Raw genomic sequence first — 51292 nt, 5'->3', positions numbered from 1 at the left:
GGCGCTCGCGGGGATACGCGGGGTCCAGGGGAACGTAGGCGGCGCCGGACTTGAGGACGGCGAGCAGCGCGACGACGAGGTCGAGCGAGCGCTCCAGGCAGACGCCGACGAGAGAACCCGGGCGAGCGCCAAGGGAGCGCAGGTGCCACGCCAGTTGGTTGGAGCGTGAGTCGAGCTGCGCGTATGAAAGAGCAGAGTCCTCGAAGCGCAGTGCCTCCGCGTCGGGAGTGCGGCGAGCCTGGGCCTCGATGAGTGAGTGCAGGCACACGTCGCGCGGGAAGTCGTCCTGCTGGCCCTGAAAGTCGGAGAGCAGTTGGAGCTGCTCCTCCTGGGTGAGCAGGGGCAGCTCGGACAGCCGCGTGTCCGGGTTCTCCGCCACCGCGCCGAGCAGCGAGTAGAAGTGCCCGCGCATCCGCTGGATGGTCGCGACGTCGAACAGGTCGGTGTTGTATTCGAGCCAGCCGAAGATTTCGTCCGGTCGGTCCTCGCGCAGCTCCAGGAGCAGGTCGAACTTGGCCGAGCCCGGGTCCACCAGCAGATAGGTGGACTGCAACCCCGGCATCGACAGGTCCTGGCGCGGGGTGTTCTGGAAGCTGAACATCACCTGGAACAACGGGTGACGGCTCAAGTCACGCGGGGGCTGCAGCTCCTCCACCAGCTTCTCGAAGGGCAGCTCCTGGTGTGCGTACGCGGCCATGCACACCTCCTTCGCGCGGCGCAGCAGCTCGCGGAAGGTGGGGTTGCCGCCCAGGTCATTGCGCAGCACCAGCGTGTTGACGAAGAAGCCGATCAGCGTCTCCAGCTCCGGCACGTTGCGACCCGCGATGGGCGAGCCGACGGTGATGTCGGTCTGTCGCGAGTGCCGGTGCATCAACGTCTGGAACGTGGCCAAGAGCGTCATGAAGAGGGTGGCCCCCTCCTGCTGGCTGATCTCCTTGAGGGCGCGCGTCAGGGCCACCGGCAGGGTGACGAACTGGCGGGAGCCGCGGTAGGTCTGCTCGGGCGGGCGGGGCCTGTCGGTGGGCAGCTCCAGCGGCGCGGGCAGTGTGCGCAGGTGCTGCTTCCAGAACTCCAGCTCCGTGCGCAGCCGTTCGCCTTGCATGCGCTCGCGCTGCCAGACGGCGAAGTCGGAGTACTGGATGGCGGGCTCGGGCAGGTCATGCGACTGGCCGGTGACGCCTGTGGCGTAGAAGGCCATCAGCTCGCGGACGAAGACGCCCAGGGACCAGCGGTCCGTTACCAGGTGGTGCATGGTGACGAGGGCCACGTGGTTGTCGGGGCCCAGCCGCAGCACCTTGCCGCGCAAGAGCGGCCCGCGCGCCAGGTCGAACAGACGCTGGGACTCCTCGCTGGTGCGCCGCTCCACCTCGGCGTCCTGCTCCTCTTTCGACAGGTGCGAGACGTCCTCGACCGGGACGAGCAAGCGCAGCTCCGGCAGCACCACCTGGACGGGGATGCCGTCCTCGCGCGCGGCGAACACGGTGCGCAGCGACTCGTGGCGCCGCACCACCTGGTTCACACAGCGTTCCAGCAGGGCGACATCCAGCGCGCCGGTGAACTGGACGGTGATGTGGACGTTGTAGGCGAAGGCGCGACCGCCCTCGAGCTGGTCCACCACCCACAGTCTCTGCTGCGGGAAGGAAGCGGGTGCGGGCCCGGTGTCCTCCCGGCGCGGGATGGTCCGCTCCACCGCCTTCGTGGTCGCGTCCTGGAGCTGTCCCTTCTTTTCCTTGAGAAGCAGTTCGTACAGAGCGCGCTGCTTGGGGGTGAGCTTCTCGAGGTTCTTGTTCCCACTGCTCATTACAGACTCCGAGCGCCAGCCCTGGGGGGCCAGGTAGCGCGAGCATTTGCCGACCGACAGGCTGTCGGTGCGTCGTCACGGGGATGGAAGGGGCCGGGCAAAATGTATCAAGCCATCGCCAAGGATGGCTGACGCCCTCGCTGCAGCACCCGGTGGTCGAGCCACCAGTGAAACATCAACAGTTGTATTCAAGTATGCGCGGGGCGCGCGGCAATACGAGACACAGTCTGTCTGGCGGGCTGCAGTGAGTGTCGAGGGGGTCGGACATGCTCCATGCAGAATCCCATTGTCCTGGAGATTCTCCAAAATTGGGCACGCACCAGAATCTCAGCATGTGGGATTTTCCAGGCGAGCAAGGGGACGCGGGAATCGCTGGGGCTCCAGGGAGAATTCCCTTCACTGTGCGCCATCCAGAGCACCACCTGCGGTGATGAGGCTGCCGTCGTTGCCAGGTGGGACGCACGCTCAGTGATTCGAACGAGGACGCTTCCTATTGCCAGGAATCCTGCGCTGCACCGGTGCGGGCGGGAGTTTCCGCGAAAAGCTGGCGAGGGTGGCGAACGGGCGCATCTCCACTGGCCCGGACATGGGGGAGGGAGTCGGGCGTTGCCCTCTCATGCGCCCCTATCCAAAGCAGTGTCGTGTTTGCATTTCACTGAAGTTCTGGTGAGTAGACCCAGTGATGCTCTCGCAACTCAAATACAGCAACATGAGCGATACGATGCCCGTCACCTGCCGCGGCGCATCCGGCGCTACGACGAGTGACCGGAGGCCGCGGCAGGTAGTCGGTGGTTTTGCTGGCAATCCTCACACCGTCTTCACCGCGAGCTCCTTGGCCACGTCGATGAAGAGGCGCAGGGGCCCCGAGCGCTGTGCCCTGCTGGGGAAGTAGAGGAAGAACCCGGGCACGGTGGGCGCGTACTCCTCGAGCACGCGCACGAGCCGGCCGGTGCGCAGTTGCTCCTTCACCGCCGGCTCGAAGACGTACGCCAGCCCCAGCCCCTGCTCCACCAGGGCCAGCGTCAGTGCACGGTCATTGGTGAGCACGCCGCCTCGCACCGGTACCCGCCAGTTCCTGCGCCCGCGCTCCAGCTCCCAGGCGTAGAGCCCTCCGCTCGAGGGCATGCGGATGGTGAAGCACTCGTGACGCAGCAGGTCCTCGGGTCGCTGTGGCGTGCCGTGTCGCTCGAGATACGAAGGCGCACCCACCACGACGAAGCGGAAGGCGGGGGAGAGGCGTATCTGCACCATGTCGCGCTCGATGGCCTCGTGCAGCCGCACGCCCGCGTCGTAGCCCTCCGCGACGATGTCCACGAGTCGGTTTTCGGCGACGACCTCCACCTCCACTCGCGGGTGGCGCGCACGGAAGGCCGGCAGCACCGGGGTGATGACGAAGGGCACCGCGATTTCCGGCACCGTCAGCTTCAGCTGCCCCACCGCCTCGCCGGGCTGCGCCGACACCTCCGTGAGGCTCGCGAGCGCCTGGCCGATGCCGGGTCCCGCCCCCTCCAGCAGCCGCCGTCCCGCGTCCGTGAGGGACATGCTGCGGGTGGTGCGGGCGAAGAGCACCACCCGAAGCTGCGCCTCGAGCTGGCGCACGGACTGGCTCACGGCCGCCGGAGAGACGCTGAGCTCGCGCGCCGCCGCGCTGAAGCTCTTCAGGCGTGCCACCACGAGGAAAACCTGAAGCTGTGGGAGGAGCGTCGTCTTCATGAAGAGTGTCCGTGTGAGTCACAGGGGCCACGCGTGGCGCCCCGAGCGGCGGTGTCCGTTCAGCGAAGGCGTCCTGTCAAAGCAGCCCATCTTCAATCGCAGCTTCAGGGCCCATTGCCAAATTCCCTTCGGGCCCACGGATCGAGTGGCTCGCAGGCCCCGCGTCAGGGGCCCGCCGAGAACTTCACGGGGGCTGTGCGCGTCGACCCGCTGTTTCACGCGAAGGCGCCGTCCCGCACCTCGGGCGCGTCGGTCACGTTCGAGCGAGGGGCTCGCTCGGCCTGGCACGCGCATCCCCCGCGGGCCAGGTCCTCCTTGTCACCGAAGTCGTGGGGTGGGTGCAGCACTGGCATGGCGCCTCTTGTGAGCACCGGACTGAATTTTCTGCCCAAGACGTGCGGTGTCCTGCCTGAACGCCGGTGCGCCTCTGTGGCATCGCAAGGGGAGCGATTACCTCAGTCCTGATGCATGGCATCAGCGAAGGAGGAATCGAAATGTCACGAGCGGCGAAGAGGCTTTCGGAAAGAAGATTACCCCTGCTGTCACTGGCCTGCCTGGTCGTCCTGACGCCAGCCCATGCGAGCGCTGGAGCGCCTGAAGGGGAAGAGCAGGAGCCGGAGCAGATTGAGGCATCCCCCGAGATTGTCGCCGAGGTCGAGGCGCTCGACGTCAGTGACGAGGCACTGTCCAAGGATGCGGACCAGTTCATCAAGGACCACCCGCGTCCCAAGGGTTTTGATGCTTCGTCCGCGGATGCACTGGCCAAACGCATCGATTCGGTCGACCCCGACAAGGTGCTCGAGGCGCTCGAAGATCTCCGGAAGGAGGGCGTGACGCCGGAGTCCACTCCGGAGTTCGCGCAACGTTTCGGGAAGAAGCTCGAAGGACTGCCCGAGGCGCCAAAGGAAGCCGCATCAGGCGAATTCGAGACACTGGGGCTCGGGCCCGCGGAAAAGAGGCTCTGCGCTGCCTTTCCGGATTTCTGCGCGAGTTCGTTCGCCCTCGGCAAGGTCGCTGAGCGCAAGGGGAAGGGTTACGGAAAGCTTCACAACGGAAAGGGAGACGCGTTCAAGCATGCCTACTGGATGGGGCTGCTGACGTTCTACCATTCAGAGCTCTGGGCGAAGGCGCTTGGCAATGCGCACGAAATGCGGCCGAAGAATCCGAAGATCGAGAAGCGCATGGACCTGCACAACAACACCGTCGGGCGGGGACACGGCAAGCGCGCGAACATCGTCACCAGCATCGACGATGGGGTGGACCGCGGCTTCAAGCGTGGAGACCTTCTGCGCATCTCCTGTGGTGGAAAAGGTCGCACCCGTCTCGTCGCCACCGACCGGCGCGGCGACTATTGCGACTGACCGCTTGAGGAGGCGAAGTCCTCGACCCACCCCATCGCCTGCCCTGCACCGAGCAGAGGAGGGCGGTACTCGACCTGGTAGGGCTCGTAGAACCGCTCTGGGTGAGGATGCGCTCCTTCAGGCGCTGGCGTCCCCGTGAAGTCCCAATGAGCACCGACGTGTAGAACGAAGAGGGCCTGCCACCGCTCCTCCTCCCTGAGCTGCTCCGAAGTCAGTTGGTACAGCACCCACCGCCGCATCTCGTCGGGCGCGGCGATGAGCTCTGGCTCCGCGACGACATAGAAGCATCGCTCGCCGCGGTACTCGGCCATTCCCTCGAGGGGGCCATCCCAGTAGTCGGAGACCCAGAGAAGCTTCACCTCCTCCGAGCGGAGGTGGGGAAGCTTCGTCAGGTCGAGTTCTCGAGGATGCTCCGTCATGCGCCGTGACTCAGGACCGTAGCAGCCTCACGTCTGGAGCGGGTGGCGCTCAGCCGTCGTTCGGATTTTCGGGCGGCTGGTCGGTGGGCATCTCGCCCAGCATCGGGAAGAAGCTCCCGTCCCGGTCCGCACAGAACGGATACGGCACCACGGAGTGTTTTGAGAGGTTGAGTCGCTTGTTCGTCCTGTCCTCGCAGTCCGCGAGTTCCTCGTAACCGGACTCCTTGAACATGGCATCGCCGAGCGCCTTGTACTTCTTGTGCAATGCCTTCGTGTACTCTTCCCCTTGCTTGTCGCCCTTCTCCATCTCGGCGATGTTGTCGGGTTTGATCTCCAGGACCTGGCATTGGTGGATGCAGTCAATCCGACACCCGCGGCCCTTGTAACGCGGGTTCGGATTGTCGCAGTACGTGGCCTCGATGGAGATCTCCGAACCCTCCGAACAGCTCGAGGCCTGGCGGCGCTTGTGCTCTTCCTGTCCGTATCGGATGTGCGCCCGGACCTTCGGGCTGTTCGAGCCGAGCAACTGGCCCTCCTTGATGTTCTCGATGCTCTTCATCCTCGAGATGAGCGCATTCTGGAGCTTCGGTGCGGACTTGACCTTCTTCTCCGCGACGAGGACCTCGACGGCCTTCAACATGCGGTCATATCGCCCGGTGATTGAACCCCACTGGCTGTTGAGCGTCGACGCATAGCTGTCCGAAATCTCCTTCACCTTCTGCTCCCAGTCGTACTCCTTGCAGAAGGCGTCGCGGATTGCATCGGCGTCCTGCTTCGCGGTCTTCCGGAACGCGAGGACATCACGCTCCCATTCCAGGAAGTCCTTTCGGAGTGCGCGGTAGTTCTCCGCGATGCCCCCCGCGTAGCGCTTGAGCTCCTGATCCGCGCGCGCGACGTCGGGGTTCTTCTCTCCGAGGACGAGGTTCTTGCACGGGTCCTTCTCGTAGATCTCCGAGCGCCGGGTATTCCAGTAGGCAAGTATCTTGTCGGCGGAGGCATCGAGGTTGCTCTTGATGCTCGACCAGTTCCCCTCGGTGAAGGAGAAGGCCTTGGCGGCCACCGCGCGGCGCTCCATCGCCTCTTTCTGGCGGTCGGTCTCCGCCTTCTTGCCCGTCCACGTCCGTTCAAGTGAGTCGGACATCTCCTTGAGCTTCACGACCCCTTGCGCGTGGTTGTCCTTGTTGCCGACCTGCTCACGAATCGTCTCCTGGAGCCGGACCTCGTCCGCGCGGCAGGCTCGGACGTCTCCTTCGAGGAAGTACTGCTCGGACTTCAGCCTGCGAATCGACTCGATGGCTTCCTTCAGCGACCTGGTGTGCGCCGGCCAGCGCTCCACGAGCTGGCGGGCCTCTGAGTCCTCGCCCTGGATGTCCTTCAGGTTGCCCAGGAAGCCGAGCACGTCATCCACGGCGCGAAGCGCTTCGGAGATTTCCGAGGACGCATCGCCGCTGCGAGAGTCCAGGTCCCTGACCTTCGAGGCGATGGTCTGCAGCCGCTCATCGAGCTGCTTGCGTATCACCGTGCGGACCTGCCCGAAGTTGCCGAGCTTCGACATCGCGTCCTTCGCCGCGTCGAACTCCTTGCCCTTCGCGAGCTCGACGCACTTCGACTTCGTCTCGTCCATCCGCCGATTCCAGCGGCTCCCGATATCGTTGACGCCTTCGTGGAGTTTGCTCTTCACGTCCGACCAGCGGTTGTGGGACTCGGAGAAACTCTGGGCGGAACTCCGCCAGCGGTCCAACTCGTTGTGGACCTCCTGGTGCTTCCGGTATTCGTCGCTGTAGGAGCGGCCAATCTTCTCGGCCTCATCTGGAATCTTGACGATCCCCGTCGGGTCTTTCTTGTCGACGAACGTCTGGATGAAGGACTTCAGGTTCCTTTCGGCCTCGTTGCAGCGCTCGGCGAGGCGGGACTCGTCCGCCTTCACCTGCGCGTCCTTCATCCGCTTCAGGGACTGCGCCGACTCCCGGAACTTCTGAATGAAGTCCAGGTAGGAGTTCGCCATCGCCTTGGCCGGGTCATTCGGCGGATTCAGCGACCTGAGTCGCTCCACGTCATTCCTGACGTTGCCCAGGGTGTCGAGCGCGGCGTCGATGTCGCTGGAACTCGAGTCGGAGCCGATGCCGTCGAGCTTGTCCTTGATGCGGCTGAGGTTGTCTTCAACGGCGCGCACCTTGTCGTCGATTTCATCCGCCCCGGCGGGCAGGGCGACAAGCAGCACGAGCATCCCCGCGGTCAGTGTCTTCTTCATGGTCATCCCCCGGTCTCCAGCTTCCTGGGCCGCGCGCCCTTCACCTGGGCGTTCTTCGGAAACAGCTGCGCGGCCGCCTTCCAGTCAAACGCCTTGCCCAGCCCGGCCTTCGCCGGCTCCGCGCCGATTGACGGCGGTGAGACCTGCTCCCACTCCTCGGCGGTGAAGCGATTGGTCTGCTTCGAGGTTCGAGCGAACCAGCTCGCGTAGATCGCGGGGTCCAGGTCGAATCCTCCGTCGGCGACGATGTTGCCTGCCTGCTTCTTGAAGGGGAGGTCCGCCAGCAGGTGCATGGACTTCTCGTCCACCGTGGGCGGTGGTGTCCCCTGCGTGGAGCGGAACGCGGCCCAGTTGCGGAAGAACGCGTTGTCCGTCAGGACCACCTCGCCCGGATTGGCGCTGGAGCGCACCGCGAAGTTGTCGATGTACTGGAACACATTCCCGTCCAGCACCGCGGGCGCGTTGCCTCCCAGCGCGACCCCGGTGCCCGTGGAGCTGGAGCCGTCATGGGGGCGGTTGCGGTTCCAGATGAACAGGAAGGTGTTGTCGCGAATCCTCGCGGGCCGCGTGCCGAAGCCTCCGGTGACGCGGATGCCGTCGGAGACCATGTTCACCACGATGTTGTTCTCGAACGTCACCGCGTTGCTCATCCGGACCGCGGCGCCCGCGCCGTTGACGAAGGTGCAGTTGCGAATCACCGTCTCCGGCGAGGACACCCAGACGTGCTCGCTGTCGGGAGAGAGGTTGACGTCCAGGAAGCCGTCCGGGTCATACCGGTTGAGCGTGCGGCGATCCAAGACGAAGCCATCCACGATGAGCCCGGTGTGGTCGCCATTGCCCTCCAGCAGGTACCCCTGCGGAGACGTCTTCGAGTCGGACGGCCAGTGGAGGAGGGTGGGGGTATTCCAGGGGTCCCTGCGCTGGAAGTCCCGGTCCCATCCTCCGAGCAGCGTGAGGTATTGCTTACCGTCCACCACCCACTTGCCGCTCTTCAGCTTGCCGCCGTACTCGCCCTGCGAGACCAGGATGCGGTCTCCGCGCTGGGCCTGCTCCAACGCCTGGAAGGGGTCCTTGAAGGGCCGCTCGCGCGAGCCATCGCCCTCGGTCGCGCCGGCACGCACGAACCAGTCCCGTCCCTTCGGGCGGGCGGCCATGGCGATCTCCTTCTCGTAGGGCTCGACCGAGTCGATGACGAGGGCGTACCGAGGATTGCCCTCGCGGGCTCTCGCGGTGCCTCGCACGACGAAGAGGTCCCTGGGCGGGCCCGAGCCGTAGTTGGGGATGGCGTCGATGACGCGCTCGGCGGCGGTTCCCTTCCTGAAGAGTCCCGTGGCCCGCGCCTCGTTCTTCTCGTCGACCAGGAAGACGGCCTTGTGGGTCTCCCGCGAGGTGCCCACCGGGCCGTTGTCCGGGTTCGCCACGCCCTGGCTTCCGACGATGACCTCCACGTCCTTGCCGTCGTGGCCCTTCGGGTTCGCCTGGATGCTGGTGAGACTCACCCGTGTGTAGACCTTGGCCGGCGCCGCCGAGGAGGCCGTGGAGAAGGTCAGCTTGAGTCCCTTCGCGCGAGCTCCCTGCGTGAGTGAGGCATTGCCTGGAGTGACGAGCTGGGGGACGGCCCCCGGCGGATAGGCGGGCGCGAAGAGGGTGAGGGGCTCGCCCGTGGCGGGGAAGCCCGCGCCGGTGCGTGTCTCCTCCCAGGCCATCGCGTCGAACTTCTTCCCGCGCCCCTCGCGGCGGGTGAACCGCTCGTACCAGGCCTGCTCGAAGGGGAGCTTCGGGTCCACGGCGACGTTGCCGCCCGCCCGCGCGAAGCCCACGTCCTCGGCGTCCGCGATGTCGGAGTCATCGAGCGAGGACTTCTTGCCCTCGAAGTAGAAGGCGGCGTTCGAGAAGAGGTTCCTCCAGAACGCGTTGCCCTGGAGCGTCACCTTGGAGGGCACCGTCACCTGGGCGCCGTGGTTGTCGGAGTGGACGACGAGGTTGTTCTCCAGGAGCGCCTTGTTCGTCACGTCGATGCCGGCGCCATCGGTGCCGCCCTCGGCGATGGCCTTGGTGGCCCAGATGAACGCGACGGTGTTGTTCCGGATGGTGACGGGCGGGTCCTGGTCTCCGCCGCCCTTGGAGATGATGGCGGCGGAGATGGAGTTGACGATGACGTTGTTCTCCACCACGGCTCCGGGCGACGTGCGCACGGCGTGGAGGGAATTGACAATCATGCAGTTGCGCAGGACGCCGCCCCTGGCCAGGTCCACGGCGCCGTTGCGGTGGAGGGCGCTCGCGTCGAAGTTGCCGCCCTCGCCGACGTAGTCATAGGTGTCCTGCATGTCGATGAAGAAGCCATCGATGGTCGAGCCCGCCGTGTCTCGCTGGGCGCTGGTGCTGACTCGGGCGAGCGAAACATCCGGACGGTTTGGCGAGCCCTTGCGCCAGGTGAGCTCGGTGAGGTTCTTCCATGGGTTGCGCTCCTGGAAGGCCGCGTCATAGCCGCCGAGCAACCGGACTCCTGGGAAGACGAGCTCCCAGTTTCCACGCTCCAGCTTGCCGTAATACCGCCCCGCGGCGACGTGGACCGCGTCGTTCGCCTCCAGGCGCTCCAGCGCCATCCAGGGGTCGGCGAAGGGCCTTTCCCGCGAGCCATCACCTCCCGTGGAACCCGCGCGGACGAACCAGTCGCGCGCCTGGGCGGGAGCTGCGAGGCAGACGGCGGCCAGGATGAGCATCCAGCTCATGACACGGTGCATGAAGAACTCCTCGGGGAGAGTCAGCGAGAGGCGCGACTCGACCGGCCCGTCTTCACACACTTCACGCTGCCGTCATTTCCAGCACCGCGACAATGGCGTGCACAAAGGTGACATCAGCCAGGAATAAGCCCTGGCTCAGGGGCGCTGGCGAGACTTCGCGCTCCATTGCGCGACCATCAGGTCGATGAAGCGTCGCACCTTCGCTGGCAGGTATCGTTTGCTCGGGTAGATGGCCATGATGGGGACGACCTCCGTCTCGCACGACGGCAGCAGCGCCTTGAGCCGCCCATTCGCCAGGTCTTCGTCGACCAGAAAGTCGGGAAGATAAACGATGCCCTGTCCCGCGACGGCCGCATCCCGGAGCGCCTCGCCGCTGTCGAGACGAAGGCGGCTTCGCCCCTCCACCTTCACCGAGGAGCCGCCCTTCTTGCGCAACTGCCAGTGTTGTCGTCGCGTCCGGCTGCTGAATATCAGGCAATCATGCGTCGCGAGTTCCTCCAGCGTTTCAGGCTCGCCGCGCGCTTCGAGGTATGCAGGCGCGGCACAGAGGACCGCCCGGTGTTGAGCCACGAGCCGTGAAACCAGGCGCGTGTCGGTGCTGGTCGTGTTGATGCGCACGGCCAGGTCGTAACCCTCCTCGATGATATCCGCGACGCGGTCCGTGAAGCTCACCTCTGCCTGCACGTCGGGCCAGGTCCGCAGATAGTCCCGCAGCAAGGGGAGGACATGCCGTCTGCCGAATGCGTCGGGCACGGTGAGCCGCAAAGTCCCTCGGGGGTGGCCCGTGCGCTGACCGACGCTGGCTTCCGCTTCGTCCAGGGCCGCCAGGACTTGCAGGCAATGCTCATGGAAGACACGGCCATCGTCGGTGAGACTCACGTGGCGCGTCGTGCGATTGAGCAGCCGCACCCCAAGGCGGGCTTCCAGCCGGGCCAGGGCCTTGCCAGCCGTCGAGCGTGTCAGTCCGACGGCCCGGCCTCCGCCCACGAAGCTGCCCGCGTCCACGACGGACATGAAGACGAAAATCTCATCCAACTGGGCGCGTTTCATGGAGGGCCCTCATTGTAGCCCCCAGCGTCGCTGGAGAGGCGAACGCCATTCGTCAATGGCCTCGGTATACGAGTCCGGCAATCACCTCTTCACGCCGGGGCGGCGACGTCCCCGAAACGCTTCCCGGCACAGCCCACTGGAGCGCACTCATGCCCGTCACCCTGCTCAACCCCGAAGGACTCCCGAAGACAGACGCGTATGGATACCGACAGGTGGCGATTGCCACCGGCACCCGGCAGGTGCACGTCGCGGGGCAGGTCGCGTACGACTCGAATGGCCAGCTCGTCGCACGCGGTGACCTGGCGGGACAGGTGGCGCGGTCCTACCGCAACGTCGCCATCGCGCTCGCGGCCGCTGGGGCGACGTTCCGTGACGTCGTCCGACTGACGTTCTACGTGGTCGACTGGAAGCCCGAGATGATGCCCGCCTTCCTCGCCGGCATCGAGCAGGTCGCCGCCGAGTTGCAGATTTCGCCAGCGCCGGCCTCTCTCATCGGAGTCTCCGTGCTCTTCGAGCCGGGCGTCCTCGTCGAGATTGAAGCCACCGCGGTCGTGGGCTGACCCACGTCGTAACCGAGCGTCCATTCGACAGCGGAGGAGTGGGGCCAGGACGGTTGTGCAGGGCCGCTCTCTTCGCGGATGCTCCGGCGATGACGGTCGAAGCCGAATCAGCCATGCCCCCGCCCCGGCCTCTCTCATTCCGGCGCAGGGCCGTGGCGACCCTCCTCGCGCTGTTCAATCCCGGTGTGGGCCATGCACTCATGGGACGGTGGCTCCGCGGAGCGCTGTGGGTGGGCGCCATCGTGGTGCTCAGCGCGAGCCTGCCGTTCGTGGGCTTCGTCGGCGTCGTGGTGATGCTGGCGCTGTACGTGGCGGCCGTCGTGGATGTGGCGCGTGTGGCTCCACCCGCCGTGGGCGTGCCCTCGCGCTGGCGTGCGCTGCTGATAGTGGTGGGAATCTGGCTCGCGAGCAGCGTGGTGCTGAATGAGATTCGCGCCAGCGTCACGACGTCCTGGCGCATGCCGTCCGGGGGAATGCATCCCTCCCTCCTGCAGGGAGAAGTGCTCATTGCGGACGCCACGGTCGCGCCTCCGCTGAGGCGTCGCCCTCTGCTGCGCGGTGAGGTGTTGGTGTTCGACCCCCCGCACACTTCAGAAGGACCTTTTCTGCAGCGCATCGTCGCATTGGGCGGTGACACCGTGCGGATGGAAGCTGGCAGGCTGTGGCTGAACGGCCAGCCCGTCTCGCGCCGGCTCACCGAGGACGCGTGCATCGCAACCGACCCGCCGCGGCAGGCGCCCGGATGCGCGGTGTACGAGGAGTTGTTGGGAGAACTCAACTACCTCATCCAGGTCGGCGGGGAAGGAGCGTCCCTCCCGACGGAAGAGGGACGATGCCCAGCCCACCTCGAACTCGAGGGCACGAGCTGCAAGGTCCCCGAGGGGCACCTCTTCGTCCTGGGAGACAATCGCGACAACAGCTTCGACTCGCGTTACTTCGGCGCCGTGCCGGAAGCCAACATCCGCGGTGTGGGCTCCTACATCTTCTTCTCGTGGGCACCCGAAGGCAGGGCTCGGTGGGACCGGCTCGGCCAATGGCTCCGGTGAGCATTCAGGGTGCTGTGGAACTCCACGAGAACGCCGGGCGGGGTTCGCATCACGTGGCGGATGACGCCGTGCAGGCTCCAGACAACAGCTTCGGCTCCAGTTGCAGGCTGCGGCCTACAACGCGGGCGGCGGGGCTTCGTCCTTTCGCATGGTTGGAGGTGGCCTGCGCCTTGCTCTGTGGACCAGGCAAGTGCTCGCAGAGGAGCAGGCTCACGGTTGCTCCCGTTCCATCCCCACACCCCAGGATTTCCCCATGCTTGGTCCCCTGAAGCGCATCGTCGACAACAGCATCGTCCGCTACTTGAAGGACGAGCCGAGTCCTCGGCCCACGCCCACTCCACGGCCCGCACCCTCGCCGGGCCCCGTGGACAGCTTCGAACCTGTTCCAGCGCCAAGGACAACTCCCTGCCCGCACCCGGGCCCGGCGCCGTCGAACGCCAGTCCCGGTGGGCCGAACTGCCCGGACCCGGCGCCCCTGACGCCTCCGTCCACCGACCCGAAAAACCCGACGCCGAAGATGCAAGTCCGTCCGGCCAGATCGGACCGCTACGACGAGTCCCGCAACGGAACGGACATCGACACCATCGTCCTTCACCACACCGCCGACAAGTCCGACAAGAGCAGCCTGGAGACGCTCACCGGCGAGGGGGGCGGTCTTGCCGGTGAAGTCCTTCGGAAGATCAAGGAGAAGAAGAACGGCGGCAAGGTCAGCGCCCACTACGTGATTGGAAAGGATGGGACCATCTATCATCTCGTCGCCGACGAGAAGCGTGCCTGGCACGCCGGTGGGGGGGCTGTGCACGGTGACAAGTCGAAGGACGTCAACGACCGCTCCATCGGCATCGAAATCGTCAACGACGGCGACGGCAAGGATGGCTACACCGAAGAGCAATACAAGGCGCTCGAGCAGCTCGTGCCCTATCTCTCCAAGCGCTACGACGTCCCCACCAAGAACGTCGTGGGCCACAAGGAGACCAACCCCGACAAGAAGGACCCCTCGGAGAACTTCGACTTCGGGCGTATCACCCGCGCCACCGAGAAGGTGCGGTAAGGGGCACACGGGACTCCAGGCCTGCCCCCTGCCCGGAGCCCGTGTCGTGCGACAACGATGGGCCGTGAGTCAGGCGGAGCGCAGCTCTTCCGGGGCGCCCTCGCCAACCTCGAGGTGCGTTCGCAGCCAGTGTGCCAGCGCGTCTGCCTCCTCCTGGTCGGGGAAGCTGGCGATGGCTTCCTGGCGCGCCTCGCCGTCGGCGGTGGAGAGCTGGAGAGTGAGCTGATAGCTGCTCACCCGCTCCTTCTTGGGCATGTGAAGCTGGGGTTCGACGCGGAGAGACCGCACATCGCGCCACCGGACGTCGAGCCGGTGTTTGCGTTCGGAGAAGGGCGGCAGGGAGAGGCTTCGCGCCTGGGTGTGGAGGCGCACGTCATGGTGCCCTGACTTCAGCCGTTCGCGCGCCCACCGCCCGGCGAGTACACCGCAGGCGATGATGACCCCCCAGGTCCCCACGCCCACGGGCAGCGGGGCGGTGAATCCCCCCATGAATCCCCCGAGCGCGAAGCACGCCTGGGAGGCGCCCACCAGGGCCAGGGAGACCCGGATGGCCGGCCGCGGCCCATCGAGCGTCACGCACTCGCTGCCGTCCTCCCGGATGAAGGTGGACAAGCGGAACGGCTCTTCTTTCTTCGGGGTCCACCTCACCACGACCCACAGCCAGAACATCACCAGGTTGAAAGGCATCGCGCCCATGAGCGTGAACAGCCCCCAGCTATCCATGCCCGCCTGCAACACCGCCTCCGAGGGCTGACCAGGCCGGTAGTACACGGGGACGCTGGCCCCGAGGGGGTAGCGCGCGAGCTGCTCCTCCTCGTACCTGTGTATCCCCGAGCTCCCCGCGTTGAAGCTGTGCTTGTCGCCCTCGTAGGGCTGCCCGTCGACGGAGTAGGTGTAGGCCAGCTTCACCTCGCGCCTGGAGCCCTTGCTCGTGTGCACCATCATCACCTCGCTCCGGGTGATGGTGCCCTGCACGGAGGGCCAGCTCGCCACCTGTGCCTGGCGGACCATGGCGGAGAGGGCGAAGAAGTCCAGGCCCCCAATGAGGACCGTCACCGGCAACACGACCACGATCATCAGGAGGGGCGAGCCCACGCGAACAGACATGGCCCCAGCCTATAGGGATACTCTGGAATGAACGAAAGGACGTCCGCTACGGGGCCCCCCTCCCGCAGGGGCCTGCGCGACGGACGCCGGGGCCTCTCAAGGAGCGCGTTCGAAGACGGCCACCGCCTGGTCGTAGTCGACCGTCACGCGAAAGAACCTCAGCGCATTGCCTCCCAAGGCTCCTTCGACGGGCTTGTCCATGAACTGCGACATGAACTCACGGAAGTTCGGGTCGGGCCGGGTGGTGAACCAGACAGGGCCGACCTCATGACCCGCCACCTCGATGCGGGGAACCTCGATGAGCGTTGAGCCTGGAAGGTAGGTGTCTCCATCCTCGATGACCCGCCAGTCCGGGTGACGCTGGTGCCAGCGCTCGAAGGTGGAGCGAGTGATGAAGTTCGTCGCCCGGGTCGCCGGCCGCTCATCCGCGAGCACCTTCCTGGCGGACTCCGTGAGAGACAGCATCGCGCCCGTGTCGAAGAGCAGGTCGAGCGTCTCTCCGTCCACCCGAACCTGGATGCGAGGAAAGTTCGCCTGCCGCTTTCCCGTCGCATCCGTAGGAAACCCCAGCGCCACCCGGTGCGCGGGAGCAACCTCCGGAACGTCTCTCGCCGCGCGCAGCCACAGCTTTCCGCCGGGGTAGTCGAAGGTCCAGACCCGTCCGGCGAACCAGCCCTGACCGAGCAATCCATCCCCGAGTTCAGACAGGACCCTCTCCATTGCCGCTACGGGGAGCTGTCCCTCGGTGCCTTCGGGCATTGGCATCCAGGCTTCATTTCGGAAGTCAGGCATCCGTACCCAGTCCTCGGAATCCTCACTTCCTGCCGCTCTGGCAATCCGTTGCAGGCCCAGTCGCGTCACGGCATCCGCCAGGATGAAGAGGCCTCCCCCCGTGTCCGTGTAGAACGTCAACGTCTGCCCTTCGCGCGTCACGGGCTGCACGAAGAATCGGTCCTCGCTGAACTTCACCGGCAGCGCGAGCGGTCGGCCGGGCACCGGTGCGGGAGTCTTGAGCGCGTCACTGGGGCTCGGCGTGGTGGCGCAGGACACCAACATTCCGAAGAGCATCAACAAGAGTCGCTGCGGCATGCGTGCGGTTCCTTTCAGGGTGTTTCCATCCTGCGACATTCACCACGGACTCCGGCGCGTGAACCACCGGGTCGAGCAGGCCGCTGCGCAGCACCGTGCAACGCCTTGCGCAGACGACGCCCGCGGGACGCAATATCAGGCAGACACCGTCGTGGCCCAGGTGGTGCAAGCTGGCGTCCACGACTCAACAGGGAGCACCTGCTCCTCTCGATGCTTTCCGGGCCCGGCGGAAGCACTCATCCCCCACCTCACGACCGCCATGCCTTCCACTTTCCCTCGTCACGCATCCAGGGGAGCCCTGCGCCTCTGTCTGGGTGTCGCGCTCCTCGCCTGGATGGGCTGTCGCTCACGACCTCCCGCCGAGTCCGTCGCCGCGCCCACGAGCACGGCGGTCAGCGCGCCCTTCGACGTGGCCTCCGTCATGAGGCAGGTCCACTTCGCCTACCGCCCCGAGGGCGAGCAGTGGAGCGGGGGCCATTCGACCTATGAGGTCCGGGCCTCCACGAACGGAATGTCGCGGTGGCGTCCAATGGCGTGGACTCTGGAGTTCCTCCAGGAGGGGCGCGTCGCCGCCTCCCGTCGACCCTGGAACCGGGAATGAGAGGCCAGGGACGTCCGGATGTGGCTGTGAGGCGCATCCAGGGGCGGGCGCCTCGGCGCCGTTTGCCTTCGCGCTCGTGCTCCTCCTCGGACGGCTTGCGCGCCGGGGTTCCCGTTCGTTTCTATCGGTATAGGCAGCGCACGCTTAGAGTGCTCCCCGTCACGTCGTCAGGCCCAGACGGGCCGGGAGCCAGGAATGTCGCCGACGCTGAAGTGGGTGCTTGGAGCGCTGGTGGGACTTCCGTTGATGTGCTGCGGCTGCGGCGGCATGTGGTTCCGGGGTCAGTTTCCCCATGAGGAGGCACTCGCGCGGGTCGTGAACCATCAGCAGGTCATCCAGACACTCGGCGCGCCCGTGAGTGGCAGCTTCTTCTTCTCGGGCACGACCCAGGCTCGTGACGATAACGCAGTCGCCGAAATGCAGATTGCTCTCTCGGGAAGCAAGCAGGACGGCGTGCTGCATGTGAAGGCGGTTCAGACAAGCCAGGTCTGGGGATTCAGCCGCCTTCGAGTGATGGCGCAGGACGGCAAGGTCATCAACGTCGTCGCCGAGTTCTGAACAGGCCCATGATTCGGCTCGATGAACTCGGTGAAGTGACGACGTTCGCGGAAGTCGCCAGGCGGTTTGCCGGAGCGGATTGGCTCACCTCGTTCCTGGAGACCGAGGAGTTCAACGACCCGGAGACCAATGGCATCGTCGTGCCGCGCATCGTCAATGCCAGCGTGCGTTGCGAGGACACCATCAAGAGCGGGCGCGGCCCATGGGCCGTCGTCATCGATGGAGACCTCGAGACGAGTGGTGACCTCGTGTGCAGGACCAACGACTACCTGTCGAGCGCGCTGGTCGTGACTGGCGACGTGCGAGCGAGAAACGTGCGCTTCGCCGCGAGCGCACGCGTCGAGATAAAGGGCGACCTGATTGTCGGCGGCGGGCTCGGCATCGTGAGTGGAGCGTGGGGCGACGGCGGCGCGGTATTGGTGGCGCGCTCGTGTGAAGCCGCACTCGTGTTGCTGGATGGCACCACGTGCGTCGACGCGGACCGGTGCCGACGCACGGTGGTGTGTGGGGCGCGCGGTTGGACCGAGTTCACCCCCGACATCCACGACCACGCGACGTTCGATGAAGTGTTCGAGCCCACCGTGTTCGATGCGGACGGCTCTGTCGACTATGACCGCGTGATGTCCCTCGCGAACGCAGGGCACTCCGCGCTGAAGCCCGAGGTCGAGGACCGGCTGCGTCAGGGCAAGGGCCTGGCACCACGCGCGGCGCTCACGTGGCTGGCGAGTGATTCGCGCAGCCAGGCGCTCATGGCGCTCGGCGATGACGCGTCGATGGCGGTGCTCGTCGAGCTGTTGGCGGAGCGCGGCCACTCGGTATCCATTGAGAGCCTTACGCGCTCGGTGCGAGCCATGCGTGGAGTTCGTCTCGGTGGACCGGCCCCAGGCACTTGAACCAGGGCCTGACGCCGCCCTCCTGGCGCAGGCATCCTGGCGCTCCCGATTCGTTCCTCTTCAATCAACAGGCCCGGGAGCTCACCACCGTTGGCGCGCTGTCCCAGACATCCATCACCCTGAGCAACGACCCCCAGGTCGACCGTCCAAACCGCACTTTCAAGAAGATATACGTCACCAATAACTAACGCCCTCCGGTCAACCGCGGAAGGAATGCAGCGGCGTCTGTCGCACTTCAGAGGGCTTCTTGCCGGACGTGGGAAGGGCTGTGGACAGGCATTGACGCGCGTATCACGCAGTGACCGGATTGGGGGCGCCTGACGCGGAAGGTCCGGCTTCGCGCGGCAGGTCAGGGCCCGAGGAAGGGCTCGACGGTTGTAATCATCGCGGGGGACTCGAACAGGTCGTAGTGCGTGTGGCCGGGCAGGATGGCGAGGCTCGACTTGGGGCGACCGCTGCCGTCGAGGCCACCGTCGCGCTGGCCTCCGCCGAGCAGCTCGTAGAACCGCGCGATGTACGAGGGCGGCATGGAGTCCGCGTCCGCGAACACGAGGAGCACGGGCATGGCGAGCTTCGACACCTCCACGGACCAGTCGTAGGGACGGCGCTGGAGCTCGCCGGTCTTGTCGATGAGGCGCGCGAAGCCCGTCGCATCGGGCGCGATGGCGGCGTAGGTCTGGTACACCGGCGCGGGCTTCATCATGTCGGCGAGCGCGCCCGTCAGGTGCTGGAACGCCGTGGCCACCTCCGGGTACCAGCCGGTACTGCTGAACGGCGAACTCACCACGACGAGCTTGCGCACCCGCGACGGATGTTGGACGGCGAGGCGCAGGCCGACGCCCCCGCCGAGCGAGTAGCCCAGTACATCTGCTTGCGGCACGCGCAGCTCGTCGAGCAGGGCCGCGAGGTCGTCCGCCAACTGCTCGTAGCGCAGGGGTCGGTCGATGTCGGCGGTCCTGCCGTGGCCCTGGAGGTCGACCGAGATGACCTGGCGTCCCTGCGCGAGGCGCGTCGCGACCGGCGCGTCCATCAGGGTGTTGTGGAGTCCTCCGTGCAGCAACACGAGCGGCAGGGCTCCGTCAGCGGGGACGCCGCGCACCTCGTAATAGAGGCGCAGGCCATTCACCTGGGCATGGCCGGTCTTCGTCGGGAGGGTGGGGGTCGTCATGGAGGAAGCGCCTCGGGAGGAGGGAGTGGAGGAGCAGGAGCTGGCGAGGAGGGACAGCGCGACAAGGAGCGTTCTCACGCGAGCACCTCCGGCAGACCGAAGGCGGCCATCAGCCTGGGTTCGAACGTCGTAATCTCGTGGATGCGGCCGTCGCGTACATGCAGCACGTCGAGCTTGAAGGCGCGGAACGAGGGGTCTCCCGGTCGCCGCAGGTAGCTCATGGCCGCGGGCATGCGGTTGGCCCACGCCGGCACCAGTCGCCACTCGCCCATGGCATTCGCTCGCTCCATGAGCGGGAGCACCTGGTCCACGCCCTCGAAACACGCGGGCAGTGGGGGCATGGTCACCCGCACGTCGCGCGTGAGCAGCGCGATGGACGCCTTGCAGTCGCCGCTCTGGTGCGCCGAGATGAACGCCTCCAGCAGCGCGCGCTCGTCGGCGCTCACCGCGTCGCCGCGCGCGGGGGGCTCGTGGCGGGAGAGCGTGGCGCGGGCACGCTGGAGGCTGCTGTTGACCGCCGCGACCGAGGTCTCCAGCAGGGAGGCCGTCTCGGCCGCGGACCCGTCCAGGAGCTCGCACAACACGAAGGCCGCCCGCTGCCTCGGCGGCAGTCGCTGGATGACGGCCAGGTAGCCCAGGGCGATGGACTCGCGCGTGACGGCCTCCTCTTCAAGCAGGACGTCCGGGTAGGGCTGCAGCCAGGGAATCTCGGCGAACGAGCGCGCGGAGGCCGCCTGCCGCGAAGAGCTTCGCAGGTGGTCGAGGCAGGCGTTCGTGGCGATGCGGTACAGCCAGCGCCGCATCCCGGCTTCACCGCCGCTCGCGTCGAACGCATCGCGCGCATTCCACGCGCGCAGCAGCGTTTCCTGCACCAGGTCGTCGGCCTCCGCGAATGAGCCGACCATGCGGTAGCAGTGGAGATGCAGCGCGCGGCGGTGCGGTCGCACGAGCGCGTCGAAGGCGGTCATCGGGGGCGGGGAGGGTGTGGTCTCTATCATCCACACCCAAACGACGCGGAGGGACCGGAATCATCGGTCGACCGATGATTCCTCCCCGGCCCCAGTGAAAACGCGGGCTTGGCGCGGCATCGATGCAGGCCCGCGAGGGGGCGGCTCAGAGCTTGAAGAGGTAGACGGCTCCACTGTCCTCGCTGCTGTTGTCCGCCTGGTTGCCGTTGATGCCTTTCGCCTTGCTGTCCTCGTAGGGGGCACCCACACCCAGCAGGTGGCCGTCCGCCGAGAGCGCCAGGCGCAGGCCAAAGTTGTCGTTGACCCCCGTGTTGGAGGCTTTGACGTAGGCCTGCTGCTCCCACGCGGTGTCACTTCGGGTTCGGTGTCTCGTGCGTCGTGAGTCAGGCGGAGCGCAGCGCTTCCGGCGCGGTCTCATCCACCTCGAGGTGTATTCGCAGCCAGCGCGCCAGTGCGTCGGCCTGCTCCTCGCGCCCGGTGGTCCCGAGCACCTGCGTCGGGGTCGTCAGAACCGGCCCGACAGGCCGAGCATGCTTCCCTTCGCGTCGAGGGCGAGCACCGGCAGGATGCTCACCTCGGCGGCGGGGGCCGAAGGCGCCATGTTCGAGGCGTGGGACACCTCGTAGCCGATGAGTGAGCCGGCCATGGCGAATGCCGGGAAGAGTAGCGGCGCGATATCCTCGTGCTTCTTCGGAACCAGCGCCGAGGCCAGCAGCCCAAGGCCGCCCCCGGTTCCAGCCCCCAGCAATACGCCCCCGAAGGTCCCTCGGCCCCGGGTGGCCCGCCCACCCAACCAGACGCCCAGCGGAGCACCTATCGCGGCCCCCACGAGAAACCCACGCCCTGCTCCCTCGAGGTTCACGAAGTCGAAGCGGGACGGTGGATCCTCCCGCAAGCTCGTCGCGCCGATGAGCATTCCGGGGATCGCCGCCGCCATCGAGGTCGCGGCCATCAGTCCGAACTCAGCCGCGATGCGCCCCACATACCGTCCACCACTCTCCTCCCGAGGCGCGTCCACCAGCGGGGCCGGGCTGAGAGGCTGTGGGCTTGACGCCATCTCACCGGGCGACGCTTCGGCTTCCGATGCACGGCCGACTCCTGGCGCGAGGAGGACCCATCCGAGCGCCACGAACGACGACCAGGTCGACAGATGCCTGAGGGTATTCATGCCCGGTCGCCCAGCAAGAAGCTGGCCCTGTCCCAGTCTCCCCATCCTCGACGGCGCCCATGTCAGGGCTGTGCAATTCATTGCACAATCCAGAGGTCGATGTGAACGCGGCTGCACAGCCTGGCGCGTACACGCTTCTCCAGTGGCTCCAAGGAAGGCACTGGCTCAGCCCATCCATCGGGAGGGGCTGACTCAGGTCTTGCTTCGAAGCCCGTTCCCCTCCCACGGCAGCGCGAGCTCGGTCAACCAGGAGGCGCTCTCCTGTGTGTCCACGCGCAGGAACGTCTCGCGCAGGGGAAGGGCTGGGGTGCGCTCCTTCGAGTGAAGGGATGCGAAGAGGCGAGCCCAGGATGGGCCCACGGACTGGGGCGCCCCTGAGTGGACGAGCGTGACTGCCTGGACCTCGGGCACCTCCTCGATGGTGACACCTCGTGGAGTGGCTCCTGGTGCCAGGGGGACACACCAGGACACGTCCGCGTCCTCCTCGCGGTACTCCGCCTCGTGAAGGAGGCAGAAGGGCGCACCGGCCACGTGGGGGCCGCACGCTGCGAACAGCCTGGGGAAGGCCACCGACGCGTCGGAGTACCGTCCCCGGGCCCGGTGCACGGCGACGCGGGCCGCGGGGAGCCAGCGCTCGAGGAGTGGCGGTGGTGCGCGCAGGTACGCTTCCGCCTGGGCCTGGTTCCGCAGCAGCGTGTCCAGCGCGAGCACGGAGCGGTGCGCGCTGGCGGCCTCGTCGGCGAGCCGGGCGCGCGCGCGCCCCAGTTGCTCCGCGAGCGAGGCGCCCGTCGCCACCTCCGTGAGCACTCCCTGAATCTCTTCCAGGGACAGTTTCAGGTCGCGCAGCGCGCGCAGCGTGTGGGCCAGGGCGATGTCGCGCTCGGTGTAGTAGCGATAGCCAGAGGAGGGGTCCACGCGCGAGGGTTCGAGCAGTCCCTTCTCCTGGTAGAAGCGCAGGGCCTTCACGGTCAGCCCGGTGATGCGCGAAGTCTCGCCAATGGAATACAGCAGTCCGCTCACCGCTCCTCCTCCAAGAGGAAGGCGCGCACAGTGGCCGCGAAGGACTCGGGTTGCTCCTCGAATGGGAAGTGCCCGCTGTCCGCCAGCTCCACCAGTCGCGCGTGGGGAATCGCCTCTACCACACGCTCCGTGGCCGAGCGCGGCTGGAGGTCCTGGGCGCCATGGATGACGAGCGTGGGCGCGCGCACCCGGCGCAACCAGTCCGTCCAGTCGTGATGCCGGCCCAGGCTCAGGTAGAGCCCCAGCGAGAGAAAGCCTCCCGCGGCACCGGCGCCTGGAAGCTTCGCGTCGGGGCGGGCGTGCCGCGTGGCCTGGACGTACAGGGGGCCGAAGGCGGCGAAGTGCTCGGCGAGTCGGGCCTCGTCGTCCTTCAGGCGGGCAGGGAAGTCGAAGGTGTGCTTCAGCCACGCCGCCAGCTCGCGTTGGCCCGTTGCGTCCAACCGGGCCCTCACCTGGGTGAACAGGTCGCCATCACCCGCGGGCATCGTCACCAACGGGGCGGGTGCCACCAGCACGAGGGCCTCGACCCGCTCCGGCCACTCCGCAGCGTAGAGCGCGGCCACCAGGGCCCCGAAGGAGTGTCCCACGAGCGTGAGGCGCTCCTTGCCCAGCAGGCGCCGGATGCGCTCGAGGTCCGCGAGCTGCGCGGCGAGTCCCAAGCGCAGCTCCACCGCCTGCATGGCCTGCCACGTGCCGCCAGGGGGCGCGTGGGTGAAGGGCCGCGAGGAGGCGCCGCAGCCTCGCTGGTCATAGAAGTGCCAGCGCAGGGCGTCACCCGTCATGGCCGCCGCGCGCCAGGGTTCCGCTGGCGGGAGTCCCGGGCCGCCATGCACGACGACGACGTCCCGCCCATCCCCCACGGGCACGTGGTGGAGCCTTACGTCCGGCGACACCTGCCAGGACGGCCCATCCGCACGTTGTCCTGGGGGAACGTCCAGCGTTTCGCCCCGCGCGGCCAGCAACTGCTCCACGGTGCCTGGTTGGAAGAGCGCTCGCCCCATCCACCACCAGGTGCCCGCTGCCGCCGCGACCAGCAGGACGAGTGTTCCAAGTACTCCCACCATGACCATCCTCCGAGACCTATTTCCGGGTGACATGGAGCGGAGGGTGGCGGTCTCCCCTTGGGGGAGAGTCAAGCGGCGGAGGCCCACGCGAGCATGGAATTCATCGCCCGCGGCCGGGCCTATGGCCGTGTGACGTGCACGAGGCTCGTCATGGCGTCCACGTACAGGGTCGTGTCGTCGGCATACAGCGGCAGCAGAGGCGTGACCGATACCTGGTTCAGCTTCGTCTTGCGGAGCTGCTGCGTGGCCGGGTCCTTGAACACGGCGAACGGGACATCCTGGATGACATAGGGCTCGCCATTGACGTGGCCGATGATCATCAAGACATGACCGGGAACGACGATGAGGTCACCCACCTGCGCTTGGGCCAGCGCGCGCAGCCGCTCGGCGTGCGAGTCCTGTGCAGTGAAGGGGCGGTGGTTCAGCGCCGCGCTCTTGCCTTGCATCCCGGAGTTGGGCGGCAGGAACAGCCCCAGGCTGCGGTACACCTCGCTGGTCAGTCCGCTGCAGTCGCGTGCATTGAACTGGTGCCCCCAGCCGTAGCGCTCGCCGAGGAACTTGAACGCCTGGCGGAGGATGTTGGCGCGTGTCATTGGCAGATAGCCCGGCGCGGTGTCGGCGGTACGGCGCAGCAGCGCGCTCTGGAACGCCAGTGTGCCGTCCTGCTCGCGCACCGGCAGCAGCACCGGCCACGATGCATAGCTGCTGGCGCCGTTGACGGGCTCGCCGGGTGCCACGTCGGCCCGTGGCAGCGCGACCCCCATGTCGAGCTCGAGCTCGGACACCCCTGGTGCTTCCGGCGTGGAAACCGTGCGCACCTGGTCGCCCGTGACGACGCGCCCGGGCGCTTTCGCCACGTACGAGAACACCGCGTCCGCCGAGCCTTCCGCGACATCGGCGCGCCGGACCCATGCGGGACCCTGGGTCGTCATGACGAACAGCCATTGCTGGTCCGCGCTGTGGTGCGCGATGACGACCGGCTCGCCTGGGAAGAGGATGCCGGCCTGCAGGCTTTCGTAGTCGCGCAAGTTCTCCGCCGCGAAGAACTTCCGGTCGGACGGCAGTGACCGCAGGGTCGTGCGCCGCACGCTGAGGCCGTGGCGCGCGGTGGAGGCTTCGGGGATGTGTTCGGTCGCGGTGTTCTGGCGCGGCTCTTCGAGCATTGCCTCCGTCACCGGTCGGCCCTGTTCGTCGATGACTGCCTGGATGGGCGTCTGCTGCGCATCCTTGACCCAGCCGGCGACCTGCGCCCGCGTCAGCGTGGCCGGGATGCGCTTCAGGTCGATCAGGCCGCCATCCGGACCGAAGGCGCGCATGCGCTTGGCCGCCACCTGGTTGGCATCGAGCAGCACCTCGTCGGGAGATGGCGCGCGGCGAATCCAGAACTCGGGCGACAGCATGTCTTCGCTGAACGCGGGCACCCCGGATGGAGACACGGCGAGCGCGGACGGCGCGGCGCAGGCGGCAAGGCTGGCGGTGGTCCCCATCACCGCGAGCGAGAGAATCCGCGTGCGCCATGTGCGTGCGCCAGCCCGGCACGTCGTCGCACGAGGCTGAGTGGAGGGGGATGCCAGGCGGCTCATTCGTTCAACTCCCAGGGGGAAGACGGCTCATGCGGCCGTGCATGCGCGCGGGGGCGAGCAGGTCATCGCACTTGTAACTGGCTGCTCACCCTCAGGCACAACGAACTCTTGGCGAGAGCTATTTCGCAGGCGCGCGGCGTTTTCTCCGGGAGGCAGTCGCTCCAGAAGCTCCTTGAACGGACGGCTCGCCTTGTCGGCTGCTCGCCGCCTTCACGGGCCCACTGAGATGCCCCTCCGTCAGGGCTGTTGTCGCCTCGGAGCTCACGGCTCGTTCACTGGCCGCGATGCGCTGGCTCTCATGGCAGTGACGCGCTCGCGATGCGGCGACCGGGTTTGGGAGGCACATGGGTGCGCTTCTCGCGCAAGCTCATGGCCACTCTCGCGGTCGGGCTCAGCCCAGCCCCGCCGTCACGCTCGCCACCAGCCAGAAGGTCCCCCTCACGATGTTGCCGGGCCGTAGCTGGGGCGTCGCCTCGTCTGCCGCCGCGAGGACGTCATAGGTGCCTCCATAGGTCCGCACGAGGGCGTACTGGAACTGGTGGCCGGTGACGCCGTTGGTGCGCACGTCCGCGGCCTCCACCTGCCCGGCGAAGTAGGCCCGGGGCTCGACCGGGGGAGGAGTGCTGCTCTTCGACAGGAGCGAGGCAGGATTGGGGATGAAGAGCTTCGAGCCCCGCAGCGCCTTCCCCGGCTTGCGCGAGGTCAGGTAGGCCGCCTCGTCCGGCCAGGCCTGCAGCGACTCCGCGAAGGCGCACGGCGCAAGTTCCAGCACCATGCCGGGCCGGATGCGCTCGCGCACCAGCGCGAGGTCATCGAGCTGCGTGGCGAACGGGTAGAGGACGTGGCCTTCGGAGTCGACCATCTCTGCCTTCAGCGGGTCGCAGAGGCGGCAGCTCTCGTGGAGGGCGAAGTCGGTGGCGCGGACCCGCAGGCGCGACTCCGCCCGGAAGCTCGGGATGGCGCACTGCGCCTTGTGCGAGTGGTTGAAGACGAAGCTGTAGCTCGCGCCCGAAGTGTCGGACCATACCTTCAACTCGTGGTCGCGTGTCGTGCCCGCGACCGTGGTGTGTTCCAGCAGGGAGTCCATGACGCGCCCAAAGGCCACCTTGTCGTTGGCGTGGATTCCGATGCAGGCGAAGTGGTTTGCCATCCACTGAAGGTAGCATGCGCCTGTTGCTCCACCGCGCCTCGCGGTTCGTCCAGGACACGCCGCGAAATTGACCTGTGCTACCGTCGAAAACCTGCGCTCGCAGTACCGGGGGCCGTTGAAGTGCTTGATGGATTGGATTGCCGCGCCATGGCTGAAATAACGAATATCGCGACGCAGGTTCGGCAGCACTGGCTGGAACGGCACCTCAACGTCCAGCCGGTCGCGATGAAGGAGGTCGTGGACGCGTGGCGGTCGCTTCCTGGCGTACTTCCGGAAGAATACGAGGCGTTCCTCCGCATCGCCGGGCTTCCAACGGATGAGGATGCCCAGGGGTTTCGTTTCTGGTTGCCGGGGGAGCTTCGCGCGACCGCCGATGTTCTCCGAGACGCAGGGTACTGCTGCAACGCCACGGAGGCGTCTGTCATCTTCGTCGACTACTTTCAGGAGTCGTGGTGGTACGCGCTGTGGGTGTCAGGGCCCTGGAAGGGATACGTGTCTCTCGTCCTGGGCACCAAGAGCGGCAATGATCCTCGGTTCCCGCTAGGGAGCCTGGAGGAGTTCCTGCTGGCGTACATCAAGGACGACGAGGATTTTCTGTGTCGGGGGATGCCGAAGATAGGCGAGGAGCGCTGACGTGGAGGCGAGGCCCGGCGCCCCGCGGCCCCCTGCGCTGTCGAAGGTCTCAGCGGCGGTATAGGTTTCGCGCATGCGCGACCTGCAATCGCACCGATGGATGTGGGTCAAGGCGATCCTCTTCGTCGTCATCGGCCTGATGTCGTCGGCGCTCGTCCTTCTGCAGTTGCCCGAGTGGCGTGTCCTGCTCCTGCTCAGCCTCGCCATCTGGGCCTTCTGCCGCGCCTACTACTTCGCCTTCTACGTCATCGAAAAATACATCGACCCCTCATTTCGTTTCTCCGGCCTTGGCTCTGTCCTCCGCTACCTCATCAACAGGCGATAGCGGTGCGCGCCAAGGTCGTTGTGGGATGCCCGTTCGAGTGCTGGGGGCCGAGGAGGGGAGCACGAGATGGGCAGCCGGCTGCACAGGTGTTGGAGGCGGGACGGCTACGTGTCCGCACGCCTTGGCGACCGCCCCCTGTATGCGCCGGGAGGCATACCGGCCCACGCTCGGAAGGCTCGCGAGAAGGCCTCGTCAGATGCATAGCCAACGGTGCTGGCAATCACCTTGAGGCTCTGGTCAGACGACGCGAGGAGCTGTGCGGCGGCTCGCATGCGCCACGACGTGAGATACGCGAACGGCGTCTCCCCCACGGTGTCGTGGAAGGTCGCCGCGAAGGTCGACCGCGACATCATCGCCTCCTCCGCGAGACGTTCGAGCGTCCATGCTTCTCCTGGCGCGCGATGAATCGCAGCCAGCGCCTTCGTGATTGCCGGGTGTCCGACTCCTCGCAGCCAACTGGCGGTCCGAACATCGAGACCGATGCACGCGCGAACGACCTGAACGAAGAGGAGCTCCGCCAGCCGCGTCAGGACGAGTGAGGCCCCGGGCTTCCGGTCGATAGCCTCGGACGTGAGCGCGGCGACCAGATGCCGCGTCGCCCCCGAGAGCTCTTCGTGTTTCAAGCTCACGACTGGTGGCAGGGCGGTGTCGAAGAGGGCGCGGTCAATCTCGTCGACCTCGAGGGTCCCACAGATGACCTGGGTTCGCGCGCCGGTGCCGCCACCGCGGAAGAAAGAGGTCGCGCTCTTGGACCTGGCGCGAAGCCGCTCGAAGGGCTCGGCGCGCGTCTTGAGCGAGTCCTTGAGCTCGTGCGCCATGCCCGCGCGGACCAGCGCAACACCGCCCGCCAGGAGGGGGAGGGCACGGCGAGTCCCACGCACGGAGAGGACGGCACTTCCTTCTGGGATGACGTAACAGACATAGGCGCCGAGACCCTCGGTGCTGACGCCCCAGGGCGCCGCGAGCTCGCTCGCACCGAAGACGCTCGCGCGAAGCCTCACGGTGGAGAGAAGCGACGTCAGCGCATCGTCGGACGTTCCATCAACCATTCGAGACGCTTCGTAGCAGGTCGTCCGAGACCATGGCACCCGAACTTGAACTCCACGAGGTGCTGATGTCGAGAGACGTTAGAAGAAAGGCCTTCGTCTTCGCCGGTGGGACGAGTGGCATTGGTCGAGCCACAGCGCTCGCGATGGCACGGCGACACGCGGACGTGCTCGTGTTGGGCCGAGATGCCGCACGGGGCGAAGCCACGGCGAAGCTGCTGCGTGACGCCGGAGCCGGTGACGTGCGGTGGGCACGGGCAGACCTCTCGTCGGTCGCGGGCATTGAAGCCGCCGCCCGCGACATCCTGGCCTGGCGCAGGACGTTCGATGGCCTCATCCACTCGGCGATGAACGTGGACCTGCGGGCGCGGACGCGTCAGACGACGGCCGATGGCTACGAACACGCCTTCGGACTGCAATACCTCGCGCGGGCCGGGCTCAACCTGAAGCTCGTCGATGCGCTCGCGGCGTCCGGAGATGGACGGATTCTTCACATCGGCGCCAGCCCTCCCGCGAGGCTCGTGCCGGATGTGGGCGATCTGCAATTCGAGCGTCGCAAGTGGACGCTCACGGCTTCGCTCATGTCGTCGCAGGTGCTCGGCTTCCTGCATGTTCAGGAGGCCGCGCGAAGGTGGAAAGACCTGCCCATCAGCATCGCGATTTCATGCGTGGGCCCTACGACGACCGACTCGATTCGCGAACAGCCGTGGTGGGCCCGCGCGCTGTACGCGCTCATCGCGACGACGCCGGGGCGCTCGGCTGAAAACGGCCTTCGTTTCCTGCTCGACGAGGATGTGCGGCTCGCGCGAGGTGCCGCGCTCAAGAGTCCGAAGAAATATCAGCCCACAGCGATTGCGTACGACGTCGGGCTGGCGGCCAGCGTCTGGAGGCTCACCGAGGCCATGCTGCGCCCGGGTTCGTGACTCGCGCCCAGGATACGAACCAAGTGGGCGTCGAGTGAGTGTCACGTCACCGTGAGCAATCCACGAAGCACCACGACTCCAGAGCCGGAGAGCTCGGGCTCCGGTGTCAGGCGCACATGCAACAAACTGCGCCGGCCCATGTGAACACCCTGCTCGACGACGAGGGTCTTGTCCTCAGCGAGCAGGTCCTCCGAACCCAGGTAGGCGCACAGCGGCCCGGCGGCCGTGCCCGTCGCCGCGTCTTCCCAGAGACCGACCGTGGGGTTGAAGAAGCGCGCATAGGCTGTCCGTGGCGCGGCCGGGTCGAACGCGTAGACATAGCAGCCCTCGGCCCCCGCCGCCGCCAGCACCGAGAGCAACTTGTCACTCATGGGGCGAGCGCGATCAACAGTCAGCGCGTCTCGAACGCGAACCAGGAGATGACCTGCGCCGGTGCTGGCGACGCGGGGCGCCGGGTGCGTCAGAACATCCGCGACAGGCACGGCAAGCGCCTCGGCCAGGGGGCCGACCTCATCAAGTGGCGGAGACAGCTTCAATGGTGACTGCTTCATCCGCCCGTGGATGCGGCCCGCACGTGCCTCGAGCGTGATGGGCAACACGTCTGTACCGATTTCCTGTTGGAAGGTCTTTGGCGCATCCAACGAACCGAGGGCTCCGTGCTCGGCGAGCCACAGCCAGGCCCCGAGCGCATTGTGCCCCGCTCCGAATATCTCCGAGCCGTTCGCGGTGAACGAGCGCAACTTCCAATCGGCACGCGTGCTCTTCAGGAGAAAGGTCGTCTCCGCCTGATTGAATTCGCCTGCGATGCGCCGAAGCGTGTCGTCGGGCAACGCGTCCGCGCCTTCGACGACCGCGAGTGGGTTGCCGCTCAGCGGAGTATCCGCGAACACATCGATCAGCCCGGATGCCAGCTCTGCCATGCGTCTTCTCCTCGGTCGTAGATGAGCTACATTCACCTTGCTCGGACCTGACGGAAACCTAATGAGGCTCCGGCGCCGCCGCAAAAGCGAAGTTCTCACCTTGAAGATGAGCTGGATTCAGCATGCCTCCGTACGAGCTTCCTCCCTTGAACGCGCTGCGCGCCTTCGACGCGGCCGCCCGACATTCCAGCTTCAAGGCCGCCGCCGCGGAGCTCTTCGTGACGCCCACGGCCATCAGCCACCAGGTCCGGCAGCTCGAAGCCTACCTGGGCGTGCGTGTGCTCGACCGGACGCCACGGTCCGTGTCCCTGACGTCGGCCGGCGCGGAGCTGTACGAGGCGGCCGCGGCGGGTTTCGCGGACATCAGCCGGGTTGTCTCACGCCTGCGCAAGGGCCCGACGCCCGTGACGCTGACACTGTCCGCCACCACGGGCTTCTTGAGCCAGTGGCTGGTGCCGCGTCTGGATGAGGTCCGCCGCCTCTTGCCGGACATCGAGTTCCGGCTGCATGCCGGAAACGCGCCCGTGGTGCTGAAAGCGGGCGAAGTCGATGTGGCCATCCGCTATGGCAGGGGCCCGTTTCCGGGGGCCGAGGCCACGGTGCTGAAGCGCGACACCTTCGCCCCCGTGTGCAGCCCGAGACTCAAACTCACGCGCGCCAGCGACCTGCGCCGCGCGAAGCTCATCCACGTCGACGGGCAGCGTGTGCCCAGACCCCCGCCGACGTGGGCACGCTGGTGTGCCGAAGCCGGAGTCACAGGGGTGGATACCGAGGCAGGCATCCGGTTCACGGACGGCCTGCATGCGGTTCAGGCCGCGCTCGCGGGGCAGGGGGTTGCCATCGTCAGCCGGGTCTTGGTGGCCGACGCCTTGTCCGCGGGACTGCTGAGCCAGCCGTTCGTCGAGGTTCTTCGCGGCGAGACCTATCACTTCGTCTGCGCGCCGAGCCTGAGTTCCCGTGCCGACGTCGTCGCCCTCCGGGAGTGGTTTCAACGCAACCTGATGACGCCCCCATGATTCATACCTGTTCGTGGGTCGTCCCAGTCCGCGTGTAACGCATGGGACGAATGCGCTTCGTGGGGTGCCTCAGCGTCGCGCCGACTTCTTTCGCCGACCGCCTTCGGCGGCGCCGAGCAGCATCACGTCGACGACGCGCTCGAGCGTCTCGTCGGTGCAGGTGTCATGGCGGAACAAAATCAGATTCCGGGCGCTGCCGAGCAGGAGGTCACGAACGAGCGGCATGTCGGTGTCCTTCGGGAGCTCGCCGCGCGCCACCGCCCGCTCGAACATCACGAGCGCGTTGCATTCGGAGCGTTCGATTCGCTCTTGGATGACCTTGCAGAGCTCTCCCGTGCCGCCACTGCCAGCGAAGAGCATGCGCATCAGCGACAGCACCACGGGGGAGCGGCAGACCGCGCGATAGCGGCGCAGGTAGTCGAGGAGATCGCCCCGGAGCGAGCCGGTGTTGGGGAAGCTGTCCTGGTCGGACACGCGTTCGAACGCGGCGAGCACCAGCGCCTCCGGCGTTTCCCAGCGGCGATAGATTGTCGTCTTGTTGACGGCGGCACGCTCGGCGACCGCCTCGATTGACAGGTTCTCGTAGCCGACCCGCGCGACCTCTTCGAGGGTCGCCTCGAGAATCTTCGCGACCAGCGGCTCGCCCCGTTGCTGTTTCGAAGCCATCCCGAACGTTCTAGCACGAAAGCAACGAACAAGTTGCTTTGTCCTCCGGGGCCGTTACCTTCAGCAAAGCAACGAACTGGTTGCAATAAAGCGCCGGCCACGTTGCGATGAGGTGGGCCATGAAGACGGTTCTGGTGACGGGAGCCACGGGCAGACAGGGCGGAGCGGCCGCACGCGCACTGCGCGCCGACGGCGTCGCGGTGCGGGCGCTGGTCCGAAACCTGGAGGCGCCGGCAGTGGCGGGGCTCCGCGAGCACGGCGTCGAGATTGCCTCGGGGAATCTTGATGACCCGCCTTCGCTGCGCGCGGCCTGCCGCGGCGTCGACGCGGTCTTCTCGGTGCAGACGCCCGACCTCAAGGACCTCGGAGGCGACTCCGAGACGAGGCATGGGCGGAACCTCGTCGAGGCGGCGCTCGCCGAGCGCGTCCCGCAGTTCGTCCACACATCGGTTTCCGGCGCTGGCGACCATCATCGCGGCGTCCCCGGTTGGAAGGAGGGACGCTGGAAGCCGCTGGAGCATTATTGGGAGAGCAAGGCGTATCTCGACGAGCTCGTGAAGGACGCCGGCTTTCCGCACTGGACCGTGCTGCGGCCGTCCATGTTCATGGAGAACTTCGTGCGCCCGTCATTCCTCTTCGCGAACTGGGTGGAGAATCGGCTGCTGACCGTCCTCAAACCCGACACCCGGCTGTCGCTCATCGCCGTCGACGATATCGGCAAGGCGGTCGCGCGAATCATCGCCGAGCCGGAGCGCTTCGATGGCCGCAACCTCGAACTCGCCGGTGATGTCCGCTCGCTCCGCGAGATATCGGCGGTCCTCTCGGAGGCCTGGAAGACGAAGGTCGAGGCGCCCGACCTGACTCCAGAAGAGGCACTCGCACAGGGCCTCCTCCCCGCGTTCGTCCACTCGCAGCGCTACCTGAACGAAAATCCGAGTCCAGCCCGCCCCGACGAAGCGCGGGCCCTCGGCCTCTCGCCCCGGACCTTCGCGCAATGGGTCCACGCTACGTGGCCTTGAGGTGACCTCATCGCTGAGCCACGCCTGTCCATGAACGTCAGGGCACACCAGGCGGGGCTTGGCGAGGAGTGCCCCTGCCGCGCGTTCGACACGCGGGCGCCGTGGCGCAGGGTCGGACGCAGGCCTGTTGCCGAGAGCGAATAGGCGGAGTGGCCGCCCGCAATCTCCGCGCCGCCCATCAATCCCAGACATCGCCAGGCATGATGCCCTCGTCTCGTTGTCATGCCGCCTCCGAGCACCAGGGCGGCGCTCATGGGGCGGGTGTGAGCAATTGTGAGGCCAGCGCGCCCGGAAGAGAGGTTCGCGCTGGAGTCGCGCTGAAATGGCGTGATGGCGCCGAAAGAGCGTGCCGAATCGGCGTGGTGGCGCCAGAGTTCCGGGGGATGCCGCCTCCCGTATGGTTACCCCCCGGCGAATTCGATGAGTATCGGCTGGTGCGTTTGTTGGGGCAGGGCGCCATGGGGCAGGTGTGGCTCGCGCAAGACACGCTCCTGGAGCGGCAGGTGGCCATCAAGTTCCTCGGCGCGCTCGGGCCCGACGTCGCCCGCAGGGAGCGGTTTCTCATCGAAGCCCGCGCCATCGCTCGCCTGGCGCACCCCAACGTCGTAGCCGTCCATCGCATTGGCACCATCGATGGGCAGCCCTACATGGTGACGGAGCTCATCGAGGGGGGCGGCCTCGACCGGCTCGACAAGCCCATCGCGGGGGAGCGCGCGCTGGCCATCGGCATCGACCTTGCGCGTGGGCTCGCCGCCGCACACCGCGCGGGCATCCTCCACCGGGACCTCAAGCCGGCCAACGCCATGCTCGGGTCCGACGGAGCGAAGCTGCTCGACTTCGGTCTGGCGAAATTCTCCGAGGAGCCCGTCGCCACGGGGCTCCCGCTCATCCCTGGCGCCGAACGCGGGGCGCGAGGGGGCGAGTCGAGTGACGGCGCACCGCGAGCCCTCGCCGCGAATCCCGAGGACACGCTCCCGGGAATCGTCGGACCGGGGCGTGTCACGGAGCCGGTGGTCCCGAGCGTTGCGTCCGCCGCGCTCACGCAAGTGGGAGCGGCGGTGGGAACACCGCTGTACCTCCCACCGGAGTGCTGGCGTGGCGAGCCCGCGACGCGCCGAAGTGACGTCTACGCGCTGGGCGCGCTGCTCTACGAGCTGTGCGCCGGCAAGCCCCCGGTGCGGTTCCTGCCCGAGGGGCCCATCCGCGATGTCGTCGCCGAGCACGCCGCGCGACCGCTCGGGGAGGTGGCGCCGCAGGCGGATGGCCGGCTGGCGGACGTCATCGACCGATGCCTGGAGCGCGACCCGGCGCGGCGCTATGCCTCGGGCGACGCGCTCCGTGAGGCGCTGGAGCGTCTGCTCCAGGCCCACCCCGCCCGCGTGCCCGAGGGAAATCCGTACCGCGGGCTGATGCCGTTCGAGGCGGAGCACCGCGCGCTCTTCTTCGGCCGGAGCTCGGAAGTCCGAGCGGTGGTCGAGCGGCTGAAGTCGAGCGGCCTCGTCGTGGTGGCGGGGGAGTCCGGAGTGGGGAAGAGCTCGCTGTGTCGCGCCGGGGTGCTGCCCGCGGTCAGGGAGGGGGCGCTGGGCGCGGGCAGGAGCTGGCAGAGCCTCACCTGTCTCCCCGGGCGTCATCCGCTCCGCGCCCTGGTGGCGGTCTGCGCGGAGGTGCTCGGCACCCCGCCCGCCGAGCTGGATGCGCGGCTGCGGTCCGAGCCAGGCCTGCTCGCGCGCGAACTCGTGCGGGCCCTGGGGCCCAGGCGGGGCCTGGTGCTCTTCGTCGACCAGCTCGAGGAGTGGGCGTCCTTCGCGGACCGGGAGGAAGCCGGGCTCGCCGCCCGGGCGGTCTCGGAGCTGAGTGCCGGCCTGCCCTCGCTGCGCGTGCTCGCCACGGCACGCAGCGACCTGTTGCATGCGCTGACCTCGCTCCCCTCGCTGGGGTCGGAACTCTCGGGCGCGTTGTTCCTGCTCGGTCCCATTCAGCGCGAGCACCTGCGGCAGCTCATCGAGGACCCTGCTCAGGTCCACGGGGTGCGCTTCGAGTCCGAGGCGATGGTGCAGGGTCTGCTCGAGTTCGCCGCGCAGGGCGGCGCGCTGCCGCTGATTGAGTTCGCGCTGGAGCGCCTGTGGGACAGCCGCGGCGCCGCGACTGTCCTGACCGAACAGGCCCTGGCGTCCATGGGTGGAGTCTCGGGGGCGCTCGCCCAGCATGCGGATGCCCTCTTCCGCCGGCTTCCGCAGCGCGAGGCCCGGGAGGCTCGCGCGATGCTCGTGCGCCTGGTCACCGCGAACGACCAGCGCAGGCCCAGGCTCGAGGTGGAACTCCTGGGAAGCGAGGCGCCCCCCGCGCGGAGAGCCGCGCTGGCCACCCTGGCCCGGGAGCGCATCGTGATGCCTCGCGATTCCGAGGAAGGGACGGCCTGGGAGATTGCCCACGAGGTGCTCCTGCGCGAGTGGCCAGCGCTCAAGCGCTGGCTCTCGGAGGATGCGGAGGTCCGGGCCGTTCGCGAGCGCCTCCAGGCCGCGACTCACGAGTGGGAGCGGCTCGGCCGGCCAGCGGATGCGCTCTGGGGCGGACTCCAACTCGCGGACGCAGGCCGCGTCATCCTCGAGGAGACGTCACCCTCGGAGGCCGCCTTCCTCTCGGCGTCCCGGCGCCGCCAGCGGATGCGGCGTCTTCGGGGGCCGTTGAGTCTGGGCGCCTTGGTGCTGGCGGGGCTGCTCACGTACTCCGCGCAGCGCTGGTCGCACGCGCGCGGGGTGGATGCCCAGGTGGGGCAGCACCTGGCGGAGTCCGCCCGCGAAGCCGAGGCGATGCACCGGGCCCGGGTGGATTGGGAGCGGATGCGCGGCGAGGCATATGCCGCCTTCGACAAGGGGGACTGGCCCCTGGGCGAGCGGAGCTGGGACGCCGCGCTGACGAGGAAGGAGGCCTGGGTGCGTGCCGTGGGGCTCGCGAGCGCCCGGGCCGAGAATGCGTTCCTGCTCGCTCCTGAACGGGCGGAGGTGCGCCGCGCGCTGGCCCGCATCATGGCCGAGCGCGCCGAACTCGCGGAGCTGGAGGGGCGCCAGGGAGAGTACGCGGCGGAACTCGAGCGCCTCCGCCGCCTGGATGACGCGAGCGAGTGGGTGGCGGCCCTGGAGCGGCCCGCGAACGTGCGCGTCGAAATCGAGCCTCCAGAGGCCACCTGGTCGCTCACGCGCATCGAGTCCCTGAATGGACGGTGGAGTGAGCGCCCCGCGCCCATCGAAGCAGGCGGTGCGCTCTCTCCCGGTGCCTACGTGCTCAGCGCGAGCGCGCCCGGGTTCGCGCCGGTGCGCATGCCCTTCGTGGCCTCACGCGGGAAGCTCGTGCCGTTGAAGCTCGGACTGCCTCCCGCGTCACGTGTCCCTGAGGGCTTCGTGTACGTGCCCGCGGGGCCCGTGCTCTTCGGCGCCGCGGGAGACGAGAAGGTGCGTCGTGAGTTCTACGAAGCCGCGCCCCTCCACCCCGTGGCGCTGAAGGCGTTCCTCGTGGGCCGGTACGAGGTCACGTTCGCGGACTGGCTCGCGTTCCTCGAGGAACTCCCCGCCGCCGTGCGCTCGCGGCACCTGCCCAATACGCAGAGTTCCATGGGGGGCACCACGGAGACCGCGTACCAGGAGCTCGCGCGGACGGCTCGGGGGTGGCGGTTCACCTTCGCGCCCATCTCGCAGCGGTACACCGCCCTCGCGGGAGCGCCCATCCGCTACCGGGAGCGCAAGCTGCGCGCCGAGCAGGACTGGCTCCGCTTCCCTGTCTCGGCCATCACGCCCTCGGACATGGAGGCGTACCTGTCCTGGTTGGATGCCACGGGCCGGGTTCCGCACGCGCGGCTGTGTACGGAGCACGAGTGGGAGCGCGCCGCGCGCGGGGCGGACGCGCGGACCCTCCCGCATGGTGAATTGCTCGCGCCGGATGAAGCCAACATCGACGAGACGTACGGGTACCAGGATGCCGCCTACGGCCCCGACGAGGTGGGCAGCCACCCCGCGTCGAATTCTCCGCTGGGTGTCGCGGACATGCTGGGCAACGCGTGGGAAGTCGTGCGCTCGGTGAACGGCGCGAAGGAGTTCGTGGTCCGAGGTGGCTCCTGGCATGTGGGCACCATCTCCGCGCGGATTCCGAACAGCTGGGTGGTGAACCGCGACTTCCGGCAGGTGGATACGGGGTTCCGAGTCTGCGCCGACGTCCCTTGATGGACGCAGCGTGTCGAAGTGCTGCCCGGGGGGCGGTCGCGTTGACGGAACAGGGGTGGCCCGCGACTTGCTATGGGTGTGTTCCGCCATGAACGCAAAAGCCTGCTTGTTGAGTGCATTGGTTTTGAGTGCCTGCGGACCCGTGATGGAGGTGAGGGACCCGGAGCCCGTCCTTGCTTCGTCGGTGCGAGAGCTTCGCACGCCGCAGGGCAAGACACCCCAAGGGAAGACCCCCCAGGGCACCGAGGCCAACAATCCGTGGCTCGTGGATGTCAATTCCTTCCAGTTTCGCGTCTCGAACGATTCGCTCGTGGCCGCGAAGGCGCAATTGAATGGGAGCCGCATCCAGGGCATCACGATTCCGGGTGGCTACGTGTTGCCGGTTCCACCCCTGCCTCCGGTGGTGCTCGAGCAGGCCAGCGCCCGCGTCGTCATCCCCCCCGTCTGGTACGAGCCGACCCTGCCCCTGGCCACGTTCAAGGTCATGGAGATCCAGGGTCCCGTTGTCGCGGGAGCGCCGCTGCCGCTGGTCAACCCCACGAGGGAGGCACGCATCATGGGGACCTTCATCGACATGGGACCGTATGGTCCGACGGACGCGGCGAATCTGCTTCAACCGCAATACCGCAGTGCCACCCGTCCCAATGCGGATGTGCATTTCTACCGGGTGCAGTTGAAGGACGACGCAGGCAACTGGGTGGATTTCTGTTCGACGGAATCCGGGAGTCCTCCAAACGCGGCGATGTTCCTTCCCTCGTTCATCGACACGGTGGGACTTGCGTACTCCGCACCCAACTATCTTGGCATTGCCTGCCATGACGGGACGGCGGTGAAGTGCGCACGTTGGGGCTACAAGCCCTGGACGAGCCTGACGCCGACGGGCAGCAGCCAGCCGGTGGGCCTCACTCCCTACTGGGAGGCTTGCTTCAAGGCCGCGATGGCGAACTACTGTGAGGACGGCTTCTCCTACACGCAGCCCAACACCATCATCGACATCTGGGACCGCCACCGCTTCATCGCTCCGACGCCGGAGTGGGTCTCCTACAACGACCCTCAAGGCGCGAATGGTCCCTCGGCCTTCACCTCCGAGGCCGGGTTCAATGCTCGAGGCACGGTGTGCCTCGAAAGGGAGCGCTACGGGGCCCAGCCCGCCGCCTGCAACAGCGGCACGTGGCAAATCATGGTGACCGGCGGTACGCACTGCTACGAGTGGTCCGAGGCGTCTCCGCCGACCAATCGCTTGCCATCGTCGACGTGCAGCGCCCAACTGGTGTTCATAGCGGCGGATCCCTTCGAAAAGGGGGCGTTGGAGGGTTGCATTCAGCAGAAGGAGCTCACCGCGGATGCGCCTCTTGTCTTTGTCGCGAACTGGACCAACGGCTGTAGGCACGGCCCCTTCTCGACAGGCTATTCGCTGGCCAAGGACTGCAACTGGCTCACCCGTGCGGTTTGCGAGTCGACCGGTTACGCGTACTGCTGCGGCACCAATTCGTACGGGCAACTGGAGCCGAATAATTGGAATGCCGGTTGTGTCGCGAAGGCGTACGACATCGTCGCCGCACCACCCATCATCGTGCCTCCCACCGGAGGGGTGATCACGCCATGATGCGAGGCTCACTTCCCGCGCAGGCCGTATTGTTTCATCTTCGTGACGAAGGTCCTCAGGGGCATGCCAATCCGCTGTGCCGCCCGGGTCTGGTTGCCCTCCGAAGCGTGGAGCGCCTGCGTCATCCGGGTGCGCTCGAGCGTCTGGATTTCTTCCGCGAGGTTGGTCAGGGCGGGAAGCGTCGTCGGCTCCTGCGCGGGGAGTGCGGGCTCGGTGCTCGCGGAGGGTTTGACCGAGAAGCCTGCTCCGAGCCGCTCGTCGAGATGCCACGGTTCGAGCACCTCCTCCGTTACCGCCGCGGCGGCGTAGTCCATCACGTTGCGCAGCTCCCGGACGTTGCCGGGCCAGGGATACAACGCCAGGCGTTGCATCGCGGCGTCGGAGATTTCCAGGGGCTCGCGAGCGCTCCGCTCGCAGGCTCGCGAGAGGAAGGCCCGCGCGAGGATGGGCAGCTCGCGCTTGCGCTCGCGCAGCGGGGGCAGCCAGAGAATGCTGCCGGAGAGGCGGAAGAAGAGGTCCTGGCGGAAGCGTCCCGCGCGGATCTCCGCTTCGAGGTCGCGGTTGGTGGCGGCGACGACGCGCACGTCGATGACGCGCTCCTTCACGTCCCCGAGCCGGGTGATTCGCTGGGTGTCCAGTGCGCGCAGGAGCTTCGCCTGGATGGGGAGGGACAGTTCGCCCACCTCGTCGAGGAAGAGGGTGCCACCACTCGCCGCCTCGAAGAGGCCCATCTTCGTGGCGGTGGCATGGGTGAAGGCGCCCTTCTCGTGGCCAAAGAGCTCGGACTCGAGGAGGCTCTCCTGGAGCGCGGCGCAGTTGAGCGTCACCAGTCGTTGGGCCTTGCGGTGGGACAGGAAGTGCAGCGCGGAGGCGGCGAGTTCCTTTCCCGCGCCCGTCTCTCCGTTGACGAGCACGGGGAGGTCGGACCTGGCAATCCGCTCCGCGAGGCCGTAGAGGCGCATCATCACGGGGTCCGCGATGAACACCTCCCGGTCGCCGAGCTTCAGCGTCTGGAAGGCATCGCGACCGGAGGCCACGTCGCCGGCGGCCGTGGTTCTCGCCGCCGCCGATGCCGAGGATTGCAGCGTGTCCACGTCACAGCCGTCGGAAGGGCAGGCGGCGACTCCGGCGCGAGCGGCGGGCGCCAGGGGCTCGAGGGCCTCGATGATGCGGAGTGCGTGCTCCCTCGCCCCGGAGTCATCGAGCTCCGGCAGGGCGACGGAGAAGCTGTCCACTCCGGTCCACGAGGCGACGTCGAGCCCGCGGCAGACGGCCTGGAGCGCGAGCTCCACGCGCGGGCGGTCCGCGGTCTTCGTCCCGAGAGAGACGTGCAGGACGGAGAAGGGCCGGAAGTAGCGCAGCGCGCGTTCCAGCTCCGCCTCGACACGCTGGCGCATCGTGGCCGGGTCGACGAAGAGCGGCCCGGTGGTGGCCCGCCGCCCGAGGTGCAGCACCAAGGTCGCCGAGGAGAGGGTCACCACGTCGCCGGACGAGAGCCTCCGTGTCCCCACCACGCGCTCCTCATTGACGAGGGTCCCGTTCTGGCTCCCCAGGTCGGCGATGCGTACCTGTCCACCGGTGACGGCCACCTTCGCGTGTGCCCGGGAGACCGAGGCCTCGCAGAGCTTGAGGTCCGCGCCGTCGCCGCGGCCAATCACCACCTCCCCCTGCTCGGGGAGGGCGAACATCCGGGCGCTGTCCCCGTCGAAGACCAGCAGGTAGTGCCGGTCGGAGGACTCCGGGGGCGGAAGGGTCCCTCGGGCGGCCCGTCCATCCATGGTCGAGGCGTTGTCCCCCTCCAGGGGCTCCTGCGGCGTCTGTTCCGAGCGGGTCATTGTCAGCCATTGTTCACAACCGCTCGCTCACTGGCAATGAGGGTGCCGCCGGGGACGCGCTCCCAGCCGCTGCGCACCAGGGCCCCGACGAGCGGTACCACCCCCTTTCAATCACCGGTCTCGGCTGCGCCCAGCGCGTAGATACCGACCTGATTCCGATTCAACCCGTCCAGGGGAACACTCCCAACGCAAGAGAGAGTGTTTCCACGGTCGTGGAGTGGGCACCTCCTCCGGCCGACCCCAGACGGCTGACCGCTCGCGACAAGCCATGGGTGCGTTACGCCATGGTGAGTGTCGACGCCGTCCTGGTTGTGTGTTTTTCAGTCTTCCCTCGAGGGGAGTAGCAGGCAGTCGTTGTTTGGATGTGGGTTGTGAATCATTGAGACGTGTGTTGGCGCCAACCCTCTGGGTCGAGTCCTCTCGAACCGGCGGCCGGAGCCACGCACTCGATTGGAGAAGACAACATGTGTCGGATGATGATGGTGGTCTCTGTCGCTCTGTTCGTGGGCATGACGGCTTGTGGTGGGATGGAGCATGAGGAGTCCAGCGCGCAGGTGGCCGAGGAGCTCGGCCAGTCCGAGGCCCTGCTCTGGACGGGCTTCACCTCGGAGGAGCATCCGCCTCTCCAGTGTGACTTGGTGCAGTTGATCAACGGCTTCGAGTGCAGCGGCAGCAAATGCGACAACATCCGCGTCAATTGTACGAACGCGGGCGTCGCGCACGGCGCCTCCTATTTCACCTCTCAGTTCTCCGAGGAGGCGACCAGTTACCGCTACTGCGGAGCCAACGAGTGGGTGACGGGTGTCGCGTGCTACGGCAATTACTGCGACAATGTCGCGCTCGAGTGCACGGCGATTGCCGGCCGCTCGGTGGGTTCCTGCACCTGGTCGGCGTGGTACACGGACGGCAGTGGCGCGTGGCAGGCGCCCGCTGGCAACTACGTCCGCGGCGCCCAGTGCCGTGGCTCGAACTGCGACGACATGCGGTTCTACTACTGCAGCCTGCTCTGATGAATGCCTCCCGCCCATCACCTCACGTGGTGGGCGGGAGGTCCGCATGAAGGCACAACAGCTGGACAAAGGGGGGAATCGTGTTGAACAGCGTTCAAGGAGTGGGGGCTCGCCAGGTCCTGGTCGTGCTGGTCCTGGCCGTGGTGACGGGATGTTCCGAACCGGCGTCAGGAGGCACTCGACAACCCGTGGTCGCGCGGGCGAAGGCATCCGCCGCCGAGCCGCCGTTCCTCGTGCGAGACCTCCTGGAGACGGACGCGCCCTATTACACGGGCACCTACCAATTCACCGCGATGGGCAACCACGTCTTCTTCACCAACGCCACTCCTGGCACGGGGAGGGAACTGTGGAAGTCGGACGGAACGGCCAAGGGCACGGCCCTCGTGCAGGACCTGCTCCCCGGAGCTGGTGTCTCAGGCCCCTCCTACCTGACGGAGTTGGGTGGCTGGCTGTACTTCACCTCGGGGACCTGGGACAGCAACGGGCTCTGGAGGACCCGCGGCACGCCGGAGAGCACGGAGTTCGTGCACGCGATGGGCGACGGTCCTCGCTTCATCGCTCGCATGGGAGACGCGCTCTACTTCATCGCTCAAGGCGGCTTGGAGTCACCCCGAGTTTCTTCGCTCTGGAGGAGCGATGGGACGCCGGCGGGCACCCTCCCGCTCACGGCGGTGCGCAATCCTTCGTCCAACTCCGGGGCAAAATGGGTGCAGGTCAACGGCACCCTGTTCTTCGCCGGTGAGGACACCGTGCATGGGGAGCAGCTGTGGAAGACGGATGGGACGTTGGAGGGCACGGGGCTCGTCAAGGATGTATTCCGTGGCACCGACTTCTCCGGTCTCGCCGATTTCGTCGCGGTGAATGACCTGGCACTCTTCTGGGCCAGGGACACGTTGAATGTCCCCGACCAGTTGTGGCGCTCGGATGGCACGACGGAGGGCACCGTCCGCGTCCAATCGTATCCACGGGGTAGCTCCCGCACCACGCCCCTCACGGTGGTGGGTGAAGTGGCGTACTTCCAGGCTGTGTCCACCCTGTATGGTCAGGAGTTGTGGCGGACAGACGGCACCGACAGCGGAACGTATCGGCTCAACCTGGTGCCGGTCGTCGCGAATCAGCGCTCGCCCAATCTGCTGACAGCGTTTTCCGGACAGCTCTTCTTCATGGCGATGAACGAGCAGGCCGAGTGGATGCTGTGGCGCAGTGACGGCACGGAGCAGGGCAGCAGGCCTGTCACCTCCGTTATCTATGACGCCGAATCCGCCGTGGGCTCGTATGGCCCGATGCTGGCCACGCCCGACGGCCTCTACTTCTTCGCCGGCCAGCCAGGGATGTCGCACGAGCTGTGGAAGAGCGATGGCACGGCGGCCGGGACGGTGCGGTTGACAGAAGGGCTCGGCCTCACTCGCGACCTGGACAAGCTCCATCTCTGGAAGGATGGCACCCTCTACTTCAGCACCCGGGGCGGCGAGTTGTGGACGAGTGACGGGACCTCCGAGGGGACCCGGGTGCTCCTTCGCAAGACAGGAGCCACCGCGTCCTCCAATCCGAGGGAAGCGGTGAACCTCAAGGGGAGGCTGTTCTTCGTCACGGACGGGGCGGGGTACGGGAGGGACCTGTGGATGAGTGACGGCACCCGGGAAGGGACGGAGCCACTGACGGACCTCCGCCCCGGTGCGGATGGAGGCCAGCCCTTCCACCTCATGGCGGCGCGCAGTCAGCTCTACTTCATCGAGAGTTCTTCGACGGGTGACTACCGTATCTGGCGCACTGACGGTACCCGGCCCGGTACCCACGCCGTGGGCTCACTCCCACTCTCGCGCTTCGCTTCCTTCGACAAGGGCCGTATGGCTGTCATTGGCGAGGAACTCTTCTTCTTCCGCCGGTCCGGCAACGAGGACGAACTGTGGAAGACCGACGGCACGCCGGACGGGACGGTCTTCCTGAAACGCTCCCCGGGTATCACCTTCGGATGGGACCCTCAGCAGTTCACCCCAGCGAGGGGACGGCTGTTCTTCGTGGCGGACACCCACCGCATCCGAGAGGCGCTCTGGGTGAGCGACGGCACGCCGGATGGCACGCGGATGGTCGTGAATATCAGCGCCCTGGCGCACAGCCGTGGCTCCATCAATCGGGTGGTGCCCGTGGGCGATGAGGTCTTCCTTTTCGCATCCATCGAGGGCGAGGGGGCCACGCTCTGGAAGAGTGACGGCACGGAGAAGGGGACGGTGCGGGTCGCGGTCGGTGTCAGTCCTCCTGAGGGGAACAACACGGCCGTCATCGACGGCACCCTCTACTTCATCAACAAGAGATACCTCGCCGATACGGGCACCAGCGCCACCGAGCTATGGAGGAGCAACGGCCTCACGGCGGTCAAGGTCAAGGACCTCTCGGCGCCGACCCCCTATGCCGGCAGACCGGCGCCGGACGTCCTCACGGCCTTCAGGGGTGCGGTGTATTTCTGGGCCTATGACGCCGCTCACGGGTACGAGCTGTGGAAGAGCGATGGCACCGAGGCCGGCACACGGATGCTGACGGAGCTCAATCCCGGACTGATGGGCGCGGTGCTCGAGCCCGGACCGCTCGTCGCGTTGGGGCCGGACGGTCCGCTGATGTTCTCCGCGTCGGACGGTGTCTCTGGAATGGAACTCTGGCAGACAGATGGAACAGCGGAGGGCACGGTGCCCGCCGCGGACCTTGTCCCCGGCCATGACTCGTCCTCGCCGAAGGGGCTGACGGTCGCGGGCCGGCACCTCTTCTTCAGCGCGTATCAGAAGGACACGGGCGTGGAGCTGTGGGCGCTGCCCCGGACGGTGGCGGACACCACGCCGCCGGAGGTGGTGTGCCCTGCCCACCCGTTCGTCGAGGCGACGAGCCCCCAGGGAGCGAGGGTGTTCTTCACGCGCGCCACCGCCACGGACGACACGGATCCTTTCCCGGGCCTCTTCTACAGCCCGGGTTGGGGTGAGGCCTTCCCGATGGGCGACTCGTCCATCACCGTCACGGCCGCGGATGAGGCGGGCAACCGCTCCTCATGCCGCTTCGACCTCACCGTACGGGACACCCAACCGCCCGCACTGGAGTGCCCCGGGCCCCAGCGCCATGAGGCCATGGGCCCCGATGGAACCCAGGTCTGGTTCCCTCGGCTGGTGGCCAGCGACGTCGCCTCGGTCCCCGTGGTGCGGACCTCGCAGCCGACGGGGACCCGTTTCCCCTTGGGGACCACCGAGGTGGAGGTGACGGCAACGGATGGGGCGGGGCTTCGCACGACGTGTCATTTCCCCGTGGAGGTGGTGGACACCGTGGCGCCGCGAGTCACCTGCCCCAGTCCGATGAAGGTCGAGGCGTCCATGCCAGAGGGCGCCGTCGTCGCCTTCTTCCCGCCGATTGTCGACGAGCTGGTGTCCATTCCCACCGTCGTCTTCAGCCCGGCCTCCGGGAGCACCCTGCCCATGGGGTGGACGTCGGTGAGGGTGACGGCGACGGATGCAGCCGGCAATTCGAACGCGTGTACCTTCTCAGTCGAAGTCGTGGACACGACGGCTCCGAGACTCACCTGCCCGCCGAGGCAGCGGGTGACCCAGACCTCCGAGTCTGGCGCCATTGCGAGCTATCCGGCGGTGGATGTCGTGGACACCGTGTCCACCACCCGGGTGGAGTTCAATCCCCCGGAGGGCCGCCAACTTCCCCTGGGGACCACTGTCGTCTCGGTGAGTGCCACCGACACGCGCGCCAACAGCGCGTGGTGCACCTTCCAGGTGGAGGTCGTGCGCGCCCCGTCGCAGCCAGGCAATGGCACGCCGGACGCCGGCACGCCGGACGCCGGCCCGCAGCGCCCGTCACCCGGTCAGCCGACGATGCTGCCTCCGTGGGAGTCGAGTGGCTGTGGCTGCGCACAGACGAACGGTGCTCCGTGGGCCTTCCTTGCGCTGATGGCGCTGGGGGTGCTGGCTCCACGAGCACGCCGCGGGGCGCGGCGGTAGCCCTGACGGCTGGGTGAGAACGGTGGCGCCTCTCCAACATGCTCACGCCGACAGCTCCACCGCGACCGGGTGGGGCTGTGGCGCCGAGGGGCAGGCCGGTGGATGCCAATGACGGAACCGGCAGGGCGGATACGCCGGGATATCCCCGCGGTTCGGCGTAGAGGTCCGCGAGGTCGACGCTTGGGCGCGAGCCCGCGGAGGCGGCGGGGGTGATGCAATAGCTGTTCATGGATGCCAATGGGCTGCACAACGGCATTGGCTTCGCGTGCAACCACCTGGCCTTCGAGTTGAGCACTCCCCGCATCACCCTCCTCGCCTCATCCAGGCTGCGACACACAAGTCATGCCTCCCCTGGAGCACGGCCTCCCTGGCGCGTCACCGCGAAATTCTGAGTCCCCGAGTCGTGCTGTCTTCGCGGTCCATCCTGGTGTCACCTGGAGAACAGGGAAGGCACCGCGCTTGCACTGGCGCCTCGTCGGGCCAGGCGAGGGAGGCCGACCCCGCTCTGGGCCCGGCGGTGATTCACATCGCATCACCGCGAGAGGAAGACATCATGCGCAACTCAGTTGTCACGTTCGGGGCCATCATCACGCTCATCCTCGCAGGGGCACCCGTCGCCCAGGCCGAATCCGAGGACCTGAAGCTCTCCTTCGGCCTTCGCGCCGGCTACGGGCTTCCCATCGGCATCGCGAAGGGAGGGGACAGCCACTACGACATTTACCTGGACGAAATCGTGAAGGGCATCGTCCCCGCGCAGCTCGACGTGGGGACGTTCCTGGGCTCCCACTTCTACGTGGGCGCCTCGTTCCAGTACGCGGTGGGGCTCGCCGTCAGCGAGTGCCAGGGGGACTGCGGTGCGAGCGCCATGCGAATCGGCCTCAACCTGAGCTACCACCACCCCTGGTCGGAGAAGCTCAGCCCGTGGGTGGGCCTGGGCGTTGGCTACGACGTCCTCGATGCCGACCAGGTGCCCTCCGTCATGACCGGAGAACTCGAACCGACCTCGTCGCATGGCCGCCTGGAAGGCTTCGAGGTGGGCAACCTTCAGGGGGGCATCGATTTCAACGTCGCGGGGCCCGTGTGGTTCGGCCCCTACGTGACGGGGACCCTGGCCAGGTACGACGGACAGGATGCCCGCTTCCATTCCTGGTTCATGGGCGGTCTGCGACTCCTCGTCCGCCGTTGAGCCGTCCTGAGGCGGAAGCCTCCCCGTCATTCACGCGGTGACAGGGAGAGAGGTTCGAGGCACCGGCTTAAGGAGCCTCGAACATCCCCTTCGGCGTGATGCCCTTCAGGAAGGGCTCGATGAAGGCGTGCAACAGCTCCGTTTGCGTGATGACCGCGGTGTGTGACGTCGCCGGCAGGACCGCGAGGCGCGAGGGCGACAGCGGCTTGCCCATGTCGCCCGCGCCTCCACCACCGAGGAGCCGGAACAGGGCGACCGAATGCTCCAGGGTCGAGACGTCGGCATCTCCGGTGATGATGAGCACCGGAGTCTTCAGCGACTTCACCTGCTCCCCCCACGCCATCGGCTCCTTCTCGAGCGCAATCAGCTTCCGGACCAGCTCCGGAAATCCTTCGGGGTTGGCGGCGAGCTTCCGGTAGTCCTTCGCGAACGGCTGCGGGATGAACTCCTTGAACTCGGGCTGCCAGCCCTCGACATCGTAGGCGACCGAAGCGGCGGCCAGCTTGTTCACCTTCTCCGGATGGCGGATGGCGAACTGCAGCCCGGCGGCCGCTCCCATGGAGTAGCCGAACACGTCCGCCTTCTTGAGTCCCACCGCGTCCATGAACGCCGCGATGTCATCCGCCAGGTGGGGGTAGGTGATGGGCCGGTCGATGTCGGTGGTGCGGCCGTGTCCCTGAAACTCGAGCGCATAGACCCGATGGGTCTTCGCGAGCTTGGGGATGATGGCGCCCATCGTCGGGATGTTCATGTAGGCGCCGTGCAGGACAATCAGCGGGTCGCCCTTGCCGGACACCTCGTAATACATCTGCTTTTACGGTCAGTGTGTCCTTGCGCGAAGTCACGGGGAACCAACGACACCGGCGTGGCCCCCGCTCGGGTGCCGATGAACCCCTCGTCCCTGAAGTCCGACCTCTCGTCGGAACCCGCGCGCCCGGCGAGTGCCCCTGAACTAGGACCGGAAGGCACCCACGAACGGGAGTACCTCTCATGCACGCCAGCAACCTCCTCGTCGCCCTCGCGCTCACACTGGCCGCCCCTGTCCTCGCCGCGGAGCCCACGCCTCCTGTGCGGCCGAGACAGCCACCCTCCGCCGCGGAAGCGGCCGCCCGGCACCGCGAGAAGCTTGCGCCGCTCCAGGTCCTGGTGGGGAACTGGCGGGGAGACGGATGGGTCGACATGGGCCCTCATGCGGGCGGCCGCAAGACGTTCCAACTGAAGGAGACCGTGCAGCCGCACCTCGACGGAACCGTGCTCGTGGTGGAGGGACTGGGCACCAGCCGAGCGAGCCCCACGGCCCCCGAGGTCCCCACGCACCAGGCGCTCGGAGTACTCTCCTGGGATGAGGCCGCTGGCCGCGTGCGCTTCAGTGCATACCGGCTCGGCGGCGGCGTCGTGGACACCGAAATGAAGCTGCTGGGCGATGGGGTGTTCCAGTGGGGCTTCGACATGCCTCAGGGCCGCGTCCGCTTCACGCTGGACGTGCGCGACGGGGTGTGGGTTGAAAAGGGAGAACTCTCGCTCGATGGGGGCAAGACATTCGGTCAGTTCCTCGAGATGACGGTGCGGCGCGCGAAATGAAACCCGGGGTGCGCTGGGCGCTGTTCGCGGGCTGCACGCTGCTGCTCGCGGCGCTCGTCACGGCGTTCGTGATACTCCCCGCGCCCACTCCGCCCGCGGAGGTCATGCGCATCTTCGCGCTCAGCGCCTTCTACGGCATCTGCATCGGCTTCCCGTCGATGAGGGTGATGCCCACGGTGGGCCGGCGCGCCATGCACGGCCCGCCCGTGCCCGCCCTGCTCAAGTGCCTGGCCGCGTGCGCGGTCATCACGGCCGTGATGATGACGGTGGCGACCGTGACGCTCGCGGGCCTGGGCGCCTTTCCCACCTCGGAGCTCCGGCAGCATCTGTTCGTCGACGGTGGCATCGGCCTGGTGCTGAGCCTGCCCGCGGGGGTGTGCACGTTCGTGTATTCCCGAATGGCGGGCCGCATCCACGGGCGGGATGCGCGCGTGCGCGAGGCGGAGGCGCTGCGCGAGCGTGCCGAGTGGCTGGAGGCCGAGGCGCGCTTCGACTCGCTGTCCGCGCGCCTGCAGCCACACTTCCTCTTCAACACCCTCAACTCCATCGCCACGCTGGTGCGCGAGGACCCGCGCGCCGCGGAGGCCATGGTGGAGCGACTGGCGTCCGTGCTGCGCTCCTCGCTGGATGCGGGGGCGGGGCGCCATGTACCGCTGCTGCGCGAGCTGGACCTGGTGTCCGACTATCTGGAACTCGAGCGGGTGCGACTGGGCGCGCGGCTGCGCTGCTCGCTTGACGTGCAGCCGGGCCTCGAAAGGTTCGCGGTGCCTCCCTTCGCGGTGCAGACGCTGGTGGAGAACGCCGTGAAGTACGCCGTGTCCCCGAGGCGCGAGGGTGGCGAGGTCCGGGTGTCGGTGCGCGCGGATGCCGGCCGCGTGTACCTGGAGGTGCGGGACGACGGCCCTGGTATCGAAGGGCCGCCGCCTCCAGGGCACGGGCTCGACATGCTGACGCGGCGACTGGTGTCCTCCTACGGGGCGGAGGACGCGGGCCTGTCCATTGCGCGGGGCGAGGGCGGTGTCGGCGCGTGCGTGCGGGTGTGGCTTCCACGCACGGAGGCCGCATGAGTGCACCAGGGCTCCTTCGCGCCGTGCTGGTGGATGACGAGCCGCTCGCGCTGCGGCGCCTCGCTCGCATGCTCGAGGAAACGGGGCGTGTGACGGTGGTGTCCACGTACACCGACCCGGTGGAGGCCGCGGAGGCACTGCGCGCCGAGCCCCCGGACGCCCTCTTCGTGGATGTGTCGATGCCGGGCATGAGCGGCTTCGAGCTGGTGCGGGCGCTCCCCATGCCGCCGCCCGTGGTGTTCACCACCGCCTTCGACACGTACGCGCTGCAGGCCTTCGAGGTGAGTTCCGTGGACTACCTGCTCAAGCCGGTGGACGCGCGAGGCCTCACGCGTGCGCTGGACAAGCTCGCGCGCATGCACCCCCTGCTCGCGCAGGAGCGGCTGCGTGCGTTGGAGGCGGCGCTCCAGCCCCCCACGCCGCTGTCGCGGCTCACCTCCAGGACGGGCACCCGCGTGCGTGTGGTGGAGCTCGCGGACGCCACGCACCTGTATGCCGAGGACCGGCTCGTCTACGTGGCGCGTGCCGGGCGCACCGATGTGGTGGACATGTCGCTCGCGGAGCTCGAACGCCGACTCGACCCGACGCGTTGGCTGCGCATCCACCGCGCCACGCTCGTCCATCTCGATGCGATTGTGGAGGTCCTGGGGGGCTACGGCGACGCGCGCGTGCACCTGAAGGACGGGACGGTGCTCTCCGTGGCGCGCGACCGGCTGCGCGAACTCCGTGAGCGGTTGGGTTGCGCCCGGAGTCCCGCTGGCCGTCCATGAGGCAGCAAGCCTTGGAGGGGCACTCAAGTGCGCGAGATTGCCCGCGTCAACGGGGAGGGTGGCAGCGACGTAGGAGGCGAGAGTTCATGGGGACTCCAGGGTGTGGCCGAGGTTGCGGTCCACCACGGTGAATCCCGAGGACTGGTAGAGGGCGACAGAGACGGGGTTGCCCTCGAAGGCGTACACAACGGCCTGCCTGGCCCCCAGCCCGCGCATGCGCCCGAGCCCCTCGTGAAGGAGCGCACGCCCGAGCCCGCGTCGCCGGTGCTCTGGGGCGCATGCCACCGGCTCGAACTCGCCTACCGCGTTGGCCTCGTCGAGCCAGCCCAGCGCGCAGGCCGCGAGGCTGCCGTCGGGCGCCTCGACGACGAGGTCCAACGCGGGCTGGTAGCGCGGTGCCTCCACGAGGCGTGCGTACACCTCCGTCGTCACCCGCTCGGTGCCGAAGCCGCGCCGGTGCACGAGGGCTCGCGCGGCCACCTCCTCGGGGCCCCGCATCGCGCGCACCCGATAGCCCTCGGGCAGCGGAGGCGGCGAGGGAGGCAGCGCGTGCAGCGGCAGCGCGAGGTGCAGATAACATCCGCCCGTGGTGCGCAATCCCAGCCTCCGCAGCGCCGCGAGCAGCGGGCCATTGCTCTCCAGCGCCCACAGGGTGGCTGGCTGCGGGGTGCGCCCGTGGCGCGCGCGCACCCAGGGCAGCACGTCCACCGCGAAGGCGTCCGCGTGCTCGAGTGGGTGGACGAGCAGGTCCACGTCGCCGTTGCCATAGGCCCACGCGAAGCCAGCGAGCTGCCCGGGCGCGCGCTCCCAGAGGGAGATGTCCTCCCGTGGCAGCACCTGTGCGTTGCGCAAGAGGCGCCAGGTCAGGTCCCCCACCGCGCACTCCACATGGGGGCCGCGCTCCGCCCAGGCCTGAACCACGAGGCGGGCCATGGCCTCGTGGTCGGCCACATCGCGATAGGGGCGGAGACGGAGCACCCCTCCATTCTACACCAGACTGTGATTGAGCCGCACTTCGGCTCCGTGCGAGCGGTCAGGCACGCAGGACAGCGACCGCTTCGACTTCGAAGAGCATCCCGTCCAGCGCCAGCCGAGGAACGGGAATGAGCGTACAGGTCGGCTTCATG

45 protein-coding genes and 1 pseudogene (1 of these 46 running past the window's edge) are annotated in these 51292 nt (G+C 67.5%); 21 read left to right on the top strand and 25 right to left on the bottom strand.

The genetic code is table 11. The features are described 5' to 3' along the window. The 3 genes from HUA78_RS38560 to HUA78_RS38550 form a co-directional block, all read right to left on the bottom strand. A partial coding sequence (locus HUA78_RS38560; RefSeq protein ID WP_174478473.1) for a condensation domain-containing protein occupies positions 1 to 1801 on the bottom strand: 1801 nt, incomplete at its 3' end. An 807-nt stretch (positions 1802 to 2608) separates the two neighbouring features. Further along, the gene (locus HUA78_RS38555) at positions 2609 to 3514 is read right to left on the bottom strand and encodes a LysR family transcriptional regulator (RefSeq protein WP_174478472.1); all 906 of its coding nucleotides are present in this window, start codon (positions 3512 to 3514) and stop codon (positions 2609 to 2611) included. 215 nt (positions 3515 to 3729) lie between these two features. Then, complete coding sequence (locus tag HUA78_RS38550; RefSeq protein WP_174478471.1) at positions 3730 to 3867, bottom strand: hypothetical protein; 138 nt, start codon at positions 3865 to 3867, stop codon at positions 3730 to 3732. A gap of 111 nt (positions 3868 to 3978) precedes the next feature. On the opposite strand from HUA78_RS38550, the gene HUA78_RS38545 reads away from it, so the two are divergent. After that, positions 3979 to 4875 (top strand): hypothetical protein, encoded by an 897-nt coding sequence (locus HUA78_RS38545; RefSeq protein WP_174478470.1) that lies wholly within the window; start codon positions 3979 to 3981, stop codon positions 4873 to 4875. Here the strand turns inward: HUA78_RS38545 and HUA78_RS38540 are convergent. The 4 genes from HUA78_RS38540 to HUA78_RS38525 all read right to left on the bottom strand — a co-directional run bounded on the left by HUA78_RS38540 (position 4863) and on the right by HUA78_RS38525 (position 11339). Continuing rightward, positions 4863 to 5294 (bottom strand): hypothetical protein, encoded by a 432-nt coding sequence (locus HUA78_RS38540; protein ID WP_174478469.1) that lies wholly within the window; start codon positions 5292 to 5294, stop codon positions 4863 to 4865. The genes HUA78_RS38545 and HUA78_RS38540 overlap by 13 nt on opposite strands. Before the next feature lie 49 nt (positions 5295 to 5343). Next, positions 5344 to 7545, bottom strand: a complete 2202-nt coding sequence (locus HUA78_RS38535) for a hypothetical protein (RefSeq protein WP_174478468.1) — start codon at positions 7543 to 7545, stop codon at positions 5344 to 5346. A 2-nt stretch (positions 7546 to 7547) separates the two neighbouring features. Beyond that, positions 7548 to 10289, bottom strand: a complete 2742-nt coding sequence (locus HUA78_RS38530; protein WP_174478467.1) for a right-handed parallel beta-helix repeat-containing protein — start codon at positions 10287 to 10289, stop codon at positions 7548 to 7550. Between the two features lie 135 nt (positions 10290 to 10424). Further along, complete coding sequence (locus HUA78_RS38525) at positions 10425 to 11339, bottom strand: LysR family transcriptional regulator (RefSeq protein WP_174478466.1); 915 nt, start codon at positions 11337 to 11339, stop codon at positions 10425 to 10427. A 149-nt stretch (positions 11340 to 11488) separates the two neighbouring features. Here HUA78_RS38525 and HUA78_RS38520 point away from each other — a divergent pair, with 149 nt between their 5' ends. The 3 genes from HUA78_RS38520 (at position 11489) to HUA78_RS38510 (ending at position 13996) form a co-directional block, all read left to right on the top strand. Next, positions 11489 to 11899 (top strand): RidA family protein, encoded by a 411-nt coding sequence (locus tag HUA78_RS38520; RefSeq protein ID WP_174458770.1) that lies wholly within the window; start codon positions 11489 to 11491, stop codon positions 11897 to 11899. A gap of 152 nt (positions 11900 to 12051) precedes the next feature. Further along, on the top strand, positions 12052 to 12945 hold the full coding sequence (lepB, locus tag HUA78_RS46915) for a signal peptidase I (RefSeq protein WP_174465694.1): 894 nt from the start codon (positions 12052 to 12054) through the stop codon (positions 12943 to 12945). Between the two features lie 253 nt (positions 12946 to 13198). Further along, positions 13199 to 13996: an N-acetylmuramoyl-L-alanine amidase gene (locus HUA78_RS38510; RefSeq protein WP_174478465.1), complete on the top strand. Its 798-nt coding sequence runs from the start codon at positions 13199 to 13201 to the stop codon at positions 13994 to 13996. 69 nt (positions 13997 to 14065) lie between these two features. Here the strand turns inward: HUA78_RS38510 and HUA78_RS38505 are convergent, their stop codons facing one another. The 3 genes from HUA78_RS38505 to HUA78_RS38495 form a co-directional block, all read right to left on the bottom strand. Continuing rightward, a complete protein-coding gene (locus HUA78_RS38505; protein WP_174478464.1) occupies positions 14066 to 15103 on the bottom strand; it encodes a DUF3592 domain-containing protein in 1038 nt (345 codons plus the stop codon). A 96-nt stretch (positions 15104 to 15199) separates the two neighbouring features. Next, positions 15200 to 16192 (bottom strand): hypothetical protein, encoded by a 993-nt coding sequence (locus HUA78_RS38500; RefSeq protein ID WP_174478463.1) that lies wholly within the window; start codon positions 16190 to 16192, stop codon positions 15200 to 15202. A 279-nt stretch (positions 16193 to 16471) separates the two neighbouring features. Continuing rightward, entirely contained in the window at positions 16472 to 16615 is a 144-nt protein-coding gene (locus HUA78_RS38495; protein ID WP_174458763.1) for a hypothetical protein, read from the bottom strand. Positions 16616 to 16677: 62 nt separating this feature from the next. On the opposite strand from HUA78_RS38495, the gene HUA78_RS47865 reads away from it, so the two are divergent. The 3 genes from HUA78_RS47865 (at position 16678) to HUA78_RS38485 (ending at position 18244) form a co-directional block, all read left to right on the top strand. Then, positions 16678 to 16926, top strand: coding sequence for an MYXO-CTERM sorting domain-containing protein (locus tag HUA78_RS47865; RefSeq protein ID WP_371745762.1), 249 nt, complete (start codon positions 16678 to 16680; stop codon positions 16924 to 16926). 62 nt (positions 16927 to 16988) lie between these two features. Continuing rightward, positions 16989 to 17351, top strand: a complete 363-nt coding sequence (locus tag HUA78_RS38490; protein WP_174458762.1) for a cytochrome c oxidase assembly factor Coa1 family protein — start codon at positions 16989 to 16991, stop codon at positions 17349 to 17351. An 8-nt stretch (positions 17352 to 17359) separates the two neighbouring features. After that, a complete protein-coding gene (locus HUA78_RS38485; RefSeq protein WP_174478462.1) occupies positions 17360 to 18244 on the top strand; it encodes a hypothetical protein in 885 nt (294 codons plus the stop codon). A 349-nt stretch (positions 18245 to 18593) separates the two neighbouring features. Here the strand turns inward: HUA78_RS38485 and HUA78_RS38480 are convergent, their stop codons facing one another. From HUA78_RS38480 to HUA78_RS38445, 8 genes are all read right to left on the bottom strand, one after another. Continuing rightward, positions 18594 to 19412: an alpha/beta fold hydrolase gene (locus HUA78_RS38480; RefSeq protein ID WP_174478461.1), complete on the bottom strand. Its 819-nt coding sequence runs from the start codon at positions 19410 to 19412 to the stop codon at positions 18594 to 18596. Between the two features lie 74 nt (positions 19413 to 19486). Further along, positions 19487 to 20380, bottom strand: coding sequence for an RNA polymerase subunit sigma-70 (locus HUA78_RS38475; protein ID WP_217442759.1), 894 nt, complete (start codon positions 20378 to 20380; stop codon positions 19487 to 19489). Between the two features lie 145 nt (positions 20381 to 20525). Beyond that, a complete protein-coding gene (locus HUA78_RS38470; RefSeq protein WP_174478459.1) occupies positions 20526 to 20798 on the bottom strand; it encodes an FG-GAP repeat protein in 273 nt (90 codons plus the stop codon). 87 nt (positions 20799 to 20885) lie between these two features. Further along, positions 20886 to 21437 (bottom strand): hypothetical protein, encoded by a 552-nt coding sequence (locus tag HUA78_RS38465; RefSeq protein ID WP_217442758.1) that lies wholly within the window; start codon positions 21435 to 21437, stop codon positions 20886 to 20888. 303 nt (positions 21438 to 21740) lie between these two features. Next, the gene (locus tag HUA78_RS38460) at positions 21741 to 22568 is read right to left on the bottom strand and encodes a MerR family transcriptional regulator (protein WP_174478457.1); all 828 of its coding nucleotides are present in this window, start codon (positions 22566 to 22568) and stop codon (positions 21741 to 21743) included. After that, complete coding sequence (locus HUA78_RS38455) at positions 22565 to 23632, bottom strand: alpha/beta fold hydrolase (protein WP_174478456.1); 1068 nt, start codon at positions 23630 to 23632, stop codon at positions 22565 to 22567. The genes HUA78_RS38460 and HUA78_RS38455 overlap by 4 nt, the downstream gene beginning before the upstream one ends. A gap of 119 nt (positions 23633 to 23751) precedes the next feature. Then, positions 23752 to 25215 (bottom strand): SH3 domain-containing protein, encoded by a 1464-nt coding sequence (locus HUA78_RS38450; protein WP_254624126.1) that lies wholly within the window; start codon positions 25213 to 25215, stop codon positions 23752 to 23754. Positions 25216 to 25606: 391 nt separating this feature from the next. Then, positions 25607 to 26365 (bottom strand): hypothetical protein, encoded by a 759-nt coding sequence (locus HUA78_RS38445; protein WP_254624125.1) that lies wholly within the window; start codon positions 26363 to 26365, stop codon positions 25607 to 25609. A gap of 147 nt (positions 26366 to 26512) precedes the next feature. On the opposite strand from HUA78_RS38445, the gene HUA78_RS38440 reads away from it, so the two are divergent. Then, complete coding sequence (locus HUA78_RS38440; protein ID WP_174478455.1) at positions 26513 to 26998, top strand: hypothetical protein; 486 nt, start codon at positions 26513 to 26515, stop codon at positions 26996 to 26998. A 100-nt stretch (positions 26999 to 27098) separates the two neighbouring features. Further along, on the top strand, positions 27099 to 27323 hold the full coding sequence (locus HUA78_RS38435; RefSeq protein ID WP_217442756.1) for a hypothetical protein: 225 nt from the start codon (positions 27099 to 27101) through the stop codon (positions 27321 to 27323). 104 nt (positions 27324 to 27427) lie between these two features. On the opposite strand, the gene HUA78_RS38430 is transcribed toward HUA78_RS38435, so the two are convergent. After that, the gene (locus HUA78_RS38430; RefSeq protein ID WP_174478454.1) at positions 27428 to 28372 is read right to left on the bottom strand and encodes an AraC family transcriptional regulator; all 945 of its coding nucleotides are present in this window, start codon (positions 28370 to 28372) and stop codon (positions 27428 to 27430) included. 32 nt (positions 28373 to 28404) lie between these two features. On the opposite strand from HUA78_RS38430, the gene HUA78_RS38425 reads away from it, so the two are divergent. Beyond that, entirely contained in the window at positions 28405 to 29292 is an 888-nt protein-coding gene (locus HUA78_RS38425) for an SDR family NAD(P)-dependent oxidoreductase (RefSeq protein WP_174478453.1), read from the top strand. A gap of 41 nt (positions 29293 to 29333) precedes the next feature. Here HUA78_RS38425 and HUA78_RS38420 read toward each other — a convergent pair whose 3' ends face one another. After that, entirely contained in the window at positions 29334 to 30212 is an 879-nt protein-coding gene (locus tag HUA78_RS38420) for a PhzF family phenazine biosynthesis protein (RefSeq protein WP_174478452.1), read from the bottom strand. 122 nt (positions 30213 to 30334) lie between these two features. Between HUA78_RS38420 and HUA78_RS38415 the strand changes: the two genes are divergently transcribed. Then, positions 30335 to 31228 (top strand): LysR substrate-binding domain-containing protein, encoded by an 894-nt coding sequence (locus tag HUA78_RS38415; RefSeq protein WP_174478451.1) that lies wholly within the window; start codon positions 30335 to 30337, stop codon positions 31226 to 31228. 69 nt (positions 31229 to 31297) lie between these two features. Here the strand turns inward: HUA78_RS38415 and HUA78_RS38410 are convergent, their stop codons facing one another. Beyond that, a complete protein-coding gene (locus HUA78_RS38410) occupies positions 31298 to 31894 on the bottom strand; it encodes a TetR/AcrR family transcriptional regulator (RefSeq protein WP_174478450.1) in 597 nt (198 codons plus the stop codon). Between the two features lie 119 nt (positions 31895 to 32013). Here HUA78_RS38410 and HUA78_RS38405 point away from each other — a divergent pair, with 119 nt between their 5' ends. From HUA78_RS38405 to HUA78_RS38395, 4 genes and pseudogenes are all read left to right on the top strand, one after another. Continuing rightward, positions 32014 to 32913, top strand: coding sequence for an NmrA family NAD(P)-binding protein (locus HUA78_RS38405; protein ID WP_174478449.1), 900 nt, complete (start codon positions 32014 to 32016; stop codon positions 32911 to 32913). Between the two features lie 200 nt (positions 32914 to 33113). Then, positions 33114 to 35456 (top strand): annotated as a pseudogene (locus HUA78_RS47860) (serine/threonine-protein kinase); the annotation flags it as partial. Between the two features lie 774 nt (positions 35457 to 36230). Then, a complete protein-coding gene (locus HUA78_RS47855) occupies positions 36231 to 37127 on the top strand; it encodes a formylglycine-generating enzyme family protein (RefSeq protein WP_371745764.1) in 897 nt (298 codons plus the stop codon). A 145-nt stretch (positions 37128 to 37272) separates the two neighbouring features. Beyond that, the gene (locus HUA78_RS38395; protein ID WP_254624134.1) at positions 37273 to 38733 is read left to right on the top strand and encodes an ADYC domain-containing protein; all 1461 of its coding nucleotides are present in this window, start codon (positions 37273 to 37275) and stop codon (positions 38731 to 38733) included. 8 nt (positions 38734 to 38741) lie between these two features. Here HUA78_RS38395 and HUA78_RS38390 read toward each other — a convergent pair whose 3' ends face one another. Next, positions 38742 to 40568 carry a sigma 54-interacting transcriptional regulator gene (locus HUA78_RS38390; protein ID WP_174478446.1) on the bottom strand — a complete coding sequence of 609 codons (1827 nt, stop codon included), beginning with the start codon at positions 40566 to 40568 and terminating at the stop codon, positions 38742 to 38744. 464 nt (positions 40569 to 41032) lie between these two features. Here HUA78_RS38390 and HUA78_RS38385 point away from each other — a divergent pair, with 464 nt between their 5' ends. From HUA78_RS38385 to HUA78_RS38375, 3 genes are all read left to right on the top strand, one after another. After that, complete coding sequence (locus HUA78_RS38385; RefSeq protein WP_141646051.1) at positions 41033 to 41578, top strand: hypothetical protein; 546 nt, start codon at positions 41033 to 41035, stop codon at positions 41576 to 41578. Between the two features lie 188 nt (positions 41579 to 41766). After that, the gene (locus tag HUA78_RS38380) at positions 41767 to 45561 is read left to right on the top strand and encodes an HYR domain-containing protein (RefSeq protein WP_174478445.1); all 3795 of its coding nucleotides are present in this window, start codon (positions 41767 to 41769) and stop codon (positions 45559 to 45561) included. 553 nt (positions 45562 to 46114) lie between these two features. After that, positions 46115 to 46747, top strand: a complete 633-nt coding sequence (locus HUA78_RS38375) for a porin family protein (protein WP_141646049.1) — start codon at positions 46115 to 46117, stop codon at positions 46745 to 46747. 67 nt (positions 46748 to 46814) lie between these two features. Here the strand turns inward: HUA78_RS38375 and HUA78_RS38370 are convergent, their stop codons facing one another. After that, positions 46815 to 47555 (bottom strand): alpha/beta fold hydrolase, encoded by a 741-nt coding sequence (locus HUA78_RS38370; RefSeq protein ID WP_174478444.1) that lies wholly within the window; start codon positions 47553 to 47555, stop codon positions 46815 to 46817. 182 nt (positions 47556 to 47737) lie between these two features. Here HUA78_RS38370 and HUA78_RS38365 point away from each other — a divergent pair, with 182 nt between their 5' ends. Genes HUA78_RS38365 through HUA78_RS38355 form a run of 3 tightly spaced genes read left to right on the top strand, consistent with a single transcriptional unit; the run spans position 47738 to position 50165 of the window. After that, a complete protein-coding gene (locus tag HUA78_RS38365) occupies positions 47738 to 48328 on the top strand; it encodes a hypothetical protein (protein WP_174478443.1) in 591 nt (196 codons plus the stop codon). Then, entirely contained in the window at positions 48325 to 49395 is a 1071-nt protein-coding gene (locus HUA78_RS38360) for a sensor histidine kinase (RefSeq protein ID WP_174458741.1), read from the top strand. The genes HUA78_RS38365 and HUA78_RS38360 overlap by 4 nt, the downstream gene beginning before the upstream one ends. Next, positions 49392 to 50165: a LytTR family DNA-binding domain-containing protein gene (locus tag HUA78_RS38355; protein WP_174478442.1), complete on the top strand. Its 774-nt coding sequence runs from the start codon at positions 49392 to 49394 to the stop codon at positions 50163 to 50165. The genes HUA78_RS38360 and HUA78_RS38355 overlap by 4 nt, the downstream gene beginning before the upstream one ends. Positions 50166 to 50249: 84 nt before the next feature. Here the strand turns inward: HUA78_RS38355 and HUA78_RS38350 are convergent, their stop codons facing one another. Both HUA78_RS38350 and HUA78_RS38345 read right to left on the bottom strand, forming a co-directional pair. Beyond that, a complete protein-coding gene (locus HUA78_RS38350; protein WP_174478441.1) occupies positions 50250 to 51143 on the bottom strand; it encodes a GNAT family N-acetyltransferase in 894 nt (297 codons plus the stop codon). Positions 51144 to 51198: 55 nt separating this feature from the next. Next, positions 51199 to 51292, bottom strand: partial view of a RidA family protein gene (locus HUA78_RS38345; RefSeq protein WP_141647688.1) — the end only. It continues 341 nt past the right edge of the window; 94 of the gene's 435 nt are visible here — the last part of the coding sequence; its start codon lies off the right edge, out of view — the gene reads right to left on this strand; the stop codon is at positions 51199 to 51201.

It is taken from the genome of Myxococcus sp. CA033 (genome assembly GCF_013336625.1).
Classification (GTDB): Bacteria; Myxococcota; Myxococcia; order Myxococcales; family Myxococcaceae; genus Myxococcus; species Myxococcus llanfairpwllgwyngyllgogerychwyrndrobwllllantysiliogogogochensis.
This window is presented reverse-complemented; position numbering and strand designations above follow the sequence as displayed.

Excerpts from the sequence above, each read along its gene's own strand:
- HUA78_RS38555 (WP_174478472.1), bottom strand. The coding sequence starts at position 3,514 with ATGAAGACGACGCTCCTCCCACAGCTTCAGGTTTTCCTCGTGGTGGCA.
- HUA78_RS38390 (WP_174478446.1), bottom strand. The coding sequence starts at position 40,568 with ATGACCCGCTCGGAACAGACGCCGCAGGAGCCCCTGGAGGGGGACAAC.
- HUA78_RS38550 (WP_174478471.1), bottom strand. The coding sequence starts at position 3,867 with ATGCCAGTGCTGCACCCACCCCACGACTTCGGTGACAAGGAGGACCTG.
- HUA78_RS38465 (WP_217442758.1), bottom strand. The coding sequence starts at position 21,437 with ATGGCGTCAAGCCCACAGCCTCTCAGCCCGGCCCCGCTGGTGGACGCG.
- HUA78_RS38370 (WP_174478444.1), bottom strand. The coding sequence starts at position 47,555 with ATGTATTACGAGGTGTCCGGCAAGGGCGACCCGCTGATTGTCCTGCAC.
- HUA78_RS38500 (WP_174478463.1), bottom strand. The coding sequence starts at position 16,192 with ATGCCGCAGCGACTCTTGTTGATGCTCTTCGGAATGTTGGTGTCCTGC.
- HUA78_RS38385 (WP_141646051.1), top strand. The coding sequence starts at position 41,033 with ATGTGTCGGATGATGATGGTGGTCTCTGTCGCTCTGTTCGTGGGCATG.
- HUA78_RS38450 (WP_254624126.1), bottom strand. The coding sequence starts at position 25,215 with ATGAGCCGCCTGGCATCCCCCTCCACTCAGCCTCGTGCGACGACGTGC.
- HUA78_RS38495 (WP_174458763.1), bottom strand. The coding sequence starts at position 16,615 with ATGACGGAGGCCACGTCGAAGGGCGCGCTGACCGCCGTGCTCGTGGGC.
- HUA78_RS38470 (WP_174478459.1), bottom strand. The coding sequence starts at position 20,798 with ATGAGACCGCGCCGGAAGCGCTGCGCTCCGCCTGACTCACGACGCACG.
- HUA78_RS38415 (WP_174478451.1), top strand. The coding sequence starts at position 30,335 with ATGCCTCCGTACGAGCTTCCTCCCTTGAACGCGCTGCGCGCCTTCGAC.
- HUA78_RS38475 (WP_217442759.1), bottom strand. The coding sequence starts at position 20,380 with ATGACCGCCTTCGACGCGCTCGTGCGACCGCACCGCCGCGCGCTGCAT.
- HUA78_RS38545 (WP_174478470.1), top strand. The coding sequence starts at position 3,979 with ATGCATGGCATCAGCGAAGGAGGAATCGAAATGTCACGAGCGGCGAAG.
- HUA78_RS38480 (WP_174478461.1), bottom strand. The coding sequence starts at position 19,412 with ATGACGACCCCCACCCTCCCGACGAAGACCGGCCATGCCCAGGTGAAT.
- HUA78_RS38360 (WP_174458741.1), top strand. The coding sequence starts at position 48,325 with ATGAAACCCGGGGTGCGCTGGGCGCTGTTCGCGGGCTGCACGCTGCTG.
- HUA78_RS38520 (WP_174458770.1), top strand. The coding sequence starts at position 11,489 with ATGCCCGTCACCCTGCTCAACCCCGAAGGACTCCCGAAGACAGACGCG.
- HUA78_RS38490 (WP_174458762.1), top strand. The coding sequence starts at position 16,989 with ATGTCGCCGACGCTGAAGTGGGTGCTTGGAGCGCTGGTGGGACTTCCG.
- HUA78_RS38530 (WP_174478467.1), bottom strand. The coding sequence starts at position 10,289 with ATGCACCGTGTCATGAGCTGGATGCTCATCCTGGCCGCCGTCTGCCTC.
- HUA78_RS38355 (WP_174478442.1), top strand. The coding sequence starts at position 49,392 with ATGAGTGCACCAGGGCTCCTTCGCGCCGTGCTGGTGGATGACGAGCCG.
- HUA78_RS38535 (WP_174478468.1), bottom strand. The coding sequence starts at position 7,545 with ATGAAGAAGACACTGACCGCGGGGATGCTCGTGCTGCTTGTCGCCCTG.
- HUA78_RS38505 (WP_174478464.1), bottom strand. The coding sequence starts at position 15,103 with ATGTCTGTTCGCGTGGGCTCGCCCCTCCTGATGATCGTGGTCGTGTTG.
- HUA78_RS38405 (WP_174478449.1), top strand. The coding sequence starts at position 32,014 with ATGAAGACGGTTCTGGTGACGGGAGCCACGGGCAGACAGGGCGGAGCG.
- HUA78_RS38425 (WP_174478453.1), top strand. The coding sequence starts at position 28,405 with ATGGCACCCGAACTTGAACTCCACGAGGTGCTGATGTCGAGAGACGTT.
- HUA78_RS38395 (WP_254624134.1), top strand. The coding sequence starts at position 37,273 with ATGGAGGTGAGGGACCCGGAGCCCGTCCTTGCTTCGTCGGTGCGAGAG.
- HUA78_RS38420 (WP_174478452.1), bottom strand. The coding sequence starts at position 30,212 with ATGGCAGAGCTGGCATCCGGGCTGATCGATGTGTTCGCGGATACTCCG.
- HUA78_RS47855 (WP_371745764.1), top strand. The coding sequence starts at position 36,231 with ATGCCCTTCGTGGCCTCACGCGGGAAGCTCGTGCCGTTGAAGCTCGGA.
- HUA78_RS38365 (WP_174478443.1), top strand. The coding sequence starts at position 47,738 with ATGCACGCCAGCAACCTCCTCGTCGCCCTCGCGCTCACACTGGCCGCC.
- HUA78_RS38510 (WP_174478465.1), top strand. The coding sequence starts at position 13,199 with ATGCTTGGTCCCCTGAAGCGCATCGTCGACAACAGCATCGTCCGCTAC.
- HUA78_RS38435 (WP_217442756.1), top strand. The coding sequence starts at position 27,099 with ATGTGGGTCAAGGCGATCCTCTTCGTCGTCATCGGCCTGATGTCGTCG.
- HUA78_RS38540 (WP_174478469.1), bottom strand. The coding sequence starts at position 5,294 with ATGACGGAGCATCCTCGAGAACTCGACCTGACGAAGCTTCCCCACCTC.
- HUA78_RS38455 (WP_174478456.1), bottom strand. The coding sequence starts at position 23,632 with ATGGTGGGAGTACTTGGAACACTCGTCCTGCTGGTCGCGGCGGCAGCG.
- HUA78_RS38445 (WP_254624125.1), bottom strand. The coding sequence starts at position 26,365 with ATGGCAAACCACTTCGCCTGCATCGGAATCCACGCCAACGACAAGGTG.
- HUA78_RS38410 (WP_174478450.1), bottom strand. The coding sequence starts at position 31,894 with ATGGCTTCGAAACAGCAACGGGGCGAGCCGCTGGTCGCGAAGATTCTC.
- HUA78_RS47865 (WP_371745762.1), top strand. The coding sequence starts at position 16,678 with ATGAGGTCCGGGCCTCCACGAACGGAATGTCGCGGTGGCGTCCAATGG.
- HUA78_RS38375 (WP_141646049.1), top strand. The coding sequence starts at position 46,115 with ATGCGCAACTCAGTTGTCACGTTCGGGGCCATCATCACGCTCATCCTC.
- HUA78_RS38440 (WP_174478455.1), top strand. The coding sequence starts at position 26,513 with ATGGCTGAAATAACGAATATCGCGACGCAGGTTCGGCAGCACTGGCTG.
- HUA78_RS38485 (WP_174478462.1), top strand. The coding sequence starts at position 17,360 with ATGATTCGGCTCGATGAACTCGGTGAAGTGACGACGTTCGCGGAAGTC.
- HUA78_RS38525 (WP_174478466.1), bottom strand. The coding sequence starts at position 11,339 with ATGAAACGCGCCCAGTTGGATGAGATTTTCGTCTTCATGTCCGTCGTG.
- HUA78_RS38430 (WP_174478454.1), bottom strand. The coding sequence starts at position 28,372 with ATGGTTGATGGAACGTCCGACGATGCGCTGACGTCGCTTCTCTCCACC.